Raw genomic sequence first — 53,425 nt, 5'->3', positions numbered from 1 at the left:
GTATGCCTATGAGCCGAGGGCCTGGCTGGCCGACTGGACGCTGTTCTACTGGTCGTGGTGGATCGCGTGGTCGCCGTTTGTCGGCATGTTTATCGCCCGCATTTCACGCGGCCGCTCGGTGCGCGAATTTGTCATCAGCGTGCTGACCGTGCCGACCGCCTTTACGTTCTTGTGGATGACGGTGTTTGGCAACTCGGCCATGTCGCTGGATATGGGGATTGCGCAAGGCGCGATTTCGGACGCGGTACGGGCCGACCTTTCGACCGCCCTGTTCGAGTTTCTGGACTATTTCCCGCTGCCGACACTAACCTCCATCCTCGCCATTGCGCTGGTAATGGTGTTCTTCGTGACCTCGGCAGATTCCGGTGCGCTGATCCTGGCCAACCTGTCCTCGGCCCATAATGACGAGGATGCGCCCGGCTGGATGCGGATCTACTGGGCGGTTCTGCTGGCTCTGGTCTCGTCGTCCCTGTTGCTGGCGGGCGGGCTTTCGGCCTTGCAGACCGCGACACTGGTGGCCGCCCTGCCCTTTGGCATCATCCTGTTGCTGATGGGGGCCGGTCTGGTGCGCCAGATGAATGCCGACCTGCGCGGCGAAGTGATCGAACAAGCCGCACCGCATCTGGGGGCCCGTCTGCGCTTTATCTTTGCGCCCGCCAGTCGCGAGCAGATTATCCGCCAGATCAACCAGACCGCCTGTCCGGCGCTGGAAGAGGTCTATGTCGCGCTCAGTGCCAATGCGGAGTTCGCACAACTGGACCGGCAGGAGGACGAGATCACCCTGATCATCGATAATGAAAAGGGCACCTCCTTCTATTATCGCGTCTCTCCCCGTTCGAGGCCGCGCCCTGCCCTGACCGCGTCCGAAGCACGCCAGAACCGTCGCCTGAACGAATGGCGCATGGTCGTCAACAGCAGTGACGGCAAGCGCGCCCGCGACATTACCGGCTTTACCCGAGAACAGATTGTCTCGGATGTGCTGGAGCATCTGCAAAGGTGGCGGGCGGCGCTGTAACGACGGCCCAACCGTCGTTGCGATGCTGGCGCGGCGTCGGGAAGCAAGATAGCGTGGCCGTCGAGATTATACCGGAGCTGCCATGTCCCTTCGTCTTTCCCGCCGCGCTGCACTGCTGAGCGGTAGTGCCGCCGCGCTGGCGGCTCGTCCTGCCTTTGCCTTTCAGGCGGCCAATGACGATGCCTCGCTGGTCGAGGCATTCGATGCCTATGTGAAACGCTGTCTGGCGGCATGGCCGGAGCAGCCGGCTGTGTCGGTGGCACTGGTCAAGGACGGCCAGACCCTTCTGGCCAAGGGCTATGGCACGCGCATCAAGGGCCAGAATGCGCCCGCCGGTGACCAGACCCTGTTTGCTATCGCTTCCAACTCCAAGAACGTCACCGCGGCCTGTCTGGGTATGTTGGTGGACGAGGGCAAGGTGAAGTGGGACGAGCCGGTTAAAACCTATCTGCCGGAGTTCACCCTGTCCGATCCGGTGATCGCCGAGCGTATTACCGTGCGTGATACCCTGTCACACCGTGCCGGTTTTGGCCTCGGGGCGGGTGATCTGTTGTTCTGGCCCAATAGCGACCGCTCGCGTGCCGATGTGCTGCGTCAGGCCGCCTTTGTGCCGATCGAGGACGGGTTCCGCGCCAACTATCATTACTGCAACCTGATGTTTGTGGTGGCCGGTGCCGTGATCGAGCGCGTGTCGGGTATGACCTGGGAAGACTTTGTCCAGACCCGCGTGTTCGACAAGCTGGGCATGGCCGACAGTGTGCCGCTGGCGCGTCTGGCGGACCCTGCCAAGTCCGCCCTGCCCCATGGCCGCGTGGGTCCGCCGCTGCGCTATCAGGGTGAGATGACCCAGATTGCCCAATCCATCGCCGAGGTGTGGAACTGGGACAATGCTGCTGCGGCCGGTGGCATCTGTGCCAGTGCGCGTGACTGGGCCAAGTGGATGGCGCTGCGTTTGAACAACGGGGCACTACCCGATGGGGCCCGTCTGTTCTCCGAGGCGGTGGCCCGCGAGATGTATCGCCCCAACATCATCGTCTCCTCGTCCGAGGGGCCGACCGCGGCCATGCCGAACCGTTCGATTGCCAATACCTATGCCATGGGCTTGCAGGTTCAGGACTATCGCGGCGAACGGATGGCCACCCATGGCGGCGGATCGCCGGGCGGTATCTCCTCGACCATCCTGCTGACGGCGCGCAAGATCGGCATTTCGGTGTTTACCAATGCCGAGGAAAGCTTCCTGCTGCGGGCGCTGCGTTCGGGTCTGACCGATCTGGCCATGGGCAAGGTGGATGTGGACTGGATCGCCGATTCCAAGCGCATCGAGGCCGAAGGCATCGAGAAGTCACTGAAAGCCGCAGCCGAGATCGACGCTAAACAGGCCGCCGGTGCGCCGACGCCTCTGGCGCTGTCGGCCTATGCCGGAACCTGGCAGGACCCGTGGTATGGCGACATCGTCATCTCGGAGCGCACCGAAGGTCGGGGCAGTCGCCGCAAGTCGGGACTGTGGGTCAGCTTTACCCATACGCCGGCGCTGAAGGGTTGGCTGGAACCGTATGACGGCAATACCTTGCGCACCCGTTTTAGCGACAAGCGCGAGGAAGACGCCTTCTTTGCTTTCGAGGTCGAGAATGGCCAACCGGTGCGGGCGACTCTGAAGGGTGTCTCGCCCGATATCGACTTCTCGTACGACTATCAGAACCTGCGCCTGACGAAGGCGGGTTAAGGTCGTAGTGGCATTAAAGAAAAAGGGCCGGATCAGATGATCCGGCCCTTTTATTATTCGGGACGCTTGCCTGCTTCGAGGATGGGCATGCCCGCCTCGGTGGGGATGTAGATGGTCTGGCGACCTTCCTTGCCCGCCGTTTCCTGCAGCATGTTGATATAGGACCAGCGCAGATAGTTTTCCGCACCGCCGAGGGCCTCGGCCATGATGCGGTTGGCCTCGTTGGCCCCCTTGGCGCGTTCGATCTCGGCCAGTGCGGTCAGCTTGGCGGAATCAAGGGCGGCCTGTGCTTCCAGCACGCGGATGCGGCGATTTTGCACGGCTTCTTCGTAGGCGGCGCGGCCCTGCATCTGTTTGGAATAGACGTTGTAGGTGGGCAGGCCCACCAGCACGATCGCTAGAACGGCTACAGCCGCTACAATCGTCCAGATCGTAGCCTTTACCCCGTATTGTGCCTTGGTCATCGTGCCCTCCCTCTAAAAACAGTGTCGTCAAATTCCGGCAAAGAGGGCCGACTGACAAGCCCTATTCGGGGACCAGTTCCATCACATCCAGATTGGATTCATTCTGCGGCCATGGCGTGACAAGGCGCCAGCGTTGCGGGCCGATGCGTTCCAGCACGGCCAGGGTGTCGCGGTCGGGGCGCGCGCCATAGGCCGGTGCGCGGTTCTCGTTCGACAGGGCCATAGCGCCCAGCATGACCATCTGTTTGGCGTTTTCGGGATAGAGCAGGCCCTGCACCCGTTGCGAGCCGGTCAGCTTGGTCAGCAGCAGGCCCTGATCGGTGGCCTCGATGCGGCAGCGGAACCAGCCATAGACGACATAGCCCAGACCGTCATACTCGGCCTGACTGCCCAGTTTTACCGTACGGCAGCGATAGTGGCCGCTGGGCATGGCCGGATCCGGCAGGCTGGCCGTCGGATCAACCAGAGCGCCCAGAGCTTCGAGATTGCCGCTTCCGCCCAGACGGCGGGCCTGTTCCAGTGCCACCTTCCACGCCGCGTCGCGACGATCCAAACGGTCACGGTCAAACGGTGAGATCACACCGCGCCAGTCGACCAGAACCGCGCCACCCGGCGGCGGCGGCGGGGGCGGCACGAGGACGTCGACGGTACCCGAACCGCTATTTACCGACGCGCACCCTGCCAGTACCGACAGGACCATGCCCGTCATTACTGTGGTACCCATCCATTTACGCAGTTCCGGACGCCAACAAGCCACGCGGCTCTCCATGTTTCAGGCACATACCCCACCTTGCGCTATTCGACGGCCTTAGAGCCGGTGCGTCAAGGGCGACGAGGGTGGTATCGGTCCTGTTTGGGAGACAACGGGGGCTGATGCGGTTCATTTACCGCTTTGGCATGGCCGGTCCGGTGTGCGGGGCCACGGCAAAGGTCGGGGGAGAACAACAGTTCGACGACCACGCCCTCGCCCTCGAACACCGACATCAGTTGCTGGCCGCCCAGCCGGATCACGTCCTGTTCCAGATGGCCAAGCAGGCGAAAACGGTTGCAGCCCTGCCACCAGCGCACATCCTGTCCGGTTACGCCGCTGCTGTCCGAAATGCTGAAACGCAGTCCTCGTTCATCATGGTGCAGGTCGCAGATGACCGCGCCGTGGCGGCCCGAGGCAATGATGGCCGCCCGCGCCAGGTCGGTCAGCACAGCGGTCAGTACCACCTCGTCCACACACAAGAGCGGCACATCCCAGCGATAACGCCGCATAATATCGACGCGATGGAAGAAGGCCTCGTCGCCCAGACCGGAGACAACCCGTCGCAAGGTTTTTTGCGGACAGAAGGCGGGCGCAGCGACAGCCCCTCCATGCGGGCGGGGCTGTCGCGCGGTAGCCGGTAAACGCATCAGGGCCGTCAGTCGCGAGACATGGCCAAGAAGATCGTTCAGGTGACGGGTAAAGCCGGGGGAAGCCATGACATCATCTCTGTAATCATGGGCAGTCTTGGCTTTGAAACGAAAGTTTCAGTTACCAGACAGGCAAGCAAAAACCCGCAGTATGCAAATACTGCGGGCTTTCGAAGTCTGTAGATTTCGGAAAAACTAGTCTTCCGAAGTGGTTTCCTCGACCTTGCGGCGCGGGGCGCGACGGCGCGGAGCCGGAGCGGCTTCGGCCACGTCGTCCAGTGCGACCGGACGGGTCACAAAGCCCGGCAGGCTGGCAGCATCGCGCGAGGTTTCTTCGCCGGCTTCGGCAACCGGCTGCGGAGCCGCTTCCGTGCGCGGGCGGCGGCCACGCGGAGCACGCGGTGCCGGTTCGGCCTGTTCAACCTCGACAGCAGCGACCTGCGGTTGGCTGGTTTCAGCGGTGGCGGTGTCGTCGGCAGGCTTGTCATTCTGGGCTTCGTCGCCCGTCGCTTCGCTACCGTTTTCAAAGCGGCGGCTGCGGTCATCGCGACGACGCTCCCAACGCTCGCGGCGGCTTTCGCGACGGCCACCTTCGCGGTCATCGCGATCGGTGTCCTGTTCGCTACGTTCGCTACGTTCGCTACGCTCACCGCGATCGTTACGGTCATTACGGTCGTTACGTTCGCCGCGTTCAGCGCGCTCGGCGCGATCACGTTCACGCTGGGCCTCGCGTTCGGCGCGGTCAGCCTGACGGCGGGCCTCGTCTTCGGCGCGGCGCTCTTCGGCCTGCTGGGCGGCGATAATGGCGGCAGCCTGTGCGCCGGATTCGTCTTCGAAATCGATATCGAAGCCTTGGCCAGCCAGTTCGCGCTGGGCAATCTCGCTGACCGAGCGCAGCGGCTGGAGGGCGCGCAGGACACGGAAATAGTGTTCGGCGTGCTGGGTATAGTTTTCGGCCAGAACGCGGTCACCGGCAGCGCCTGCATCGCGCGCCAGTTGCATATAGCGTTCATAAACCGTCTGGGCATTGCCGCGAACCTTGATGTTCTCGGGACCTTGCGAGTCCCACGAACGGTTCGGGTTGGTTGCATTGACGTTGTTGCCACCGCTCGGCTTGCGATTGCGGCCGCGCTGACGCTTCATGCCCTTGAAATCTCTCATCGAGGTTACCGTGCTGGTGTGGGTCTGGCTGTCGTTTGACAGTCTGGGCCCAAGTCCTGGTTCCGCGCTTTCGGGGCCAATCCCCGTTGCGATTTGTTCGGAAAAACAATTGTCGCCCTGTGGTCCGCCGCGCCCTTTCAGGCCCGACCGTCACATGCCCCGGACACGCTGATGAAGGCTATAGGCAGCCGCATCCGCTGTGTTTGGGTGGAGACAAGGTGGACTTAGCGCGTGATTAAGCCCTTTGCCAAGACCTATTATGTAAAAAGCGGCGACAGGATTTTACACCTGCCGCCGCTTTTTGTTGTTCGGGGACGACCTGAACCTTAAGTCTTGGGACGGGGTGCGACCAGCGGGTCCGGACCATTGGTGACCACGCGGTCGCGCTGTCCCAGATCCTTGACCACCTTCACATCGGCAAAGCCTTCGGCCTCGAACAGGGCCTTGACCTGCGGGCCCTGATCCCAGCCGATCTCGACGGCAAAAATGCCGTCCGGGCGCAGCAGGCGTTTAATCTCGGGGGCCAGAATGCGGTACGGTTCCAGACCGTCGCTGCCGCCGTCCAGTGCCAGATGCGGATCGTGCTCGCGCACCTCCGGATCAAGACCGGCAATATCGCCCGTCGGAATATAGGGCGGGTTGGACACCACCAGATCATAGCTGTGATCGGCAAGGCCATGGGCCCAGTCGCCGTGCGCGAAGGTGCAGCGGTTCGACAGATCCAGCGTGGCGGCATTCTCGCGCGCCACCTCTAGGGCGGCATTGGAGATATCGACACCGACGCCGCGCGCCGCCGCACGTTCGGCCAAGGTGGCCAGCAGGATCGCGCCCGAGCCCGTGCCCAGATCGGCCATTTCGAAAGCCTGATCCTCGGCAAAGGCCAGGGTGATAATATCGACAAGCACCTCGGTATCGGCACGCGGGCTGAGCACGTCGGGGGTGACGTTCAGCATGATTTTCCAGAAGCCCTTCTTGCCGAGAATTTTGGAAACCGGCTCACGCGAAAGGCGGCGCGCCACCATGGCCTCGAAAGCGGCCAGTGGTTCAGAGGTGACGACGCGATAGGGATCGGTCAGGATATCGACGCGGCTCGCCCCTGTTGCCGCTTCCAGCAGGATGCGGGCATCAATAGAGGGGCTGTCGAGACCGGCGGCCTTGAAACGGGCCTGGGCATCCTTCCACAAGGCGAGAAGGGTTGTACCGGATGCGGGAGTGTTGGAGGTCGCGTTCATGCGGATTGATTGGGGACTCATGTCAAAAAATTCAAGACGGAACAGGTCACAGGCAGGATCGTTCTGAACCGCCATGGGCAGAAATAAATCCACCGCAAAACGGTCGGCCGCTTCGCGTACGCTTTTAAACCGCGTTTCGGCACTACTGACACCCCCTCGGTCCAAAGGGCAAAGCAAGGGTCGCACGCCGGTCTGGCTGCGCTATCTGGGGGCGGCCGGAGGCGGTCTGGCAGCGGGCGCTACGGCGGCGCACCTGCTTTATACGCAAGGACACAGGGTCGGGCTGGACCTGCGCCAGTATCGCCCCGAGGCGGTGGCCGACGACGAAAGTCCCGAAAGCTATGATCGCGCCGAGCCCGGTCGCGGGCGGCTGGCGACCTCTCCGCTGCAAATCCCGTTCAAGGGCTGGGTCGATATCCTGTGGCGCACGGGCGTCGGCTTTTTTGGCGACCGCGTATCCTTTGTAGCGGGCGGGATTACCTTCTTCATGCTGCTGGCCCTGTTTCCGGCCATCGGTGCCTTTGTCACCATCTATGGGTTGTTCGCCAATCCGGCCGATGCGTGGGGGCGGCTGGATTTCATCTATGAACTGCTGCCCGCCAATGTGGCCGAGTTTCTGGGAAACGAGATGGCGCGGCTGGCCAGCGGCTCGACCGGCCAGCTGACCTTCACCCTGATCTGGACGCTGTTGCTGTCGCTATGGGCGGCCAATGGCGGGGTGAAGACCCTGTTTTACGGGTTGAACCTTGCCTATCACGAGGTCGAAAAGCGCCACATCGTCAAATACAACCTGCTGTGCATGGCCTGCACCGTCTCGGCCCTGTTGGCCGTCATGCTGACATCGTTGCTGGTGGTGGGTGTGCCGGTGGTGATCGCCCTGTTCGGGCTTCAGGAGGAATGGGCCTTCCTGTCACCGCTGCGGTGGCCGGTACTGCTTGTGCTGTATGTGGGTTTCCTCAATCTGGTTTACCGGATTGGCCCCAGCCGGACCTCGCCGCGCTGGCGCTGGCTGACGCCGGGGGCGACGGTGGCGGCCATACTGGGCCTGCTGGTATCGTTGCTGTTCAGCTGGTTCCTGACCAATTTTGTCCGCACGGACTCCTATGGTCCGCTGTCGGCGGCCATGGGTTTCCTGCTGTGGACGTGGATTTCACTACAGGTCGTGCTGATGGGGGCCCGTCTGAATGCCGAGATCGAGCATCAGACCGCCATGGACACCACGGTCGGCCCCGACAAGCCTATCGGCGAGCGCGGGGCCGTGATGGCCGACAGCGTGGGCGCACGTCGGGGCAATCCCGCCGCGCTGGCCTTTACGTTGAAATATGCCGAGAGCATCGGATCAAAGGTGATCCGTCGCAAGAAGCGGCGCGTTTAGCCGAACTCGGCCTCGAGGTCTGCGAGGCGGGCGGCCTGATCTTCGGCGATCAGGGCGTTCAGCATCGGATCAAGGTCGCCTTCGAGGATTTGCGGCAAGCTATGCAGGGTCAGGCCGATACGGTGATCGGTCACGCGCCCTTGCGGGAAGTTGTAGGTGCGGATGCGTTCCGAGCGGTCACCCGAGCCGACCTGTGACTTGCGCGCGTCGGAGCGGGCATTGTCCTTGGCCTGACGCTGCTGGTCATACAGGCGGATACGCAGGTTCTTCATCGCCTTGTCGCGGTTGACGTGCTGGGACTTCTCCGAGGACGTCACCACAATGCCGGTCGGCAAGTGGGTGATGCGGACAGCCGAGTCCGTCTTGTTGACGTGCTGGCCGCCTGCGCCCGACGAGCGATAGGTGTCGATGCGGATATCCTTGTCGTGGATTTCGATTTCCACGTCCTCGACTTCCGGCAGGACTGCGACGGTGGCGGCCGAGGTGTGGATACGGCCACCCGCCTCGGTCGTTGGCACGCGCTGGACGCGGTGGACGCCGGATTCAAATTTGAGGCGGCCAAACACGCCGTCGCCGGTGATGGTGGCGATGATTTCCTTATAGCCGCCCGCCTCGCCTTCGGTGGCGCTGTCGATCTCGACGCGCCAGCCGATGCTGGAGGCATAGCGCGAATACATGCGGAACAGGTCGCCCGCGAACAGGGCCGCCTCGTCGCCGCCGGTACCGGCGCGCACTTCCAGAACCGCCGAGGCTTTTTCGTCGGCATCGCGCGGGGCGAGTAGCAGCGCGACCTCGCGCTCCAGATCCGGCAGGCGTTCTTTCAGGCTATCGATTTCCTCGGCGACCATTTCGGCCATGTCCGGATCGGAGGCCATGGCTTCCAGATCGGTCATTTCCTGACGGGCGCGGGCCAGAGCCTGTACCGCGTCGGCGACGGGTTTCAGTTCGGCATGTTCTTTGGACAGGCGCACGATCTCGGCCCCGTCGGTAGCTGCGCCCATGCGCGCTTCCACCTGATGGAAACGGTCAAGAACCTGATCGAGGCGAGCCTGGGGAAGACGCAAGGGATACTCCTGGATTGAAGCGGCCTGAATACGCTGACGGCCTGCCCCAAGTCTATGCCGGATCATGTATCGGTGCGTGTGATCGCGGCCTTTGAAGTCTCATCACGCGCTCATGGACAGATTGTGATGCGCCGTCACAAGCGCGTCAAAGGCGTTTTCACGGGGGCTTGTACTCCCTAGTTTTAGCGGTGCCGGACGTGGTTCGCCTCTCCTCCCGAGGGCTTGAGTATGGCCAGTGGCCGGCATTGCGTAACAGGGGACCGGGCAAAATGACCAACACCAAAGACCGTCCGGACCTTCGGGTCGATCCGGACGTAGAGCGGCTTTGTGCGCTCTATGACAGCCATATGGACCATGACGAGCCACTGAGCGCCGCCGCCGATGCCGAGTTGAGGGCACTGGCGCGGATATTCGATCTGGCCTCGGACGGGCCGTCGCGAAATCTATGGCCGATGATCCGCAGCCTGTTGCTGAAACAGGTGCCAAGTCGGCCTGCCCTGTTCGCTAACCCTGCCCTGCCCAACCCTGTCCTGAACAAAACTGTCGAGGAGGCTGATATGCCACGCGAGGCCCTGAATGTGCTGCTGGTCGAGGACGATGCAGAAACGGCGGCGACGCTGACCGAAATGCTGGACGAGGCCGGTCACCGCGTTATCGGCCCCTTCCACAGCGCCGAGGCGGCAGAGGCCGCAACCGCTCTGCACACGATCCATCTGGCGCTGCTGGACATAAATCTTTCGGGTCAGGCCACAGGAATTGATCTGGCGCGTAGCCTCAAGAGCAGCTGGGGTGTTCCTGTGATCTTTCTGTCAGGGGATGTTTCGCAAGCGGCACGCCATGCCGACATGGCCGCCGCCATGATTATCAAACCCTATTCAACCGCCGATGTTCTGAACGCCATCAACCGTCTCGAGATTGCGAACTGAACCCCGACGCCGTTACTAACGTTGTTAGCTGCCGGACCTGAGCCGCGCTGTCCGCCTGTTGCAGGCGCATGATCTAGGGAATGCCGATTGGATACCTTTCTGTTGTTTCTGTTGGTCGGCGTTCTGGCACAGGCCGTCGATGGCGCTCTGGGCATGGCCTATGGCGTGATTTCGACCTCGGTGCTGCTGGCGCTGGGTGTGCCGCCCGCGACGGCCTCGGCCAGTACCCATGCGGCCGAGGTGTTCACCACGGCCGCCTCGGCCACCAGCCACGTCGTGCACAAAAATATCGAGTGGCGGCTTTTTGTGCCGCTGGTGATCGCAGGCGTGATTGGCGGTACACTGGGGGCCTATGTGCTGACCGGTATCGACAGCAACATCATCAAGCCCTTTATCGTCGCCTATCTGGCCCTGATCGGTGCCTGGATATTGTGGCGGGCCGGGCATGACATCCATCCGCGCAAGCTGCCGCGCTGGGTGGCGGCGCCGTTTGGTCTGATCGGCGGGTTTCTGGATGCCATTGGCGGCGGCGGTTGGGGGCCGACTGTGACCTCGTCCATGATCGGCTCGGGACAGGAGCCGCGCAAGGCCATCGGCACGGTCAATACGGCCGAGTTTTTTTTAACTGTCGCGGTGTCGGCCACCTTTGTCTGGGCGCTGGTCAGCGGTCACTGGGCCGAGGCCGAGGGGCTGAAAAACCATGCCGCCGCCGTGTCCGGACTGGTGGTCGGGGGGCTGATTGCCGCGCCGTTTGCCGGACTGATCGTCAAGAAGGTGCCGCGCAAGGTGCTGACCTATGCGGTGGGTATTTTGCTGATCGGTCTGGCCATCTTCCAGGGCGTGAACCTGATCCTGAAATAATACCGGATGCTGAATTAAAAAAGGGAGCGTGTGCCGCTCCCTTTTTCTGTTCTTATTGCGGGAAGGTCGCTTTGAAGCTTTCGCGCGTTTCCATCGCCGACTGGAAGGCCACCAGCTTGGGGCGGCCTGTCTTCCAGTCATAGTCGGGGTGGCGGAAACCGATCCAGGTCAGCGCGATCGCCGCCGTGATCGAGCCAAGGTCGATACGGTCAGCCGACAGGTCTTCGGCTTCGAGAGCATCGAGGGCGCGGCCCATATTGGTCGTCCAGCGCTCGATCCACATGGCCGAACGCTCGTTCTCGGGACGGCGCTTTTCCAGCACCAGTTTGACGCCCATTTCCAGCGCCTGATTGCCGAGCGTTTCAAGCCGTTTGACGCGCAGCCAATCAGCCGAGCCGGATGGCGGAAGCAGGTCGTCACCGCCGCCAAGGCGATCTAGATATTCGCAGATGACCGGACTGTCGTTCAGCGGCAGGCCGTCCTTGGCGATCAGGGTCGGTACCTGCACCACCGGATTGGTTTGCAGCAGTTGCGGCGCATTGCCATAGGGATCGACCACCACCTGCTCGATCTGTTCGGACAGACCCTTCTCCAAAGCAACGATGCGGACCTTGCGGGCGAAGGGCGAAGGGGTGGTGATGTAGAGTTTCATGTTCTGAACCTATGTCGGCGCAACGCAGCGGTTATCTCGGAATAGCGCCCATTCCTCGCATTGGCGACCGTCATTGAAGACGCATACGCCATATTCACCGCCGCCCGTACGGGTACGGATATCGAGGCGGCCGCCAGCCTTCTCACAATGAACAGAGGCCGGATTAGGCATACCAATCCGTGGAGGCACAGGCTGCGACGGGACGTCTTGCTTTGCCCCAGGCGCACAGGCCCCGAGCAATATAAAAGGCGCAACGGTTACAAGCAGAACAACAGATATGCGCATCGGTTATCTCTCTAAAGCTTAGGCTTCGGCAGCCTCTGCGGCCAAGCGGGCAGCGTCCAGTTCGGCGGCCTTTTCCTCGACCAGTTCGACGATGTGGTCGATCATGCCGTCATTGGCCTGTTTGTGGGCGATCTTGCCGTTCAGATAGATCATGCCCGAGCCCTTGCCGCCGCCGGTAAAGCCGATATCGGTATAGAGGGCCTCGCCCGGACCATTCACCACACAGCCGATGACCGACAGGCTCATGGGCGTGGAGATATGGGCCAGTTTCTCTTCGAGGATGGCCACTGTCTCGATGACATTGAAGCCCTGACGGGCACATGACGGACAGGCGATGATGTTGACGCCGCGGTGGCGCAGGCCCAGCGATTTGAGGATATCAAAGCCGACCTTGATCTCTTCGACCGGATCGGCGGCCAGAGACACGCGGATCGTGTCGCCGATACCGGCCCACAGCATATTGCCCATGCCGATGGCCGATTTGATCGTGCCCGCACGCAAAGGGCCAGCCTCGGTCACACCAAGGTGCAGCGGGCAGTCGATGGCGTCGGCCAGTTGCTGGTAGGCGGCAACCGTCAGGAACGGATCGGATGCCTTGACCGAGATTTTGAACTCGTGGAAGTCGTTGTCCTGAAGGATGCGGGCATGGTTGAGCGCGCTTTCCACCATCGCTTCGGGGCAGGGCTCGCCGTATTTTTCCAGCAGCTCTTTTTCCAGCGATCCGGCATTGACGCCGATCCGCATGGAACAGCCATTATCGCGCGCCGCCTTGATGACTTCGCGCACACGGTCCGCCGAACCGATATTGCCAGGGTTGATGCGCAGACACGCCGCGCCCGCCTCGGCCGCTTCGATACCGCGTTTGTAATGGAAGTGGATATCGGCCACGAGCGGCACCTTGGCCGCCTTGGCGATGGTCCTGAAGGCCGCCGTGGACTCTTCGTCGGGGCAGGAGACGCGGACAATATCGGCCCCCGCCTCTTCCAGCTGCCGGATCTGGCCGATCGTGGCATTGGCATCCGTGGTCGGGGTATTGGTCATCGACTGGACGCTGATCGGGGCATCGCCACCGACAAGGACATTGCCGACGCGGATCTGGCGGCTCTTGCGGCGCTCGATATGGCGCCACGGACGGACGTGGGTATGGTCTGACATGACAGCCGTTACATAGGACGGGGCGCACCCGATGGCCACGCTCCCGAAGACAAAGTTTATGTGTCGGACCCTATTGGGGCACAACAGGGGCAGGCGCGGCGGGAACAGGTGCGGCAGACGGGGTTGCGCGCGCCAGATCGGCCGCGGCCTGTTCGGCAAGGGCGTTACGCGCCCTCACCTCGGCCTCGGCAGCAGCGGCCGCGCGGCTTTCGGCCTGACGGGCCAGCGCACCGGCCTGAGTATTCAGGCGCGACAGCGGGGTCTGGTTCGCGACCAGCGGCGCGGTCAGCTCACCGTTCATATAGACCGCCACCACCGCCGGATCGGACATATCGACAACGGCCTGAACATTGAGCGGTGCGCGCCAGCTGTCCCCCGCCGCCAATTGGCGGGCGAACAGGACACGGCCATCGCCCTGACGCACAACCAGTGTGACGGGCTTGATGGCCTGCAAGGTGATGATGGAGTTATTGGCTGGCGCACCATACAGCGCGCCGCGCGGGTTAAAGGCGGCCTGAACGGGCGGGGCCGGTGCTGTTGCCGTGGCGACGGCACCCGGATCATCGCCCAGAATCTGGGCCTCGATCCCCGGTGTCAGATAAAGCGGAGGCGTGGTCTGGTCCGGTGGCGCAGCTTGCGGCCCACCCAGCACCAGAGCCGTTTGCGGCACCTTGTCGGCGTCCTTGGCCCAGACTGCCGGAATGGCTGTCAGGTCGGATGGATGCGGCGGCTCGATGCGGTTCAGGCGCTGGAAAATGTTCCAGCACAGGAAGGCCAGACCCACCGTCGCCATAATGGCCAAGATAGCGGATGAACGGCGGCGGACTTCCTGGAAGGCGGCACCGGTCGGGGCCTGTAGCGTCGCTCCTGCCTCGGGGAATTCGGCCTTGTACTGTTCGACCGCTTCCAGTTCGTCCAGACCCAGAACCTGGGCGTAGATACGCACATAGCCCATGGTGAAAATCCGCGACGGCAAGAGCGACTGGTCGCCCTGTTCAATGGCCTTGAGGAAGCGGGTATTGACGCGGGTCTTGGTGGACAGTTCGACAAAGGACAGGCCCGAGGCCACGCGGGCCGCGCGCAGACGTCCGCCCAGCGTTGTCGGCTCCGGCGACAGGGCGTCGGGAGTCATGTTTTCAGCGTCATCTGCAGTCTGGCCGTCGCTATCGGGCGACACGGGCCGATCCTGATCCATCCGTCGGGGTATCCATTGCCATAGCGGCAGGTCTTGATGTTCCCCGCTTAAACGAGGCGGCGATCCGGTTCAACGCCGGTTCAACTTACGGGGCCGGTCAGATCGCAAGGTTGAGTTTGCGCGCCAGCGATTCCAGCTCACCGCGCACGCTGCTGGCCGAAGATGCCAGAAGCGGCTCCATGCCGCGACGGGCCGCCTTGAGATCGGCCGACAGGATCATCCGTTTTACGGGTCCGACCCCGCTGGCAGGCGCGGACAGACGATCAAACCCCAGCGCGATCAGGGCGAAGGCTTCGAGCGGTTTGCCCGCCAGTTCGCCGCAGATGGACACCGGCGTATTGGTGTCGGTGCATTTCTCGCGGATTTCCAGCAGCGCCCGCAGCGCCGGTGGCGATAGCGGATCATAGCGGTCGGCCACGCGCGGATTGGTGCGGTCGGCGGCAAACATATACTGCATCAGGTCATTGGTGCCGATGGAGACAAAGTCTGTCAGCGGCAACAGGGCGTCGAGGTGCCACAGCAGGCTGGGGCATTCGATCATGGCCCCGACCCGCGTCAGGCGCGGCAGGGTGCGGCCACGGCGGCGTGCCCACTCCATTTCACGGTCGACCATTTCACGCGCGCGGCGGAATTCCTCGACCGTGGCGATCATCGGGAACATGACCCGCAGCTCGCGACCGGCGGCGGCGGCCAAAAGCGCCCGCAGCTGCATCCGCAACAGGGCAGGACGGTCCAGGCCCAGACGAATAGCGCGGCGGCCCATGGCGGGGTTTTCTTCGCGTTCCGGTTCCAGATAGGGCAGGATTTTATCGCCGCCGATATCCAGTGTACGGAAGGTCACAGGGCGGTTGCCCGCCGCATCCAGCACCAGCTTATAAAGCGCGGTCTGGGCCGTCAGTTTCGGTAGCTCGTCGGCGACCATGAACTGGAACTCGGTGCGGAACAGGCCGATGCCCTCGGCCCCCGTCATGTCCAGATTTTCCAGATCGACCGCCAGACCCGCATTGGTCAGCACCATGATGCGGGTACCGTCCAGTGTGATGGCAGGCGTATCGCGCAACTGGTCGAACTCGGCGCGGCGTTGTTCGCGCACCTCCATCCGGCTTTGAACGGCCACCAGCATGTCCTGACGCGGACGCAGGAAGGCTTCGCCCGTCTCGCCATCGACAATCACAGGATCGCCTTCGGACAGGCGGTCGCGCAGACCGGTCAGACGCCCCACGCAGGGGATTTGCAGCGCGCGGGCCACAATCGCGGCGTGACCGGCAGGCGAGCCTTCTTCGAGCAGCAGGCCTTTCAGCTTGGAGCGCGGATATTCCAGCAGGTCGGCAGGGCCGAGATTACGCGCCACCAGAATGGCATCGTCAGGCAGGTGACGGTCGCCCGGCTTGTCGCCCATCAGCAGGCGCAGCAGGCGGTTGGCCAGATCTTCGAAATCGTGCAGCCGCTCGCGGATATAGGGGTCGCGGGCGCTGGCAAAACGGGCGCGGTGTTCGTTGCGGACACGGTCCACCGCCGCCTCGGCCGTCAGGCCCGAGCGTACCGCCTCTTCGAGAGAGCGGTTCCAGCCACGGTCGTCGGCGAACATGCGATAGGTTTCCAGCACCTCGTAAGGGGTGCCGCCCAGCTTGGCCTGACCGCCTTCGAGCAGCAGGTCGATACTGGACTTCAGGTCCGACAGACCATCCTGAAGACGGCGTTCCTCGCTGACCGGATCATCGGCCAGCAGCTTTTCGGGTGGAACGGGGGCTTCGTGCAGGACGGCACGGCCTACGGCCAGACCTTCGGAGAATTTCTGGCCGGACAGGCGTTCGGGGCGGTGTGGCGACAGTTCGACATCGCGCAGTTCGGCATCGGCCAGAAGGCCGCCCGAGGCCACCGTTTCCGACAGCACCATGGCGATGTTCTGGATGTCTTCCAGTTCGTCCTCGTCATAGACGCGGGCGGCGCGGTTCTGGACGACCAGAACGCCGATGGCGCGACCACCGCGCAGCAGCGGTGCGCCAAGGAAGGCATTGAACGGGTCCTCGCCCGTTTCCGGACGATAGGAGAAGTTCGGGTGTTCCTGCGCATTGGACAGACTGATCGGCTGGGCCAGACGGGCGACCTCGCCCACCAGACCCTCGCCGGGGCGCAGGCGTGTATTGTGGACAGCCGCGGGATTCAGGCCCTCGGTGGCGAACAGTTCAAGCTCGCCCGAGCCGCGTCGCAGATAGATCGAGCAAACCTCGGCCACCATGGAGCGGGCAATAATGCCCACCACCATGTCCAGCCTCTGCTGGGCACCGGCCACTGCAACACCACTGGAACCGCCCGTGCCATAGCCACCGGCCAAGGCCTCGCGGATTTGGCGCAGCAGGTTCCGTGGTCCCCGTGTCGTCAATCCCGCATTCTTGACCATGACAGCTCCCGTTCTGCTGACTGGTGTCCAGTGTGCCAGCAAGCGGCACGGCTGTCTCTATCTGTGATGACCCTGATCGCCTTTAAAGCGTGTCCAGGCCGTAGGCTGCGTGCAGGGCACGGACAGCCAGCTCGGCATAGGCAGATTCAATCAGGACGCTGATCTTGATTTCCGAGGTCGAGATGGCCTGGAATTTGATGCCTTTGTCCGCAAGGGCGCGGAACATCATCTGGGCCACACCGGCGTGCGAGCGCATGCCCACACCGATGACCGAAACCTTGGCCACGTCGTCATCAACGCGGATTTCCTCAAAGCCGATTTCCGACTTGAGCGAGCTCATCAGCTCGGACGCACGTGCCGCGTCGCGGCGGCCTGTGGTGAAGGTCAGGTTGACCGTGCCGGGGGTACGGGCGGGTGACTGGACAATCATGTCCACGTTCACACTGGCCTCGGCCAGACGTGTGAACACGTCGGCCGGAGCGTCGGTACGGTCCGACAGACCCAGCAAGCTGACCCGGGCTTCGTCCCGGCTCATGGTCACGCCCGAAACGATGCGCTTTTCCACGATTTCATCCTCGTCGCAAATCAGGGTGCCGGCATCTTCCGGCAGTTTTCCGTTTTCATCGGGTTCGATGAAGCTCGACAACACGCGCACAGGCACGCGCTTGTGCATGGCCAGTTCGACCGAGCGGGTCTGAAGCACCTTGGCGCCCAAGGACGCCATTTCGAGCATTTCTTCATAAGAGACGCGGGCCAGACGGCGCGCGCGGCTCTCGATACGCGGATCGGTCGTATAGACCCCGTCCACGTCGGTATAGATGTCGCAAGGGGCATTCAGGGCCGCCGCCACGGCGACCGCCGAAGTGTCGGAACCGCCACGCCCCAGCGTGGTGATGCGACCTGCACGCGATACGCCCTGGAAGCCCGGGATGATGGCGATCTCGCCGGCATCCATCGACGCGCCCAGCACATCGCCCGGTACATCCTCGATACGCGCACGACCGTGGGCGTCATCGGTGATGATGGGAATTTGCCAGCCCATCCAGCTACGGGCTTTCAGGCCCATATTGCGAAGGGTCAGGGCCAGAAGGCCCGATGTAACCTGTTCGCCCGAGGCCACGACGACATCGTATTCGTCATCGGACATCGTGCCTTGCGGATACAGACCGGCAGCGGGTGCGCCCGCGCCATCGGTCCATGCCACCAGCTCATTGGTTTTGCCCGCCATGGCCGATACGACCACAGCGACCTTTTTACCTTTAGCCGCCTCGGCGGCGACAATGCGCGCCGCACGGCGAATTCGCTCCAGATCAGCCATCGAAGTTCCACCGAACTTCATGACCAGACGGCTGCGATCCGTCTCTTGGCTTGCGCCTGTCATCCTTATCCCCGGTTACCGGTGCCCTAAATCAGGGGCGTCTTGTCACTTGCTTCGGAATGAAAGGCAGTCCATCCCTTGGCTCATGTCCGCTTCTAACGACAGCAGCCTTGAGCGCAATCCCCAATCCGCGCAGGATTTTTCCGACATTCCGCATGACGGATCAATGGAACGTGCCGAAGGCCCCAGTATCGACCCTGCCGATGTGGCACGATTTTCCGCGCAAGCTGCCGAATGGTGGGACCCAAAGGGTCCGTTTGCGCCGCTTCACCGCTTTAATCCGGCGCGTCTGAGATTTGTTCGCGACCGTGTGGCGGACCATTACGGCCTGAATGCGAATACGCGTGCGCCGTTTAAGGGTCTGAGCCTGATCGACATCGGCTGCGGCGGTGGCCTGCTGGCCGAGCCTATGTGCCGGATGGGTTTCGAGGTGACGGCACTGGATGCCTCGTCGGAAAATATCGGCACGGCGCGCGCCCATGCGCAGCAGGTCGGTCTGGATATCCGCTATAAGGCGTCCACCGTCGAGCAACTGGTCGAGGCAGGTGAAGGCCCGTTCGATGTGGTGCTGACCATGGAGGTCATCGAGCACGTTGCGGACCCTGAAGCCTTTGTGCGCACCTGCTCCAAGCTGGTAAAGCCCGGCGGGATCATGATTGTTGCCACGCTGAACCGCACGCTGAAAGGCCTGTTGCTGGGCAAGTTTGCGGCTGAATATGTGCTGCGCTGGGTGCCTGCGGGCACGCACAACTGGAAACAGTTCCTCAAGCCCGAGGAAATCCGCGAAATGCTCAAGGACGAACCGTTGAGCGTCAGCGGCCCGTTCGGCCTCAGCTATAACCCTCTCAACGACAAGTGGAGCGAGGGCGATGCCGACATCAACTATATGATGGTGGCCATCCGCAAATGATCCGGCCTGTCCGGCGCATCGTGCTCACAGGCGGCCCCGGATCGGGCAAGACCTGTTTGCTGGATGCCTTGGAAAAGACCGGACACACCACCTCGCCTGAGGCTGGACGCCAAATTATCCGTCATCAGCAGGTGATCGGGGGACAGGCCCTGCCGTGGGAAAACCGCGCCCTGTTTGCCGAACTGATGCTGGAATACGAACTGGCCGCCTATACCCGAGCCGAGGCTCTGGCTACAGACAAAGACAATATGGTCCTGTTCGATCGCGGCATACCGGATGTGGCGGGTTATCTGAACCTGTGCGCCCTGCCCGTACCGCCCTATGTCAAACGGGCGGCGCAGATGTTCAGATACGACCTCGTCTTTATCGCGCCCTTCTGGCCCGAGATTTTCACTCAGGACGATGAACGCAAGCAGGATTTGGACGAAGCCCGACGAACCTGTCACGCCATGGCCAGCATCTATCACCAGCTAGGCTACACACCGGTCGAGTTGCCCAAGGTATCCGTCAAAGACCGTGTCGCCTTTGTGCAGAACGAACTGCGAAGACACTTCAGCCGTTAGTGCTTGGTCACGCGCAGCATGGACAGGTCGTAGCCGAGCTCTTCGGTGCGGCTCCACAGGCGTTCGCGTAACGCCGCTGATGGCTCGGCTTCGCGGCTGAGGAGCCACAGATAGCGACCGGAGCCTTCGCCAACGATGGCCCAGCTATAGTCGTCGGCATGGTCAAGCACCCAGTAGTTGCCGACATAGAAGGGGCCGAAGAAGGACACTTTCAGCTTGGCATTGCCGCTGTCCGCTACGACCTTGGCGCGGGCCTCGGCGCGTTTGACCGGTCCGTTCACATCGCCTTCGTGGCAGGTATTGACCACACGGATCAGGCCGTCGTCGCGCAGGCTGTAATCGGCAGTCACGGCTTCGCAGTCTTTCTGAAAGCCTTGCTCATAGCGGGCCAGTTCGTACCAGCGGCCCAGATAGCGGTCGAGCTCTACGGTTTTAGCCGGTTCGGGGACGCGCGCATTACCGGACGGACCTTGCTGCAAGGTCGCACAGGCCCCCAGCGCCAAGAGCGCGGCACCGGTCAACAGCAAGACGGGCAGACGGTTTTTAAGATTTGCCATGTTGGTAAAACCGTCTGCGCGCGTCAGTCGTTCCCGCCTTAGACCAGCGGGCGTTCCATATATCGGGCGTCGTCGCCATAGCTGGCCAGCTTGGCTTCGATGCCTTCGGGAGTTTGCACCGTAAAGCCGTTACGGTTCCAAAAGCCGGTGGCGTTGTTGACGGCCACCAGAGAAATGCGCGGCCAGCCAGCGGCCTTGACCTGCTCGGCCAGTTTTTCGATCACGGTACGGGTATGGCCACCGCCGCGCACTTCGGGATCCATGGCCAGATCATGCAGGTAATAGCTGTCGGCTTCGTCGGGGATGGCGTCGATCAGCACATTCAGGGCCGGTGCCATGTTCCGCATCCACGGATAGGACACCAGATAGCCTTTTACGGTGTTGCGGTCGTCGGCCAGCACGAAACAGCCGTTCGGGTTCAGGTCCAGACGGTTGGCAAAACAGGCGCGTTCTTCGGGGTGGTCGGGGAAGGATTTCTGGGCCACCACGACCACGCCGTCCAGATCGGCCTCGGTCATCGGGCGCCAGTTCAGCGCGGGCATCGGCTGTTCAGCTCGGCTTTGTTGAAGGTCCATTCCATACTCCGGTTCTCGTCGTCATCTGCGCCCTCGATGCGGGCCACAAGTTGATCTCCACGACGCTGATAAATGATCCGGTGAGGAAAATCGTTCTCCGGATTAGAAAATACAATGGCTTGGGCATCATGTCGCAGAAGCCGGAACACGGTGGGCGGGGCACCGGACGGCTGGGCCACATAGGCCACGACGCCATCGGTCTGCGGGCGGATATGGGCGAACTCGAAGCGGCTGCGTCCGTTGCGGGTGGTGACGGTGTGACCGGCCATCAGGCCTTGGCGCGGGTCGCTCCATGTTTCGGAGGCTTCGCGGCCGCCCGTGCAATCCAGCCAGTATCCGGCCATCCATGACAGGTCGGGGGCCTCGGCGGACGGTGTGGCCGCCAGCAGGGAAAGTGTTGCCATCAAGGGAAGCATTACCGTTTACGCCTCTCGTCGTTCAGTTGGCCTTTTTGGGGTCGGGCGGCAGGTCGGGCAGCGGCACGCAGGGCACGCCGTCATCCTTTAGTTTTTTGATGTCGGCGGGTGTGGCCTCGCCGTAAATTTCGCGCTTCTCGCTGCGGCCTTCATGGATGTCGCGGGCCTCGCGGGCGAAGGTATCGCCGACATAGTCGAAATTTTCCTCGACGTGGGAGCGCACCTCGCGGGCAGCCTCCATCATCATCGACTGCATGGTTTGCAAGGCGTCGGGCTTGGTCGCCGACGTTTTTTTGGTGCCGGAGACGGCGGGGGCCATGATCTGTTTTCGCACCGTGCGCGAGGCGCAGAAGGGGCACTCGACCAGCCCGCGTTCGGCCTGATCGTCATAATCGGCGGACGAGGCAAACCATGCCTCGAAGCCGTGGTCGTGATCGCAGAGAAGCGCGTAACGGATCATTGGTCAGATACGAATTGGCGGTCGTGGGTCAGGGCCGGAATGGCACGGCGGGCCGCCTCGACCAGAGACAGGTCCAGCGTGGCGTGCAGGATGGCAGGCTGGTCATGGTCCAGCTTGGCGATGACCTCGCCCCACGGGGTGATGACCATGGAACGGCCCCATGTCTTGCGGCCATCCTCGTGGGTGCCGCCTTGCGCGGGAGCCAGAACAAAGCTGCCGGTTTCGATCGCGCGGGCGCGCAGCAGGACTTCCCAATGAGCCTCGCCGGTCGGGCGGGTAAAGGCGGCGGGCACCGTTAAAATAGAGGCTCCGCCCTGCGCCAGCGCGCGGTGCAGATAGGCAAAGCGCACATCATAGCAGATGGTCAGACCTAAGCCGCCCCACGGGGTGTCGGCCACCACAGCTTGCGATCCCGGGCGGATGACGGCGCTTTCGCGCCAGCGTTCGCCGGTGTCCAGATCGACATCAAAGACGTGCATCTTGTCATAGCGGGCGACGATGCGGCCTTGCGGGTCGATCAGCAGGCTGCGGTTGGCGGCGCGGTCATCGCCCTCGATGCCGGAGCGCACGATCACCGAGCCGACCAGCAGCCAGATGTTCAACTCGGCGGCCAAGGCTTGCAGGCCGGTCACGGCGACATCGGATGCTTCGTCAGACAGGGCGTCCTCGCGCAGACCTTTGCGCTGTTCGAGGAAGTTGCTGCCTTCGGGGGTAAGGATGAACTCGGCACCGTCGGCCGCGGCCTGACGGATCAGGGGCGCGATATGGGCAAGGCCCGCACGGCTTGTGGCCGGTGTGCAGGTCTGGATCAGGGCCGTTTTGACCATGATGCTCATATCACGCTCCTGAAAAGCTCTTAAGCGGCCAGCAGCGGGTCGAGGCCGCCCTTCGCGTCCAGCGCGTGCAGTTGGTCGCAACCGCCGATGTGTTGGTCGTTGATGAAGATTTGCGGGAAGGTGGCCGCACCATTCGAGCGGGCAACCATCTCGGCCTTCTTTTCCGGATCATTCGAAGCGACGATCTCGGTATAGGCGGCACCCTTGCGGTCCAGCAGCGACTTGGCGCGGATGCAATAGGGGCAGCCCGGCTTGGTATAGATTACGACTTCGGCCATGGGGTCTCCTTAACGGGGGATATCAACACTTACCCCCTATCTAGGGGTTTCGCGCGCGCCGCGCACCCCCGCAATCACAGCCAGATCGACGCGCACGGCACCGGCCGCCAGCAAGGCCTTGGCGCAGGCATTGGCGGTGGCCCCTGTGGTCAGCACATCATCGACCAGCAAAATTCGTCGACCCTGTATCTGTCTGGCCCCTGCGGTCGTCACGCGAAAGGCACCGCGCACATTGGTTTTGCGACCGCCAAGGGATTTTCCGCCCTGGCTCTGGGTTGGGCGAATGCGTTTGAGGCTATCGGGCAGATATGTCAGGCCGCGAAGGGCGGCTAGCGGGCGGGCGATCTCGGCGCTCTGGTTGAAGCGGCGCTGCAGGAGGCGCGAGGGATGCAGCGGCACCGGCACCACCGCATCGCATTCTAGGATGAGCGGATCAGCGGCGCGGCTGAGCCAGCGGGCGAACAGCTTGGCATGGGCCTGTTGGTCGCCGTGTTTGAGGCCAAGGATCAGGCCGCGCGAGTGCTCGTCATAGATGCAGGCGGCGCGGGCGCGAGAAAACACAAAGGGTGTGCTCTGACAGGAGATGCAGCGCCCGCCCCCTGCGGACAGTTCGTATTCGAACGCCAGACCGCAGCCGTCACAGACGGGGTCTTCCAGAAAGGTGATGCGGCTGAAGGCCAAGGCGCTGAGCCCGCCAAGACTGCCCTCCAACCCGTCCAGACTGGCGGGCGGCAGGACAATATCGACCAAGGCCCGACCATAATCGCGCAGGCGAATGGCCCACGGGGCTTTTATTCCCGATCGCGAACCGCCATTTAATCCCGCCATGAGTGCCTCATCGAACGGTCCCCCGAACATTTTCGACGCCAGCCGTCGTGTGCATCGCCTTGCCCGCGCGCAGCGCCTGTTCCCGCAGGCGGATTTTCTGCATCGTCGGGCTGCCGAAGATGCCGCCCATACCCTGTCGGCCATCCTGCGCGAGTTTCCGCGCGGCGTCGATCTGTCTCCGCATGGCGGGTTGGTGGCGCAGGCGCTGCAAGGCATGCCCGCGGCCCAGCGTGTCGGTGGAATAGAGTCTGTAGGGTCTGTTCAGGAACGGGCGGCCCCCGGGGCGGCCCCCCTGCCCGTCGCCGAGCAGTCGGCGGACCTGATAATCAACCTGTTTGGCCTGCACTGGGCCAATGATCTGCCGGGGGCACTGGCGCAGATCAGGCGCGCCTTGCGACCCGATGGCCTGTTTATCGGCAGCCTGTTCGGGGCGGCGACGCTGAAAGAACTGCGCGGGGTTCTGACCGAGGCGGAGCTGGAGGTTCGCGGCGGGGCGCAGGCGCGGATATCGCCCTTTGCCGACGGTTTTGATGGCGCAGGCCTGTTGCAGCGGGCCGGATTTGCCCTGCCGGTTTCGGATGTGGATCGGGTGACGGTGCGCTATCGCGATCCGTTTTCGCTGATGCGCGACCTTCGGGCCATGGGCGAGACCAATGTGCTGGCCGGTCAGATCAAGCCGCTAAGCCGCGATATTCTGGCGCGGGCGGCGGCGCTGTATGTCGAGCGCCATGCCGAGGCCGATGGCCGGATTCCGGCAACCTTCGAAATGGTGCATCTGGCAGGCTGGGCCCCGCACGAGAGCCAGCAAAAACCCGCCAAACGCGGCTCGGCCAAGATGCGGTTGGCCGAGGCTCTGGGTGTTAACGAACAGACGGGTGAAGAAGGCTGATCAGCCGCCTTCACCACCCTCGCCGCCTTCGCCGCCATTACCGCTGAGGGCGGCGGAGACGCGCTTCATCACCAGATCCCATTTGGCCATGACGCCGTCACCTGTGGCCGACAAAGCCACCAGAATGACCATGGCGATCAGAGAGGCGATCAGGCCATATTCGATGGCCGTGGCGCCGCGAGTGTCGCTTGCAAAAGCTTTGACTGTCGTGCGCATAGGCCACCCTTTCCGGACGTGCCGGTTCAAATCAAATCCCTGAGCCAGGCCACCAGAGGCTCGTCCGCAGGCGGCATGGGATAGTCCCGAAGCTTGTCCGGTTTGACCCACGCCAGAGCCGTATGTTCCTTGGCCACAACCGTGCCGGACCACCTACGGCAAAGGTATAGTGGCATCAGTAAGTGAAATTTTTCGTAAGCATGACTGGTAAACACGAAGGGGGAGAGGCACGCCTCCTTGACGTCGATACCCAGTTCTTCTTGCAGTTCGCGGATCAGGGCCTGTTCGGGACGCTCTCCGGCCTCGACCTTGCCGCCGGGGAATTCCCACAGCCCTGCCAGTTGTTTGCCCTCGGGACGCTGGGCGATCAGGATGCGGCCATCCGGATCGATCAGCGCAACAGCGACGACGAGGACGGTCGGAACCGCGGCATCGGTCATGAACGATAGTCCCCGTTGATCTCGATATAGCGTTTGGTCAGATCACAGGTCCAGACCGTGGCCGAGGCGCGTCCTGAAGCGACGTGGACCGTGATGTCGATCTCGTCATTCTTCATATAGGCGCTCATCACCTCTTCATTATAGTCGGTGGCCGGTGCGCCCTCGATGGCCGCCGTGTGCGGGCCAAAGAAGATGGCCAGACGGTCGCGGTCCACGGCCTCGTCGGTCTTGCCGACGGCCATGACGATGCGGCCCCAGTTGGCGTCTTCACCGGCAATGGCGGTTTTCACCAGCGGGCTGTCGGCAATCGACTTGGCCAGCTTGCGGGCCGAGGCCGGAGAGGCCGCCCCTTCGACGGTGATCTTGACGAACTTGGTCGCGCCTTCGCCGTCTTTCACCAACTGGTGGGCCAGATCGAGCATGACCTGTTCCAGAGCGCGCGAGAAATCTTTCAGGCGGCGGTCACCGACGCGGCCGATGCGCGGCGCGCCCGAGGTGCCGGTGGCAAAGATCAACGCCGTGTCATTGGTCGAGGTGTCGCCATCGACCGTCACCGAGTTGAAGGTGGTGCGTACATGCAGGTTCAGCAGCGCCTTGAGCACCGGCGGGGCAATATCGGCATCGGTGACGATGAAGGCCAGCATGGTCGCCATGTCCGGCGCAATCATGCCCGAGCCCTTGGCAATGCCCGAAATGCGGACCTTCACACCCTCGATCTCGCACTCGGCGGTCGAGCCCTTGGGGAAGGTGTCGGTGGTCATGATGCCCGAACCGGCCTTGGCCCAGTTGTCAGGCGACAGACCCGCTTCGATATCGGGCAGGCGCGCGGTGATCTTGGCGTCGTCCAGCACCACACCGATCACGCCGGTCGAGGCCAGCATGACGTCGCGCTGGCGGCAGCCAAAACGCTTGGCCGCTTCGGCCGCGGTGCGGCGGGCGGCATCGGCCCCCAGCTTGCCGGTAAAGGCATTGGCGCAACCGGCATTGATGACCATCAGGCGCACGCCCTCGCCGCCCTTTTCGACGTCCAGTTGCTTCTTGCACCAGTCCACCGGTGCCGAGCCGACCTTGTGGCGGGTGAACACGCCCGCACACGAAGCGCCGTCGGGGAAGTGGAACACCACCAGATCGTCCCGCTCGTGCTTATAGAAGCCCGCGCGGGCCGTGGCGATTTCGACGCCGCCGATCACCGGCAACTCCGGGAAGGGCACGGCCAGCGGCGAGATCATCAGGCCCGGCTTGCCCGCAGCAGGGGCCGGTTTGGCCGCAGGCTGGGTCGCCCGTTTGATCACCGAGGTCAAAGGATCGAGCGCCTTTTCGATGACGGATTCAATCTTGTTTCCGGTCGAGGAAGGTTTGGCAGGGGGATGGCTCATCAGGCGGATCCAGTCGGAGACTTGGTAGAAGTAACGGGGGTAGAAGTAACGGAGGTAGAAGCTGCGGGAGCAGATGCCGGAGCCGCAGCCGTCGAAACAGCAGGTGGCGTTTGCGGCGCAGAACGCGGCGGGTCAATCTCGAATTCGACTTTGGCCTTGCCGCGAAGTTGTTCCAGCAATTGGCGCACGCCCTCATAGGTCAGATAGCGAACGATGACCGGACGGGCCTGTTCCAGTGTCGGCGGGATTTCGGCGCGGCGGTCCTCGACGCGCAGGATGGCCCAGCGGCCACCGGCCTCTACTGGCCCGACGACACTGCCCGCTGTCTGGTCCGTAATGGCGGTCGCATAGACCGGCGGCAGCAGGTCCGGCGTGGCATAGCCCAGATCACCGCCAAGGGCGCGAGACGCCTCGTCGACGGAGCGCTGGGCGGCAACCGCCTCGAAACTGGCCCCTTGCCCCAACAGCGCCAGCACCGCGTCGGCCTCGGCGCGGCTGTCGCTGAGGATCAGGCGCAGACGCACTTCTTCGGAGCGTTTGGCGCGGCGTTGTTGCTCGGCATAAAGACGCTGGACCGCCTCGTCGGACACGGCCTTGTCGACCGCAGATTCCACCAGCATGTCGCCGAGGATACGCTGGCGCACAGCCTCCAGCCGGCGCTGGGCTGCGGCGCTGTTATCAAGGCCGCGACGTTCGGCTTCGTTGGCCAAAAGCGTCTGGTCGATCACCTCGTCCAGCACCCGGCGGAACAGTTCGGATGTTACATCCAGCGGTTCGGCGTCGCCGATCAGGCCCTGTGCCACCGCTTCGCGGCGGACATCCGAGGCCCAGATTTCATGTTTCTCGACGCGGGCCACCACACGGTCACCGGCATCGGGATGCCCCTTGTCGGGATTGTCGCCGCAAGCCGCCACAGAGACGGCCAGCAGCACAGCCACAAGGCCGCCCAGACGCGCAGGCCGGTTTTTAGTCTTCCGGAAATTGTGATCGGTATGGATCTGCGGGCGCGACAATCGCATCAAACACTCCCGTTCGGGGCGGACAACAGCTGCGTGAATCTGTGGTTTTAAGACACAGATAGCCCTACCAAAACACTGCTCGCGTTGACAGGCCACAGGTCGGTGCTTAAGTCCCGCTTGCGCCCAAGTCGAGGGATTTTCGATTGAATGCGCAAGGATGGAGCCGTCTGTAGGACAGGCACCGGAAATCCTTGCGTTTTCAGTGTCTCGATGCGGGCGAGAGCTGTCTTTTCTCTGAGCCTTCAGCCGCTCGACCGTTTCGGATCACCCATGCTCGGCATCGCCAAGAAATTCTTTGGTTCCTCGAACGACCGTAAAGTTAAATCCTTTATGGCCGAGGTTCAGAAGATAAACGCCCTCGAACCCAAGTTCGAAGCGCTTTCGGACGACGAACTGCGCATGATGACGCAGACCTTCCGCGACCGGATCGAGGGCGGTGAAAGCCTCAAGAAAATCCTGCCCGAAGCCTTTGCGGTATCGCGCGAGGCCTCCAAGCGTGTGCTGGGCCAGCGCCAGTATGACGTACAGCTGACCGGCGGTATGATCCTGCATGAAGGCGGCATCGCCGAAATGCGCACCGGTGAAGGCAAGACCCTGGTGGCTGTGGCTCCGGTGTATCTGAACGCACTGGCCGGCAAGGGCGTGCACGTCATTACCGTGAACGACTATCTGGCCCGCCGCGACGCCGAGCAGATGGGTCGTGTTTACAGCTTCCTGGGTCTGCAGGTCGGCGTGATCGTCAATGGTCTGTCGCAAGGCCAGCGCCAGATGGCCTATCAGGCCGACATTACCTACGGCACCAATAACGAATTCGGCTTCGACTATCTGCGCGACAATCTGGTCTATGACCGTCGCGAGATGGTTCAGCGCAGCCACCACTTTGCCATCGTCGATGAAGTTGACTCGATCCTGATCGACGAAGCGCGCACCCCGCTGATCATTTCCGGCCCGACCGAGGACCGCTCGGACCTCTACAAGATCGTCGATGTTCTGGTGAAGGAACTGGTCAAGGACAAGGAAACCTATGACCTCGACGAGAAGCAGCGTCAGGCGCTGCTGAGCGAGCTGGGTTCCGAGCGCGTCGAAGAGATGCTCAAGGAAGGTGGCCATCTGGCTGATGGCACCGAGGATCTGTATGATCCGCTGAACGTCTCGCTGGTCCACCATGTGAACCAGGCCCTGCGCGCCAACACCCTGTATCATCGCGACAAGGACTACATCATCAAGGGCGACGAGATCGTTCTGATCGATGAATATACCGGTCGTATGATGACGGGTCGCCGCCTGTCCGAAGGTCTTCACCAGGCGCTGGAAGCCAAGGAAAACGTCAAGGTCCAGCCCGAGAACCAGACCCTGGCCTCGGTAACGATCCAGAACTATTTCCGTCTCTATGAAAAGCTGTCCGGCATGACCGGCACGGCCGCCACCGAGGCGCAGGAATTCCTCGACATCTACAAGATGGATGTCCTCGAAGTGCCGACCAACCGTCCGATCCAGCGCAAGGATTATGACGACGAGGTCTATCGCACCTTCAAGGAAAAGAACGACGCCATCGCCGCCCAGATCGCCGACTGCCATGTCCGTGGCCAGCCGATCCTGGTGGGTACGGTGTCGATCGAGAAGTCCGAAGAGCTGGCTGAAATCCTCAAGACCTATGAGTACAAGGTCGAGACGGGTCGCACGCTCAAGGCCGAATATGCCGGTCGTGAAAAAGAGGCCCAGAAGGTCGGCGACGATGCCTATGACATCACCTATGCCACCGGCAAGAGCATCCCGCACAACGTCCTGAACGCGCGCCAGCACGAACAGGAAGCCTATATTGTTGCCGATGCCGGTCTGCCCGGTGCGGTGACCATCGCCACCAACATGGCCGGTCGCGGTACCGACATTCAGGTCGGCGGCAACCTTGAAATGCGCGTCGAGCGCTGGCGTCAGGAACAGCGCAACCTCGCCATCGAGGTGACGCCCGAGCAACTGACCGCCAAGGAAGCCGAGTTCAAGGCCGAGATTGCCGTTGCCAAGGAAAAGGGTCTCGCCGCAGGCGGCCTGTTCGTTCTGGGCACCGAGCGTCACGAAAGCCGTCGTATCGATAACCAGCTGCGTGGCCGTACCGGCCGTCAGGGTGACCCCGGTACGTCGAAATTCTATCTGTCGTGCGAAGACGATCTGCTGCGCATTTTTGCCGGCGACCGTCTGGATGCCATCATGCAGCGCTTTGGCGTGGCCGAGGGCGAAGCGATCAGCCACCCGTGGCTGAACCGCGCCGTCGAGACCGCCCAGAAGCGCGTCGAGGCCCGCAACTACGACATGCGTAAAAACGTGCTGAAGTATGACGACGTCGTCAACGACCAGCGCAAGGCCGTATTCGAGCAGCGTCAGGAGTTCATGGACTCCGAAGACCTGTCCGAACTGGTCACCGACTTCCGTCAGGACACCATCTCCGATCTGGTCGAACGCTTCATGCCGCCCAAGGCCTATGCCGAGCAGTGGGACATCGATGGTCTGGACGAGAAGGTGAGGAACATTCTCGGTCTGGAACTGCCGCTGCACGAGTGGGCTGCCGAAGAAGGCGTGTCGAACGAAGAGTTCGAAGAGCGCCTGAACGAGGCCGCCGATGCGCGCGCTGCCGAGCGTCTGGAAATGGTCGGGGTCGAGCAGACCCGCAATCTCGAAAAGCAGTTCATGCTGCAAATGATCGACATGCAGTGGCGCGAGCACCTTGTGCACCTCGACCACCTGCGTGGCGTCATCGGTCTGCGTGGCTATGGCCAGCGCGATCCGCTGAACGAGTACAAGACCGAGGCTTTCAACCTGTTTGAAAACCTGCTGCACGATCTGCGCCAGAACGTGACCCGCTGGCTGATGACGGTCGAGTTCCGCTTCCAGCCGCCGCCCGAACTGCAAATGCCGGAGTTCCAGGAAATCCACCTGAATCCGGGCACGGGCGAGAACGAAATGGCCAATCCGATGGCCCAGAACCCCGAAGGTATGCTGACCGGCGATGATCGCTCCAAGCTGCCGGTCGAGGCTCTGCCGGTCGGATGGGAACGCACCAACCGCAATGGCGACTGCCCTTGCCACTCGGGCCGCAAGTTCAAGCATTGCCACGGTAGTTTGATCTAACAGGCCGCGTCGGGTCGAAAAGGCGCAGCCTTTTGACCGCGGCCCCAGCATAAAGTGAGGGCGGGCTTTGCCCGCCGCCGCTAACGCGACCGACGCGGTCGGTCGCTGCTTGAGCGGTAGAAATCACTGTGAATTTAAGGGCGGGGACTTCGGTTTCCGCCCTTTTCAGTTGGTCGCATCGTGTATCACGCTAAGGTGCGTGTATGCTGAAACACCGTTTTACCCGCGCCCTGTCCCTGTCGCCCGAGCGTCTGCATTTTGCGGCTCACAGTCACCATCTGTGGCCGGATGCCTCCTATGAGGCGCAAGGGCTGGCCTGGGATGACGCCAACCGCCATGCCGACCGCAAATGGGACCTGATTTTTGGCGAGGTCATTCCTGCCGCTCAGGGACATGTGGCACGACTGCTGGGTCTGCCGGACACCAACAGCATCGTCTTTGCGCCCAATACCCATGACCTGTTGCTGCGCATCGTGTCGGCGGTCGAAAAGCCGACCGTCCGTATACTGACGACCGATGCCGAGTTTCATTCGTTCCGCCGCCAGAGCCAGCGCTGGGAAGAAACCGGTGCCGTCGAACTGACCACCGTGCCGATCGAGCCGTTCGACAGTTTCGAGGCCCGTTTTCTGGCCGAGGCCCAAAAGGGCGGCCATGATCTGATCTTTGTCAGTCAGGTCTTTTTCCGCACCGGCACTCTGGCGGGCAATCTGGAGCCGTTGGCGGCCCTGTCGCGCCCCGAGGGGCCGTGGGTGGTGATCGACGGCTATCACGGCTTTATGGCCACACCGACCGATCTGTCGGGCATCCATGACCGCGTCTTCTATCTGGCGGGGGGCTATAAATACGCCATGGCGGGCGAAGGGGCCTGTTTCCTTCATGCGCCGGACGGCTATGGCCCGCGCCCCGTGGTGACCGGATGGTTTGCCGAGTTCGGCGATCTGGAAGGACCGGCTGGCGGTGTTGGATACCGCACAGATGGCGGGCGGTTCTGGGGGGCGACCTTTGATGTCAGCGCCCTTTACCGCTTCAATGCCGTGCAGAACATGCTGGCCGCCGAGGGTATCGCGATTGGCGATCTGGCCGAACATTCGCGCCAGTTGCAGCAGCAGTACCAGAGCGCGGTTCAGGCCTCGGACACGGGACTTCTGGCCAAGGCTCGCTGGCTCAATCCGGTTGTCGGCGATCAGGCCCGTGCGCGTTTTCTGGCGCTCAAACACCCCGAGGCGGCAACCATTCGCGACCGCTTGCTGGAGGCGCATATCGTCACCGATGTACGCGACGATGTGATCCGGTTCGGCTTTGGTCCCTATCAGGACGCGGGGGACGTAGAGCGCCTGATCGCGGCCTGCCTGTCGGGCGAATAGGCAGAGCCGCCTAGTAGAACAGGCTCTCGCTGTCTTTTTCGGCCTTGGGGGCTGCTGTGTTCACATCTGTGCGCGGCGGCCTTGCGGGGCGCGAGGGGCGGCTTGTAGGGCGCGACGTTGTCTTGGCGGGCGATGAGGGTGCCACAGGCGCGACATCCCCCGGCAGGGCGGGCGCAGGGGCCAGAGGGCTGCGAGTTTCCGACACCTCGCCATAGGGGTCGGTGCCGGACGGTTCTGTGACAGGCATATCGCCAAGGCGCGGATAGGCCCCGACGTTTTCGGTTTCTGCCACAGCGGGTTCCGCGCGCACCGGCGCAGGGGTGGTCGGCACGACGGCCACAACCGGCGGGCTTTTACCCTTTAGGCCCAGAGCCAGACGGGCCTCGGCCACGGCCTGTGGCGTGTGGCAATGGCAGACGGCCAGTTGTCCCGCCGCATCGCGCCAGATGACCAGAGGCCAGCGGTTGTCATCGACCGGACGGCCCAGACGCTGCAATACCGAGCGGCGGAAACCTGCGGCCTCGGCCAGAACGGCCATGCGGGTTTCGGAGGCCGAGACAGGCTCTATGCCCACAGCGGTCCAGTGTTCGGCGCGCATCGACAGCCATTGGCGCAGAAGGCCGATATCACGACCCTGCCACAACTGGACCACCGTGGCCTCTTCGCTGGTGCCGCCATGACCGGACGGCACGATGATGGCGCGCACCTCGCGGCCTTGTGTGGCCAGTTCGGCAGCGTCCGCGCCCAGCCACTGTTCCAGCGCCGTGGCCGCACGCGGCGAAATAATCGTAACGGGGCGCTCGCCGACATTCAGGCGAATCGCAGGGGCCGAGGCCAGCAGGGTTTCCAGCGCCGGATCATCGCCAACCACGCGCAAGGTGCGGTCCTTCTGGGTCAGGGTCCACCAGATGACAATCATCAGGCCCGCGACCAGAAGACCCAGCCCTATGCCTGCGGCAAGGGCCGCCCCTGTTCGGCGAGATAGAACGGGGCGACTAGGCGGCAAGATCCGACAAGACCTCGCGCACCACCTGCGGATGGGTCATCGGGAACAGGTGGCCGCTGCCTGCGACCGTGCTGATCGAGAGCTGCGGGCCCGAAGACAGGCGGGTGACCGCGCACAGCGTACCGGTTTCGGCCCGCAGAAGCTGGACCGGCCCGTCATACTGGCGCAGGGCTTTCCACGGATTATGGGCCTGCGCCGAATAGTTGGACGCCTCCCATGCGGGGGCGCAGGCCAGTTTCAGGCCCTCGCCGTCTTCCAGCAGGCCATCGGTCAGATAGTCGGCCAGCACGGCGTCGGGCCAGCCCTTGAAGGCGCCGCGTCCGCGCCACGAATTAAAGGCCTGCTCGCGGCTGTTGAAAGACGCGCGGCGGCGCAGTGTCGATTGCACAATCGGTGCGCGCGCCGCCAGCATGTTGAGCACTGGCGTATTGAACACTGCCGTGGTCGCAAACGACCAGATCACCGGATCCAGCAGGATCAGGTGCGAAACCTTGTGTGGCACCTTGGCGGCAGCCAGCAGGCTGGACGTGCCGCCGATGGAATGACCACACAGGGCCACAGGCGGGCCATCAATCGTATTGAGCAGCGAGATCAGGTCGTCGCGATGGTCGTTCCAGTTGCGCCGTCCTTGTGTGCGCGCCGGCAGGGTGGTGCGACCGTGACCGCGCAAATCGACGGCCCATATCCGCAAGCGGCTCGCCAGACCCGAGAGAAGTTGGCGATAGGTATAGGCATTGAAACCGTTGGCATGGGCAAAGACCAGATCGACCGGACGGTCGGCAGGGCCGAAATCCAGCACCGCCATCTGGCCTTCGCCATAACGGTTGCTGACCGGAACCGACAGACGGCGCGGCTGGATGGCTATCGAGCCATCAGGAGCGCCATCCATCAGGCGGCATCCTTGCACTGGGCGCATTTGCCGTGGCCCTCGATCGTGGTGCGCTGGATCTCGTAACCGACACGCGAGGCCGCACCGGCCAGTCCCAGATCGCTGAGTGGCACGGCGACCTCGGCGGTCGAGCCGCAGCAGTCGCAGATAAGGAAGGCCGCCGCATGGGCCTGTACGTCATCGCTATGGTCCGAACAGGCGACATAGGCGCTGATGGAAGCGATGCGGTGGACCACGCCCCAGCGCTCCAGAAACTCCAGGGCGCGATAGACGGTCGGGGGCTTGGCCGCCTCGCCGTTCGCGCCATAGCGGGCAATCAGGTCATAGGCCTTGACCGGCCCGCCTGCCGTCAGCAGCAATTCCAGCACACGGCGGCGCGGAGCCGTCATGCGTTCGCCCTGCGCCACGCAGGAAGCCTCGAAGTTGGCGAGAATGCGCGCTACCTCGTTCGCACCGCGTGCGTGGCCGTCATGATCGTGTTCGCAAGCCTTGGTCATGGCCTAGAGCTAGGGTTTCCCGTCGCTTGTCGCAACCACAATGGGCATCGGGACTGGTCGCAGACCGTAAAACGTGGTTCACAAAGGTTCGTAGCGCGTTTGCCCGTGGCCTTTCTATGGGCTAGAACGCGCCTCCTTTCTGTCCAGAACACCAGAAGATTTATGACCGACACGACTGCACAAAACGCCGGCGGCCTCTCCGGTAACGTACTTTTCTACTCGCAACCGGAACCGTTGTCGGTCGAGGCGCACGGCAAGCTGGGCGTTAAGGCTGTCGACAAGCCGTATGCCTTTATCGGCCAGACCAATATTGTGCCGCTGACCGTGACCGAGTTTGCTCCGGCAGCCCTGTCCTATCCGGTGATCTTCGTCGGCGAGAGCAAGCAACCGGTCGTCGCCATGGGTCTGAACCCGACCGACAACCTGTTCGTGACCGACGGCGAGTTCCGTGCCGACGCCTATATTCCGGCCTATGCCCGTCGCTATCCGTTCGTCTATGCCAATGACGATGCGCAACAGCGCATGATCCTGTGCATCGACCGCGCTGCCCCCTACTTCATCGAAGGCGGCGACACCCCGCTGTTCGAAGGCACCGAGCCGAGCGCCTACGTCAAGAACGCCATGGAATTCTGCAACAATTTCGAACAGGAGCGCCTGCGCACCGAGTCGTTCGTCAAGGTTCTGACCGATCTGGACCTGTTCGAAGTCAAGGAAGCCAACTTCACCCCGCGCAATGCCGACGGCACGCCGGGCCAAACCCAGAAGCTGGCCGAGTATTTCGCCGTTTCGGAAGACAAGCTGAAGGCTCTGCCGGCCGACAAGCTGGTGGAACTGCGCGACAACGGCGCTCTGGGCCAGATCTATGCGCACCTCGTGTCGCTGGCAGGCTGGGATCGTCTGATCGCGCTGGCCCTGACCCGTCAGGCCACTGCCAACGCCTGATCGGCGCTGTAAGCGAAAAGAAACGCCCCGCAGGAGACTGCGGGGCGTTTTTCTTTGCGCAGAGCGTGAAAGATCAGGACTGGCGGGCGACCAGAGAACGGGTCAGGCACGAAAAGACCAAGCGCCCCGCCTCGTCCAGAAGGTCCTGCTGGACGATGACCACGCCCTTATTATCGCCGACAGGGTCCTTGCCCATAATGGTGACGCGGCCGCGCAGCAGTTCTCCGGCCGGTGGATTGCGCAGATAGCGTACACCGTCGACGGCCAGCATTTTGAAACCGGCCCAGCGGCTACAGGCATCAAAGGACAGGCGGCTCCAAAGCGCATAAAGCATGCCGTCCGGCGCGCCATAGCTGTCATCCCACCCGGGCAGGAAGCGTTCGACATAGATGGCCAGCGATGCGCCATCAACGGCGACAACGCCCAGTGAAATGACCTGCCCCACCTCGATCTGTTCGAAATGGATGTTCAGAAGCTCGCCCATATTTTCGATCCCCGCCGCAACCGTGCCCCGCACCATGACACCCGATGCCCGTATGGCACAGCACGAAAATGCTGCGAAAAAAAAGGCGACCCCGAAGGGCCGCCGCAAAAGTCGCATCATCGAGAAATGAGGTAGATCCGTAGCCCTGCCCGCCAAGGCAGGAACTACGAATCCGAAACGTGACCACGCCTGTCAGGTTCCGACATTCTCGAAAACCGGCTTCGGATCAGACCTTGATCAGCCGCGTTGCGACGGATGGAAGAACAGGGCCTGACTGATGGCCGCCTTCACCGTTTCCGGCTGGAAAGGCTTGGTAATCAGGAAGGTCGGCTCGGGGCGTTCGCCCGTCAGCAGGCGCTCGGGGAAGGCGGTGATGAAGATCACCGGCACGTCCAGACTTTGCAGGATTTCCTTCACCGCATCGATGCCCGACGAACCGTCAGCCAACTGGATATCGGCCAGAACCAGACCCGGGCGTTTCTGGCGTACAGCCTCGACAGCTTCGGTGTGGGTGGCTGCCGTGCCGGTGACGCGGTGGCCCAGCTCGCGTACCAGACTTTCGATGTCGGCAGCGATGATGGCCTCGTCCTCGATAATCAGCACATCGGTGGCCAGTTCGGCATCGATATCGGTCTGGGCCTGTCCGACCAGACGCTCGACGGCCGAAATATCGATATCCAGAATCTGCGCTGTTTCAGACGGCGTGAAGCCTTCGAGCGAGGTCAGCAAAAAGGCCTGACGCGAAGCTGGCGAAATCTTAAGCAGGCGACGCGAGGCATTATCCTCGGCGGCATTGCCCGATACGCCCTCATGGTCTTCGAGCTGTGCGCCGCTGGAGGACCAGATGGCGTGGAAAATATGATACAGAGCCACCCGCGGTGTCATATCCGCCGGTAGCTGGCGCTCCCCTGCCGCCAGAGCTTCAAGGGCCACGCGCACATAGTGGTCGCCGGTTGCCTGATCACCCGTCAGGGCCCGCGCAAAACGCCGCACATACGGAAGGTGAGGCGCTAATCTAGCCAGAAGGCTCATACCTATAATCCCCGATGTCTGAAGCAGACCGAAGAACCGGCGCTACCCCCCAGACCATAAGACAGATTAGTTAAACGAAGAACCTTGACCGCAGTTCCGTGTTTTACAACCCGTTTTACATTTTTCGGCTAAGCTGCCGGAACGGTAGAGCCTGTCAGGGCGTTAGGTAATCAGCGTGTCCGGGAAGAGGTCTGCCGGACAGGGGGACGGTCCGAGAGTTAATGACTGAAAAATCTCAACGAGTTCAAAATACTAGCGACATTGATGACGTAGATCTCGATGAAGCAAGACTGCGCCAGCAGGCCATTGGTGTGAAGCTGCGGCATTTGTTCGACGAGATCGTGAACGAGCCTGTGCCGGACGAGTTTCTGTCCATCCTGAGGCGCGCCGATCAACGAGAAAACAAAGGTGGGGCATGAGTTCAACCGGAGCGGCACCCAAGCCGCCGTCAGCGGATGATAATGCCTTCAAGAAAGAACTTGTCGGTCTTATCCCGCACATTCGCGCCTTTGCCCGCACACTGACGGGCGATCCGACCGCCGCCGACGATCTGGCCCAAGAAGCCATGATGAAGGCGTGGGACGCGCGCGCCTCGTACCAGATGGGTACCAATATGAAGGCCTGGACCTTCATGATCCTGCGCAACCAGTTCTATTCGGAAAAGCGCCGCTCGTGGCGCTCGACCCAGCTGGATCAGGAAGCGGCCGAGCGTACCTTGATCGCGGTGGATGATCCCGAAGCGCCCGTGGCGCTGGACGAACTGCGTCAGGCCCTGAAAACCCTGCCCGAAGAACAGCGCGAAGCCCTGATCCTCGTGGGGGCTGGCGGTTTTGCCTATGAAGAGGCCGCTGAAATCTGCCAGTGCGCCGTCGGCACCGTCAAAAGCCGTGTGTCGCGAGCCCGCAAGGCCTTGCAGGCTGCGCTTGAACGCGGTGGCTATGATCGCGACGGCAAGGCAGCCGGTGACGCCATGCGCTCTATCCTCGCCGATGCCGATCGGTTGAGCAGCCCCTTGCGGAACTAACTATGCCCCCGCAGTTGCGGAAATGGCTGGGGCGGCGCCAGAGGCGTGTCGAGGGTATTCGTGCGCGTCTGGGCTTTTCAATGGCCCTGTCGCTGCTGCCCTTTATCCTGCTGGGCCTGATCCAGGTTCGCGGCGAATACCTGCAGCAAACCACCGAGCTGAAGGCCGACCTGCAGAGGGCCGCTGAGCGCAGTGTCCGCGAAGCCGAAAGCGCCTTTAACCGCGCGGGGATATTGCTGAGCATTATTGCGCCCGAAGGTCAGGCTTTTGACTGTAATGCGCGCCTGAACGGGCTGGTGAACCGTATCGACGAGGTCGAGGCCCTTTATCGCTTCGATACCGATGGCGCGGTCCTGTGTGCCTCGCATGAAAAACAGGTCGAGCGTTTCGGCCATGTGCGCGAAAGCGACTGGTTCAAAACTCTGGCCCGTGGCAGCGCCACCTCGCAGATTTTTCTACAGACCGATACCGCAGGCAGCCAGCTGGCCCTCGCCTATCGGGCCACACGGCCACTGGGTGGCTTTGACGGCGTGTTGGTGGCCGTGATCCCGACCAGCATATTTACCCTGTCCACGCAGGACATACCGCTGCCGCCCCGCACGCAGACCGGCCTGTTTGACGATCAGGGCCGCGCTCTGACGCCGACGGAAGGCCTGTCGTTCGGCCAGAGCTTCCCGCCGTTGCAAAACTGGCTGAAGGAACACAGCCACGATACCGGAGCCATTTTGCGCGCCAAGGGAGCCGACGGGGTCAACCGCCTGTATGCGGCATCCCAACTGGAAGGCCAGAATGTCTATGCGGTGATTTCGGCCCCTGCCGCCTCGCCATGGTTCTGGGCGCAGAGTAATCCGATCCGCTTTTTGATGCTGCCTCTGGCGGCGTGGCTGACGGCGTTTGCAGCGGCCATGCTGGCATCCGAGCGTATCGTCATCCGCTGGCTGGACTATCTGGACCGGATTGCCGCCATCTATGCGCGCGGGCGCTATACGATCCGGCCCGTTCAGGCCGAAAATGCGCCACTGGAAATCCGCCAACTGGCGCGCACCATGGACGAACTGGCCGAGAATATTACGCGGCGCGATGCGGCCCTGACCGAGGCGTTGCATGAAAAAGACGCCCTGCTGCGCGAAATCCACCACCGCGTGAAGAACAACCTGCAGATCATCTCCTCGCTATTGTCGATGCAGCAAAGGGTGGTCGAAGACCCTGCAGCGCGGTCGGCGCTGGGCGATACACGCCAGAGAATCTCGGCCCTGGCCCTGATTTATCGCACCCTCTATCAGGGCGAGGATGTGCGCCATGCCGATGCCGAGATGTTCCTGACCGAACTGGTCGGGCATCTGGTGGCGTCGGAATCCCTGCGTGGCCCACTGGTAAAAAGCTCCATCGAGGCCGATCCGCTCAGTATCGATCCCGAAAAACTGGCCCCGATGGCCCTATGGCTGGTCGAGGCGGTTTCCAATGCCCAGAAACACGCCTTTGCCGGTCGTGGCGGCGAGTTGAAGGTCCGCTTCAAGGTGGATGGCAAGACCAGCACACTGGAGGTCGAAGATGACGGCCCCGGTATGAGCGATGTCACATCCGGTGTCGGGGTGACGCTGATGGCCGCCTTTGCCAAGCAGTTGCGCGGGACAGCCACCACCCGCAAGGCCGAGAGTGGCGGCACGATTGCCACGCTGGTGTTCGAAACCCCGTCCACAGAAGAGGCCCCGGTTCGCAAATCACCGGAACTAGACCGCTGACGGCTGCGTTTAACTCTCGAGACTTGAGACACCCATCACGTTACAAGGAGATGATTATGCGCAAACTTCTGGTTCTGGCTGTTGTCGCTGCCGCCTTGAGCACGGCCGCTTGCAATACGGTTGCCGGTGTCGGTCGCGATGCACAGGCGGCAGGTACGGCTGTCGAAGACGCCGCCCGCGACGGTAAAAACTGATCTAACGGCAATTATTGGGGGCTTTTCCGGTCGGGAAAGCCCCTTTTTGCTGCGTTAAAGACACGGTTGGAGGCCTTGATCGCCTCTGCCCTGTAAAAAGCCACGGAGTTCGGTCATAAGGCGCGCATGAAATTCCTCGATCAGGCCAAAATTTACATCCGTTCCGGTAACGGCGGCGCAGGTTCCGTGTCGTTCCGACGCGAGAAATTTATTCCCAATGGTGGTCCCGACGGCGGTGACGGCGGCAAGGGTGGCGACATCTGGGTCGAGGCCGCTGACGGCCTGAACACCCTGATCGACTATCGCTACCAGCAGCATTTCAAAGCCCAGACCGGCCATCACGGTCAGGGTCGCCAAATGCATGGCGGCAAGGGCGAGGACATTGTCCTGCGCGTTCCGGTCGGCACACAGGTGCTGGACGAGGACAAAGAGACCGTGCTGCTGGACATGGATCGCGCCGGCAAGCGCGTCAAACTGCTGGCAGGCGGCAATGGTGGCTGGGGCAATACCCGCTTTAAAGGGCCGGTCAATCAGGCCCCGACCCATGCCAATCCCGGTCAGGAAGGTCAGGAGCGCTGGATCTGGCTGCGCCTGAAGCTGATCGCCGATATCGGTCTGGCGGGTCTGCCCAATGCCGGTAAGTCCACCTTCCTGTCGGCCGTATCGGCCGCCAAGCCCAAGGTTGCCGACTATCCGTTCACGACGCTGGTGCCCAATCTTGGTGTGGTGGACCTGTCGCCGACCGAGCGTTTCGTCATTGCCGACATTCCCGGCCTGATCGAAGGGGCCAGCGAAGGCGCGGGCCTTGGCACGCGCTTCTTGGGCCACGTCGAGCGTTCGGCCAGCCTGATCCACCTGATCGACGGCACGCAGGAAGATGTGGTGGAAGCCTACCGCATCATCCGTGGCGAGCTGGAAGCCTATGGCGATGGTCTGGCGGAAAAGGCCGAAATTCTGGCCCTCAACAAGATCGACTCGCTGACCGAAGAAGAGCGCATCGAAAAGGCCGACGCCCTTGCGGCGGTGGCCGGTCGTCGTCCGATGCTGGTTTCGGGTGTGTCGGGTGAAGGCGTCACCGAGTTGCTGCGCGCGGCCTATGCCGAGGTGCGCAAGCTGCGCGGGGATCGTCACGTGGTTGTCGATGAAGAAGACAATACGGTCTTTGAAACCCCCGGTGGTTGGTCGCCGATGTAATCGGCACAAGCCCTGCCCTGTTTTCAAACCCCGTTCCGCCAAAAGCGGGACGGGGTTTGTTTTTGAGCGGATGACGCCGCCTCAAAGCGCGCCTATGTTCGCGCCATGACCGAAGCGAACACCGACACCCCCGCCGCAACTGACACCCCCGCCACGGACAAGCCCGTGCGGCTGTGGATGATCGATGCCTCGGCCTATATTTTCCGCGCCTATCACGCCCTGCCGCCGCTGACACGCAAGTCGGATGGCCTGCCGGTGGGAGCCGTTCAGGGCTATTGCAACATGCTGTGGAAGCTGTTGCAGGACACCAAGAGTGAAGACGGCCCGACCCATCTGGTCGCTGTGTTCGACCATTCGGAAAAGACCTTCCGCAACACCCTGTACGATCAGTACAAGGCCAACCGACCGCCCGCGCCCGAAGACCTGATCCCACAGTTTCCGCTGGTGCGCGAGGCGACCAAGGCCTTTGGCGTGGCGGGTATCGAGCTGGCCGGTTTCGAGGCGGACGACCTGATCGCCACCTATGCCTGCAAGGTGCGCGACATGGGCGGCGAGGCTGTGATCGTGTCCTCCGACAAGGACCTGATGCAGCTGATCGGCGACGGCGTGGTCATGTATGATCCGATGAAGGATCGCGTGCTGGCCGAAGAGGCCGTGATGGAGAAGTTCGGCGTTGCGCCCGACCGTGTGGTCGATGTGCAGGCCCTGATCGGCGACAGCGTCGATAATGTGCCCGGTGCCCCCGGTATCGGTCCCAAGACCGCAGCCCAGTTGATCGGCGAGTATGGCGATCTGGATACGCTGCTGGAACGCGCGGGCGAGATCAAACAGCCCAAGCGCCGCGAGACCCTGATTAATTTTGCCGACCAGATCCGCATGTCGCGCGAACTGGTGAAGCTGACCTGCGATGCACCGGCACCCGAGCCGATTTCGGACTTTGCCCTGCGTGACCCCGACCCTGCGGTGCTGGGCGAGTTTCTGGAGACGATGGAGTTTCGCACCCTTGCGCGCCGCGTCGGTGACGGTAAAGCCACCGCCAACGGCACCTCGGCCTTTGCGCCCAAGCGTGCCGCCCCCATGAGCGCGCCGGTTGCCACGCCGCGCTTTGGCGGCACCGACACCCCTGCCCCCGTTGCCGGTCCCCAGACTTTTGACCGAAGCGCCTATGAGTGCGTGACCACGCTGGAGGCTCTGGACCAGTGGATCGCCCATGCGAAAGCCGCCGGTGTGGTCGGGTTCGATACCGAGACCGACGCCCTGTCGGCCACCCATAGCGGTCTGGTCGGCCTGTCGCTGGCGGTCGGTCCCAATCAAGCCTGCTATGTGCCGCTGGCGCACGAAAACATGCCCGAAGCCGGATCGGGCGGTCTGGACTTTTCCGGCGGGCTCGATTTTGGCGGGAGCCAAACCCCAGCGCCGCAACAGATCGAGACGGGCGCGGCTCTGGCCCGCCTGAAAGAACTGCTGGAAGACCCGAGCGTTCTGAAAGTGATGCAGAACGGAAAGTACGACATGGCCGTCATGCGCCGTCAGGGCATCGAGATTGCACCGCACGACGACACCATGTTGATCTCCTATGTACTGGGCGGCGGTCTGCACGCGCACGGCATGGACGAGCAGTCGCGTCGTCACTTCGACCACGAACCGATCCCGTTCAAACAGGTGACCGGCACCGGCAAGAGCGCCAAGTCGTTCAAACATGTCGAACTGGCCCCCGCGACCGAATATGCCGCCGAGGACGCCGATGTGACCTTGCGGCTGTGGCAACTGCTCAAGCCACAGCTGGCCGAGCAGGGTCTGCTCAATGTCTATGAGACGCTGGAGCGTCCGATGCCTGCGGTTCTGGCCGATATGGAACTGGCCGGTATCCGTATCGACCCGACGCTGCTGCGCCGTCTGTCCTCAAGCTTTGGTCTGCGGATGGATGAGCTGGAAAAGAAGGCCCACGAGGTCGCGGGGCGTCCGTTCAATATCGCCAGCCCCAAACAGATCGGCGAGATCCTGTTTGGCGAGATGAACCTGCCCGGCGGCAAGAAGACAGCGTCCGGCCAGTGGGGCACCGATGCCTCGGTGCTGGAAGACCTGGCCCTGACGCATGAACTGCCGCGTGTGATCCTGGACTGGCGCCAGCTGGCCAAGCTGAAGAGCACCTATACGGATGCCCTGCTGGAAGCGATGGATGCGAAAACCGAGCGCGTTCACACCAGCTATCAGTTGGCGGCCGCCTCGACGGGGCGTCTGGCCTCCAGTGATCCGAACCTTCAGAACATCCCGATCCGTACCGAGACGGGCCGCGAAATCCGTCAGGCCTTTATCGCCCGTGACGGCCATGTGCTGATTTCGGCCGACTACAGCCAGATCGAGCTGCGCCTGCTGGCCCATATCGGCGACATTCCCGAGCTGAAGCGTGCCTTCAAGGCGGGGCTGGATATTCACGCCGCCACGGCATCCGAGATGTTTGGCGTGCCCGTTGAAGGCATGCCGTCCGAGACGCGCCGCCGCGCCAAGGCGATCAATTTCGGCATCGTCTATGGCATTTCGGGCTTTGGTCTGGCCAACCAGCTGGGCATCGAACAGGGCGAGGCTGCGGCCTATATCAAGACCTATTTCGAGCGCTTCCCCGGTATTCGCGACTATATGGATCGCATCAAGGAGACGGTGAAACGCGACGGCTATGTCTCGACCATCTTTGGACGCCGCATCCATATTCCGGCCATCCATTCCAAGTCGGGGGCCGAGCGCCAGTTCGGCGAGCGGGCCGCGATCAACGCGCCCATTCAGGGGGCCGCCGCCGACATCATCCGTCGCGCCATGATCCGTATGCCCGATGCCTTGAAGACGGCGGGGCTGCAAACCCGTATGCTGCTACAGGTCCACGATGAACTGGTGTTCGAAGCACCGGAAGCCGAGGCCGAACGCGCGCTGAAGATCATCAAGAGCGTGATGGAAAAGGCTGCTGAACCGGTCGTCGCCCTCAGCGTTCCCATCGAGGTCGAAGCCAAGGCCGCCGCCAACTGGGATCAGGCCCACTGATCCACTCTCCTAAAAGGAATACCCATGTCGCTTGATCCGGAAATCAAAGACCTCGAAGCCGAGCGTCGGTACGAACTGCATGTCGACGGCCATGTGGCCTATGTCGAGTACAACAATGTCGAGGGGGGCCGTCTGGTCTCCAAGACACTGGTGCCAGAGGAACTGGGCGGTCGCGGTATTGCCTCGCGTCTGGCCAAGCATGTGCTGCAGGACATTCGCGACAAGGGTTTGAAAATCCTGCCGACCTGCACCTTCTTTGCCGGTTATATCCAGAAGCACCCCGAAGAATATGGCGATCTGGTTCAGGACGGCTACAAGATCGTTCTGGGCCTGAAATAGGCCCGATCCACCTAAAGGGCGGGGTTCGTTTTTACGTCCCGCCCTGCTAGGGGCTGCTGATGAAACTCCAGACCCTTGATGTCCTGATTGTCGGGGCCGGTGCCGCCGGCATGATGTGCGCGATCGAAGCGGGCAAGCGCGGACGCCGCGTGCGCGTGATCGACCACGCCAAAGCCCCCGGCGAGAAAATCCGCATCTCGGGCGGCGGACGCTGTAACTTCACCAATACGGGTATCCATCCGGCGGCATACCTTGGCGAGAACCCGCGCTTTGCCCTGTCGGCGCTGAAGCGGTTTACGCAGCACGACTTCATCAAGATGGTCGAGCGCCACCGCATCGCCTATCACGAAAAGACCCTTGGCCAGCTGTTCTGCGACGACAGCGCCAAGGACATCATCAAGATGCTGACCGACGAGATGGCACGCGCAGGGGTGACCCTGTCGCTGAACCTCGGGGTCAAGGCCATTAGCCATGACGGCAGTCTCTATACGGTCGATCTGGATGACGGATCGCGCGTTACGGCCGCCTCTGTGGTGATTGCCACGGGTGCCAAGTCCATTCCGAAAATGGGGGCGACCGGCTGGGCCTATGATGTGGCGCGCCAGTTTGGTCTGCGCGTCACTGATACCCGCCCCGGTCTGGTGCCGCTGACGTTCGAGCCGACCTTGCTGGAGAGCCTCAAGCCGCTGGCGGGCGTGTCGCTGGATGCTGTGGTGCGCCACAAGATCCCTAAGGATGCCGACCCCAAGCGCCCCGCCAAGCCGACCGAGTTCCGCGAAGGCATGCTGTTTACCCACCGTGGTCTTTCCGGCCCGTCGATCTTGCAGATCAGCTCCTACTGGCGCGAGGGCGAGGCCATTACGGTGGACATGGCCCCCGACAAGGATGTGGCGGCCCTGTTGCTGGAAGCCAAGAACGAGAACGGCAAGCAGATGGTGCATACGGCGCTGGGTCATATCGTGCCGCGCCGTCTGGCCGAGGTTCTGTGCGAGCGGGCGGGCCTGAAGGGCAAGCTGGCCGAACAGGGCGACAAGAAGCTGCGCCTGCTGGCAGAAAGCGCCAATGCGTGGAGTGTGAAGCCGGTCGGTTCCGAAGGCTATCGCACCGCCGAAGTGACCGTCGGCGGGGTGGATACGATGCAGCTGGACCAGCAAACCATGGAGGCCAAGTCGGTCGCCGGTCTGTTCTTTATCGGCGAGGCGGTGGACATTACCGGCTGGCTGGGCGGCTATAATTTCCAGTGGGCATGGTCGTCGGGCTGGGCCTGTGGGCAGCACTGCTAAACGCCCCTGCGACATGCGGGCACGTTGCGTTGTGGCGGCAGACTTCCTAGCTCGAAAATGCGGGACGGGCCCCTCTGGTCTGGCCACTGCCTGACGATGTCGGACCGCATGAAGACAAAAGGATCACTATGCCTCTTCTGATGTGTCCCAACGACAATGCCCCCATGCAGACGCTGGATCGCAATGGCGTGCAATTCGACATGTGCCCGAACTGTCGCGGCGTGTGGCTGGATCGCGGCGAACTGGAAAAACTGATGGAAGGCGCGACCAATGACGGTCGGGCCTCGGTGGCCGCCCCTGCCCCGCAAGCGCCGCCGCCCCAACAGCACCAGCAGCCGTCGCCATGGGGCCAGCAACCCCAGCAGGCCCCCTATCGCAGCCGCGAGGACGACTATCGTCGTCACAAGGAAGACGAGCGCTATTACAAGAAGAAAAAGCGCCTCGACATCTTCGATATTTTCGACTAATTTGACGGTCGCCGGACGCGCCTAGGCGGCCAGTCCGGCCGCCTTCATCATCGGCAAAAGAGCGCTTACCATTTCAGGCGAAGCCTGCATTTGCTGGCGTGTTTCGGGCAGGCGCAACAGGCGCATAGCCTCGGCGCGGGCCATATCATTGACCTTGCCCACGGGAGCCGCATCGGCCGCCGCCAGCCGCAACAGGGCCGACAGCTTTTGCTGGAGCGGCACAGAAGCCTTGGCGATCTGCGAGATCAAACGCGTTTCTTCGGCGATCTTGGTGCCGATCCGGCCAAGGGTTTCGGTGGTGTTTTCGGCGCTCTTGCCCGCAAGGCCGGCGCCCTCAATGGCACGCTGCAAACGGCGCAGGGCCATCAGCCGGTGCAGGGGCGGCAAGGTCGCCGCGCACAGCTCCGCCTCGAAGCGCAAGGACGAGACGCAGGCCTCCAGCCAGCGGGCCGCAGAGCGTTTATTGGTCCCGCCCGTCACATTGTCACTGAGCCGCGCCAGACGTTCGGCCTCTTCCAGAACCGTGTGGCAGCCGCGCACATAGGCGGCGACAAAATCGGCGGTGACCAGAAGCCGCGAGCGCTCGATAAACGCGTTTTGCACTTCTTCCAGTGTCAACAACCGCCCCGCCGTGGCCGTCAGCGAGGTCGCCAGCGCCCGCAGGATATTGATCTCGCCCTCGGCATCGCCGGGACGCAGACGGCGCGGACTGGTCAGCTCACGCAGCACCATCTTGGCCAGAGCCGCCGCCACCAGTGGAAACTCGCCCACGGCCAGACGCTCGCCAAGGCGCGCCGCGGGCCCCTCGACCGGCGGCACCATCATCGCCAGACGCGGATCATGCGCCACAATGGCCGATACCTCGCGCGGGGCCACCATGCGCACCACCGCCGCCAGTGTCGAACCCTGGTCCAGAGACGGGCCGAACAGGTCCGGCAGGTTCCAGCTGCCCGCCAGCATCTCGCATAAAATCTGTTCGACCGGCACCATGACCATGGCGCGCAGGGCACCGCCCGCAGGGGCCTGATCGCACAGGTCCAGCAGCGCCGACAGGCGCGCCCGCGAGCCGCGCAGTCCGTTCAGCGCATGGGCAATCGTGCCGCCCATTTTAAAAGCACGGTCGGCATCGCCCTGAAGGTTTTCGGCGATCTGGGCCAGTGGCACGACCGCCGGATCAATAAAATCACCGCGCCGTCCCGCCTTGATAATCTGCTCGACCGTCTGGTCGGACAGTTTTTGATAGAGGCGTAACAGGCTGTGCAGGTCCTGACCCGTGGCCTGAGCCTCGGGGACGGCGACCTTTTGTATGGCGTGCTGGACCTCGACACCCGCAGCGTCCAGCCGCTCCGCCAGTACCGGCGAGTGCAAAAGCTCGAAGGCCGTCACGCCCTGACGGCGCAGCCAGTCCTCGAGGATCGCGCCCAGACTTTCGCGCGCATGGACGGTGTAAAGCTCGGCAGGGGCGCGGCAGGCCGGACCGGCGGGGGCTTCGGTCCTAGCCTTTTTACGCACCGGATCGGGGGCCCCCAGACGCAGCACACTGATGCTGGAGAACTCCATCGTGACCGGATTGAGCGTTTCCTTGGTCACCTTGACCGCCGCCGCGATCTTGTCTCGGATGATTTCTTCGGCCGTGTCGATGCTGTGACGACGGTCCTCATGGGCCATCAGCAAGGACCATTCCGCGTTCGCGTGCTTGCGAACGTAGATTTCATAGTGAATGGGGCCCGCCATAGATTTCCCGCCAAACCTGTCAGTCGCCTGTTATCGCTCAAGGAGTTTAAGGCGGAGTTTCAACTTATCGTCACAGGCAGCACTTGCAGCGAAAGTTACAACTTCCCATTTCCTAAGGCCCTAATCTGCCTTAATCATACCGAACTGTACCGCTCGCCGTGCGTTGTATCGGCAACACGTCCGCGTTCGTTCGCAAGGAGAAGCCCTTGGCTAACATCACCCTGGTTGATGACGACGAGAATATCGTTGCGTCCGTTTCCCTGGCGCTGGAAAGCCATGGCCACACGGTTACCGCCTATCATGACGGTGCCTCGGGTCTGGAAGCTCTTGAAAACAGCCCGCCGGATCTGGCCATCCTCGATGTGAAGATGCCGCGTATGGACGGCATGGAAGTGCTGCGCCGTCTGCGCCAGACCTCGAACATGCCGGTCATTATGCTGACCTCCAAGGACGAGGAAATCGACGAAATCCTCGGTTTCAACCTTGGTGCCGACGACTATATGCACAAGCCGTTCAGCCAGCGTCTGCTGCTGGAGCGCGTGAAGGCGCTGCTGCGTCGTGCCGGTGTCGAAGGCATTGATCTGACCGAAAGCGCGGCCAATGCCGATGCCAACAAGGCCATCAAGCGTGGACCGTTGTCGATGGATCCGGCCCGTCACGAATGCACGTGGGAAGGCAAGCCGGTCAAACTGACCGTCACCGAGTTCCTGCTGCTTCAGGCCCTGGCCCAGCGCCCCGGTTTCGTGAAGAGCCGCGATAACCTGATGGATGCGGCCTATGACGACCAGGTATATGTCGATGACCGCACCATCGACAGCCACGTGAAGCGCATGCGCAAGAAGTTCCGCATGGTTGACCCCGAATTCGACGCGATCGAGACCCTGTATGGCGTCGGCTACCGTTACCGCGAAGCCTAAGAATCATAAGCCGTCCAGACGTTTCCGCTTCGGCGGGTCCCGTCTGGGCGGCTTTATGCTGGCTCTCAACCTTCTTAGCCTGCTGATCATGATCGGCGGGGCGCTGGCTCTGAACGAATGGAGCCGCGGCCTGATCAATGCCCGTCAGGAATCCCTGTCGGTGCAAGCCGAACTGCTGTCCAACGTGCTGGGGGAACTGGGTATTACCCAGGGTGATCCCTACCCGATGCTGGACGACCGCGCCGCCGCCTACTGGCTGCGTGACAATTTCATTCCGACCGGACAGCGTGCGCGTCTGTTCGATGTGGACGGGATCCAGGTTTCCGATTCCTATAACGTCTCGGACAATATTCCCGGCGAGCCTCTGCCGCCCGCCCTGCCCTCTGGCACCACCGCGCCTCTGCCCACTTCGGAAGCCGAAATCGAAAAGGCGCGCTCGGAAGCCGATGCGGCTCTGGCTGCCGAGGTCGAACTGGCCCTGCAGGGCCAGCCGCAGATGAATATCCGCCGCAACGAGGAAGGCGAGCGCGTCGTCTCGGTGTCGCTGCCGGTCCGCCATGTCCAGCAGGTGCTGGGGGTGCTGACGCTGGAAGCGGGCGATGTGAACGCCATTCTGGCCGCCCAGCGCCGCGCCCTGATGCCGTTTGCCTTTGTGGCGCTGGGGGTGAACCTGCTGGCCTCTCTGGTGCTGCACCTGTTTGTGGCGCGGCCCGTGCTTCGTCTGTCGGCGGCTGCCGATCAGGTGCGTCTGCAACGCGCCCGTGCCATCTCCCTGCCCGACCTGACCGCCCGCAAGGACGAGGTGGGCGGTCTGGCGCGTGCGCTGGAAAGCATGACCGACACCATGTCCATGCGTATGGACGCCATCGAACGCTTTGCCGCCGATGTCTCGCACGAAATCAAGAACCCGCTGACCTCGATCCGCTCGGCATTGGAAACCCTGCCTCTGGTCAAGACCGAGGCACAGCGCGAACGCCTGACCAATCTGCTGCAAAACGATGTGCGCCGTCTGGATCGTCTGATTACGGACATTTCCAATGCCTCGCGTCTGGATGCCGAACTGTCGCGGGACCGCCCCCGTCCGATCGATCTTGGGGAGCTGCTGTCGGACATTATCAGCGTCTATGAAAACAGCCTGCGTGAAGGCGAGATTCCGGTGCGGCTGATCAACAGCCTGTCCATGCCGGCACAGGTGGTGGGGCGCGATACGCCGCTGGGGCAGGTGTTCCGCAACCTGATCGACAATGCCCGCTCGTTCAGCCCGCAAGGGTCCGAGGTGCGTGTCTATCTGGAGAAGGACGACAATCCGGACTTCTGGCGCGTGCGCGTCGAGGATGACGGCCCCGGTATTCCGCCCGACAATCTGGAAACCGTCTTCGAGCGTTTCTATACCTCGCGGCCCAAGGGTACGGCCTTTGGTACCAATTCGGGCTTGGGTCTGGCGATTGTCCGCCAGATCGTCAAAGCCCACGAAGGCACGGTTGTCGCCATCAACCGCAGCGAAGGCGATCAGGTACAAGGCGCCAGCTTTATTGTGCGCCTGCCGCTGGCGGGACGCCGCGCGGCATGAGCCCCACCGTCCATGCCACCGCGGTCGCTCTGCGGCTGGGCGGCGCATGGCGGGGGGTGCTGATCCGCGGAGCCCCCGGATCCGGCAAGAGCGATCTGGCCCTGCGACTTATGGACATAGGCGGGCGTCTGATCGGGGATGACTATGTCCACCTGTGGACAAGTTCGGAGCGGTTATTTGTCACGGCTCCGGCCACAATATCCGGTCTGGTCGAGGTGCGCGGTCTGGGCATCCGTACCGTCACACCGTTGAAAACAGCCCCGATTTCACTGGTTATCGACCTGATCGACCACGCCCCCGAACGTATGCCGGAACCGAAAATCACCCGCCTGTGCGGGGTGGATTTACCGCTGTTGCAGCTTGATCCGCGACCGGCCAGTGCAACGACTTTGGTCATCCGTGCACTGGAAGCCCTTTGAACCTTTGTGGCTTTGGCTTAAGACATCGGGTCAAGGGGCGTCTAACAGGGTTCAACCTGACCGCTTCTTATTGATGTTCGGCAGATATGGGCCATTCGGTTTAGATTTATGATCGGTCTGGTGATCGTCACCCACGGAGGGCTTGCCTCCGAATTCATCTCGGCGATGGAGCATGTGGTCGGCCCGCAGCGCGGTGTCGCGGCCATTTGTATTGGTCCCGAAGACGACATGGAGCGCCGCCGGCGCGACATCCTCGACGCATCGGCGGCTGTCGATGACGGCGATGGCGTGATTCTGCTGACCGACATGTTCGGTGGCACCCCGTCCAATCTGGCCATTTCGGTCATGGAACAGACCAAGGCCGAGGTGATTGCCGGTCTGAACCTGCCCATGCTGATCAAGCTGGCCAGTGTGCGCGGTCGCGAGAGCCTCGAGGCCTGTGTGGCCCATGCTCAGGATGCCGGGCGCAAATATATCTCGGTCGCGTCATGGGTTTTGGCAGGCGATAAATGAGCGAAGCCGTCCGCGCCCAAATGGCGATTTGCAACCAGCGCGGACTTCATGCCCGTGCCTCTGCCAAGTTCGTGAAGACCGCCTCGGAATTCGACGCCGAAATCCATGTCTCCAAAGACGGCACCACGGTGGATGCTCGCTCGATCATGGGCTTGCTGATGCTGGGGGCCGGTATCGGCTCCTCGATCGAGGTCAAGGCCGAGGGCAGCGATGCCGAAGCGGCGGTCACGGCCCTGTCGGACCTTGTCGCCCGCCGCTTCGACGAAGACGTCTAGGCCATCAGCCACGCCGCGATGGCAGCCTCGTCGGCATCGACCATCCAGTGACCGGCGCTGATACTCTGGTGATCCACCCGATAGCCGTGACCTTCCAGAGCGTTTCTTAAGGTCTCGCCGCCTTGAGGCGGGACCAGATTGTCATCGGCACCCGAGAGCAGCAGCAGCCTCCCCTCGCCCTTGTCCGCTGATATGTCTCCAGACAGAGCGGGCATGGGGCGCAGCAGCACCGCCTGTTTGACGCTATCCGGATAAAGGCAGGCCAGCGCCCCGATCATATCGGCCCCGTTGGAGTAGCCCAGCAGCATCAGCTTGTCGGCCTCTAGGGCATAGCCACGGATGGCCCCCGCCAGAAACGCGTTGAAGGCGGCAGCCTCGGCACGGATGTCCTTTTGATCGAACGTGCCTTCGCCCTCACGGCGGAACCAGCGCAGATTGCCTTCCTCGGTGGCGCGTGCCCGCACACCCAGAAGCGCCGCACGCGGATTGATCCGGTGCGCCAACGGCATCAAGTCGGCCTCGTCACCGCTAGGGCCGTGCAGAAGTACAATGGTCGAGCCGTCGGGGTCTTCGGGCCAGTAGAAGCGATGCACAAATGGCAGGTCGCGCTTGGGGCCACGCATTTCGCCCGGACGTGAAAACTGTGGCAGCTTGATCCGCAGATCGTCGGCAATAAAGAACATCACCTCGGGCGGGAACTGTAGGGTCTGGCCCAGTTTCTCCACCGGCTCGTTGACGGTCAGACCCGGTAGGTCTGTGGCGCATTCGATCGACAGGCCGCTGCTGTCACGCACATAGAAGGAGCTGAAATAGTGCAGTTCCCGCACCATGGTCGGGACGTGGTCCTTGAGGGTTTCGCGCAGGGCGTTCAGGGCCTGCGTATCGGGCGCGCGGAAAGCCACATGGTCGGGCACGCCTGCGCCCTTTACCGACGGCACAAAGCCGGTGACGCTATGCACGTCCACCACATCGGTGTCCGACTTCAGGCGTGTGACGCTGTCTTCGGTGCGCGAGACGCTATAGCCGAAATGGCCAAGGAAGCGGTTGGTCTCCTCGGCGCGGTCGCTGAGGATGGTCACGCCGCGAATATAGCAAGGGGCCGTTACCGAACCCGATCCCAGCGCCGCCTCGCTGGCCACCAGTTTGATGATCAGGCCGTCAGGGTCTTTTAGGCGCAGGACCGGCTCGCCGAACTCCCGGATCGGGCCTTCGGCCGGAATATTGGCCGAGATCGCCCGCATCATCCATTCGCCCAGACTGTCGGTCGGCACGGCAAAGGCGATTTCCGACACCTGACCCAGACCGGTGCGGCCACGGCCTGTGGCCTCCCACACCATGAAGCTGACGAGGGTGCCGGGGCGTCCATCGGGTGCGCCGTAGAACAGATGAAGTTGCTCGGCATCCTCGAATCCACCCGTCTGTTTGACGAGGTTCAGGCCCAGAAAGCCCATGTAGAAATCCACATTGGCCTGCACATCGGCGGTGATGCTGGTGACGTGATGGATGCCGGTCGTCATCGGATATCTTTCAATCAGGAACCCCGTCCGGCCTGTGACCGGACGGGGTTGTAGAGGCTAGTGCTTGTAAGGCGGCCTATTTGCCGGCTTCGCGGTCCAGAACCTTTTGAACCGCCGGATCGGCAGCCAGACGGTCGTGCAGGGCCAGCACGTTCGGATATTGCGACAGGTGGCCTTCCAGCAGCTTTTTGCCCCAGCGGATCATCGGGAAGGCATAGG

Annotated in this window: 54 protein-coding genes; 25 read left to right on the top strand and 29 right to left on the bottom strand. The window is 62.5% G+C overall.

All coding sequences use genetic code 11. The features are described 5' to 3' along the window. On the top strand, nucleotides 1-1,015 hold a 1,015-nt coding region (locus tag RSB01_RS00800), incomplete at its 5' end, for a BCCT family transporter (protein ID WP_332624970.1). Between the two features lie 82 nt (nucleotides 1,016-1,097). Further along, nucleotides 1,098-2,738 (top strand): serine hydrolase, encoded by a 1,641-nt coding sequence (locus RSB01_RS00795; protein ID WP_332591884.1) that lies wholly within the window; start codon nucleotides 1,098-1,100, stop codon nucleotides 2,736-2,738. A 53-nt stretch (nucleotides 2,739-2,791) separates the two neighbouring features. On the opposite strand, the gene RSB01_RS00790 is transcribed toward RSB01_RS00795, so the two are convergent. From RSB01_RS00790 to prmC, 5 genes are all read right to left on the bottom strand, one after another. Further along, on the bottom strand, nucleotides 2,792-3,202 hold the full coding sequence (locus RSB01_RS00790) for a hypothetical protein (RefSeq protein ID WP_332619451.1): 411 nt from the start codon (nucleotides 3,200-3,202) through the stop codon (nucleotides 2,792-2,794). Nucleotides 3,203-3,263: 61 nt separating this feature from the next. Then, nucleotides 3,264-3,959 (bottom strand): DUF4893 domain-containing protein, encoded by a 696-nt coding sequence (locus RSB01_RS00785; protein WP_332590278.1) that lies wholly within the window; start codon nucleotides 3,957-3,959, stop codon nucleotides 3,264-3,266. 65 nt (nucleotides 3,960-4,024) lie between these two features. Further along, on the bottom strand, nucleotides 4,025-4,669 hold the full coding sequence (locus tag RSB01_RS00780) for a hypothetical protein (RefSeq protein WP_332590279.1): 645 nt from the start codon (nucleotides 4,667-4,669) through the stop codon (nucleotides 4,025-4,027). A gap of 126 nt (nucleotides 4,670-4,795) precedes the next feature. Continuing rightward, nucleotides 4,796-5,743 (bottom strand): DUF4167 domain-containing protein, encoded by a 948-nt coding sequence (locus tag RSB01_RS00775; RefSeq protein ID WP_332590280.1) that lies wholly within the window; start codon nucleotides 5,741-5,743, stop codon nucleotides 4,796-4,798. Between the two features lie 344 nt (nucleotides 5,744-6,087). Then, nucleotides 6,088-7,014, bottom strand: a complete 927-nt coding sequence (prmC, locus tag RSB01_RS00770; RefSeq protein WP_332590281.1) for a peptide chain release factor N(5)-glutamine methyltransferase — start codon at nucleotides 7,012-7,014, stop codon at nucleotides 6,088-6,090. 52 nt (nucleotides 7,015-7,066) lie between these two features. Between prmC and RSB01_RS00765 the strand changes: the two genes are divergently transcribed. After that, nucleotides 7,067-8,368 carry a YihY/virulence factor BrkB family protein gene (locus RSB01_RS00765; protein ID WP_332590282.1) on the top strand — a complete coding sequence of 434 codons (1,302 nt, stop codon included), beginning with the start codon at nucleotides 7,067-7,069 and terminating at the stop codon, nucleotides 8,366-8,368. Here RSB01_RS00765 and prfA read toward each other — a convergent pair. Next, nucleotides 8,365-9,432: a peptide chain release factor 1 gene (gene prfA / locus RSB01_RS00760; RefSeq protein WP_332590283.1), complete on the bottom strand. Its 1,068-nt coding sequence runs from the start codon at nucleotides 9,430-9,432 to the stop codon at nucleotides 8,365-8,367. The genes RSB01_RS00765 and prfA overlap by 4 nt on opposite strands. A 269-nt stretch (nucleotides 9,433-9,701) precedes the next feature. Here prfA and RSB01_RS00755 point away from each other — a divergent pair, with 269 nt between their 5' ends. Both RSB01_RS00755 and RSB01_RS00750 read left to right on the top strand, forming a co-directional pair. Next, nucleotides 9,702-10,358, top strand: a complete 657-nt coding sequence (locus tag RSB01_RS00755; RefSeq protein WP_332590284.1) for a response regulator — start codon at nucleotides 9,702-9,704, stop codon at nucleotides 10,356-10,358. Between the two features lie 87 nt (nucleotides 10,359-10,445). Then, a complete protein-coding gene (locus RSB01_RS00750; RefSeq protein WP_332590285.1) occupies nucleotides 10,446-11,219 on the top strand; it encodes a sulfite exporter TauE/SafE family protein in 774 nt (257 codons plus the stop codon). A gap of 52 nt (nucleotides 11,220-11,271) precedes the next feature. On the opposite strand, the gene RSB01_RS00745 is transcribed toward RSB01_RS00750, so the two are convergent. The 5 genes from RSB01_RS00745 to RSB01_RS00725 all read right to left on the bottom strand — a co-directional run bounded on the left by RSB01_RS00745 (nucleotide 11,272) and on the right by RSB01_RS00725 (nucleotide 18,288). Further along, entirely contained in the window at nucleotides 11,272-11,871 is a 600-nt protein-coding gene (locus tag RSB01_RS00745; protein ID WP_332590286.1) for a glutathione S-transferase N-terminal domain-containing protein, read from the bottom strand. A 303-nt stretch (nucleotides 11,872-12,174) separates the two neighbouring features. After that, the gene (ispG, locus tag RSB01_RS00740; protein WP_332590287.1) at nucleotides 12,175-13,311 is read right to left on the bottom strand and encodes a flavodoxin-dependent (E)-4-hydroxy-3-methylbut-2-enyl-diphosphate synthase; all 1,137 of its coding nucleotides are present in this window, start codon (nucleotides 13,309-13,311) and stop codon (nucleotides 12,175-12,177) included. 70 nt (nucleotides 13,312-13,381) lie between these two features. Further along, nucleotides 13,382-14,488, bottom strand: coding sequence for a helix-turn-helix domain-containing protein (locus RSB01_RS00735; RefSeq protein ID WP_332590288.1), 1,107 nt, complete (start codon nucleotides 14,486-14,488; stop codon nucleotides 13,382-13,384). Between the two features lie 115 nt (nucleotides 14,489-14,603). Next, nucleotides 14,604-16,907 (bottom strand): phosphoenolpyruvate--protein phosphotransferase, encoded by a 2,304-nt coding sequence (ptsP, locus tag RSB01_RS00730; protein ID WP_332590289.1) that lies wholly within the window; start codon nucleotides 16,905-16,907, stop codon nucleotides 14,604-14,606. An 82-nt stretch (nucleotides 16,908-16,989) separates the two neighbouring features. Then, nucleotides 16,990-18,288: an aspartate kinase gene (locus tag RSB01_RS00725; RefSeq protein ID WP_332590290.1), complete on the bottom strand. Its 1,299-nt coding sequence runs from the start codon at nucleotides 18,286-18,288 to the stop codon at nucleotides 16,990-16,992. An 82-nt stretch (nucleotides 18,289-18,370) separates the two neighbouring features. On the opposite strand from RSB01_RS00725, the gene ubiG reads away from it, so the two are divergent. Beyond that, complete coding sequence (ubiG, locus tag RSB01_RS00720; RefSeq protein ID WP_332590291.1) at nucleotides 18,371-19,195, top strand: bifunctional 2-polyprenyl-6-hydroxyphenol methylase/3-demethylubiquinol 3-O-methyltransferase UbiG; 825 nt, start codon at nucleotides 18,371-18,373, stop codon at nucleotides 19,193-19,195. Then, nucleotides 19,192-19,758 carry an AAA family ATPase gene (locus RSB01_RS00715; protein ID WP_332590292.1) on the top strand — a complete coding sequence of 189 codons (567 nt, stop codon included), beginning with the start codon at nucleotides 19,192-19,194 and terminating at the stop codon, nucleotides 19,756-19,758. The genes ubiG and RSB01_RS00715 overlap by 4 nt, the downstream gene beginning before the upstream one ends. Here RSB01_RS00715 and RSB01_RS00710 read toward each other — a convergent pair. Genes RSB01_RS00710 through RSB01_RS00680 form a run of 7 tightly spaced genes read right to left on the bottom strand, consistent with a single transcriptional unit; the run spans nucleotide 19,755 to nucleotide 23,708 of the window. After that, nucleotides 19,755-20,315 (bottom strand): lipocalin family protein, encoded by a 561-nt coding sequence (locus RSB01_RS00710; RefSeq protein WP_332590293.1) that lies wholly within the window; start codon nucleotides 20,313-20,315, stop codon nucleotides 19,755-19,757. The two genes, RSB01_RS00715 and RSB01_RS00710, sit on opposite strands and share 4 nt — an antisense overlap. Nucleotides 20,316-20,353: 38 nt before the next feature. Beyond that, nucleotides 20,354-20,890, bottom strand: a complete 537-nt coding sequence (locus RSB01_RS00705) for an N-acetyltransferase (RefSeq protein ID WP_332590294.1) — start codon at nucleotides 20,888-20,890, stop codon at nucleotides 20,354-20,356. Beyond that, on the bottom strand, nucleotides 20,845-21,294 hold the full coding sequence (locus tag RSB01_RS00700) for a DUF6265 family protein (protein WP_332619422.1): 450 nt from the start codon (nucleotides 21,292-21,294) through the stop codon (nucleotides 20,845-20,847). Before RSB01_RS00700 ends, RSB01_RS00705 begins: the two co-directional genes overlap by 46 nt. 34 nt (nucleotides 21,295-21,328) lie before the next feature. Further along, the gene (locus RSB01_RS00695) at nucleotides 21,329-21,766 is read right to left on the bottom strand and encodes a DUF1178 family protein (protein ID WP_332590834.1); all 438 of its coding nucleotides are present in this window, start codon (nucleotides 21,764-21,766) and stop codon (nucleotides 21,329-21,331) included. After that, the gene (locus RSB01_RS00690; RefSeq protein ID WP_332590835.1) at nucleotides 21,763-22,602 is read right to left on the bottom strand and encodes a carbon-nitrogen hydrolase family protein; all 840 of its coding nucleotides are present in this window, start codon (nucleotides 22,600-22,602) and stop codon (nucleotides 21,763-21,765) included. The genes RSB01_RS00695 and RSB01_RS00690 overlap by 4 nt, the downstream gene beginning before the upstream one ends. A 20-nt stretch (nucleotides 22,603-22,622) precedes the next feature. Continuing rightward, the gene (gene grxC / locus RSB01_RS00685) at nucleotides 22,623-22,880 is read right to left on the bottom strand and encodes a glutaredoxin 3 (protein ID WP_332590836.1); all 258 of its coding nucleotides are present in this window, start codon (nucleotides 22,878-22,880) and stop codon (nucleotides 22,623-22,625) included. A gap of 36 nt (nucleotides 22,881-22,916) precedes the next feature. Beyond that, complete coding sequence (locus RSB01_RS00680; RefSeq protein WP_332590837.1) at nucleotides 22,917-23,708, bottom strand: ComF family protein; 792 nt, start codon at nucleotides 23,706-23,708, stop codon at nucleotides 22,917-22,919. Between RSB01_RS00680 and RSB01_RS00675 the strand changes: the two genes are divergently transcribed. Beyond that, the gene (locus RSB01_RS00675; RefSeq protein ID WP_332590838.1) at nucleotides 23,707-24,597 is read left to right on the top strand and encodes a methyltransferase domain-containing protein; all 891 of its coding nucleotides are present in this window, start codon (nucleotides 23,707-23,709) and stop codon (nucleotides 24,595-24,597) included. The genes RSB01_RS00680 and RSB01_RS00675 overlap by 2 nt on opposite strands. On the opposite strand, the gene RSB01_RS00670 is transcribed toward RSB01_RS00675, so the two are convergent. From RSB01_RS00670 to RSB01_RS00655, 4 genes are read right to left on the bottom strand one after another with little or no spacing between them, the layout of a single operon-like run. Continuing rightward, on the bottom strand, nucleotides 24,598-24,813 hold the full coding sequence (locus RSB01_RS00670; RefSeq protein ID WP_332590839.1) for a Flp family type IVb pilin: 216 nt from the start codon (nucleotides 24,811-24,813) through the stop codon (nucleotides 24,598-24,600). A 26-nt stretch (nucleotides 24,814-24,839) separates the two neighbouring features. Continuing rightward, entirely contained in the window at nucleotides 24,840-25,253 is a 414-nt protein-coding gene (mutT, locus tag RSB01_RS00665) for an 8-oxo-dGTP diphosphatase MutT (protein WP_332590840.1), read from the bottom strand. Then, nucleotides 25,250-26,629 carry a bifunctional glutamate N-acetyltransferase/amino-acid acetyltransferase ArgJ gene (gene argJ, locus RSB01_RS00660; RefSeq protein ID WP_332590841.1) on the bottom strand — a complete coding sequence of 460 codons (1,380 nt, stop codon included), beginning with the start codon at nucleotides 26,627-26,629 and terminating at the stop codon, nucleotides 25,250-25,252. Before argJ ends, mutT begins: the two co-directional genes overlap by 4 nt. Then, nucleotides 26,629-27,648 (bottom strand): peptidylprolyl isomerase, encoded by a 1,020-nt coding sequence (locus RSB01_RS00655; protein WP_332590842.1) that lies wholly within the window; start codon nucleotides 27,646-27,648, stop codon nucleotides 26,629-26,631. The genes argJ and RSB01_RS00655 overlap by 1 nt, the downstream gene beginning before the upstream one ends. Nucleotides 27,649-27,918: 270 nt before the next feature. On the opposite strand from RSB01_RS00655, the gene secA reads away from it, so the two are divergent. Next, the gene (gene secA, locus RSB01_RS00650; protein ID WP_332590843.1) at nucleotides 27,919-30,771 is read left to right on the top strand and encodes a preprotein translocase subunit SecA; all 2,853 of its coding nucleotides are present in this window, start codon (nucleotides 27,919-27,921) and stop codon (nucleotides 30,769-30,771) included. Nucleotides 30,772-30,974: 203 nt separating this feature from the next. After that, nucleotides 30,975-32,135, top strand: a complete 1,161-nt coding sequence (locus RSB01_RS00645; RefSeq protein WP_332590844.1) for an aminotransferase class V-fold PLP-dependent enzyme — start codon at nucleotides 30,975-30,977, stop codon at nucleotides 32,133-32,135. A gap of 10 nt (nucleotides 32,136-32,145) precedes the next feature. On the opposite strand, the gene RSB01_RS00640 is transcribed toward RSB01_RS00645, so the two are convergent. The 3 genes from RSB01_RS00640 to RSB01_RS00630 all read right to left on the bottom strand — a co-directional run bounded on the left by RSB01_RS00640 (nucleotide 32,146) and on the right by RSB01_RS00630 (nucleotide 34,527). After that, nucleotides 32,146-33,054 carry a hypothetical protein gene (locus RSB01_RS00640; protein WP_332619884.1) on the bottom strand — a complete coding sequence of 303 codons (909 nt, stop codon included), beginning with the start codon at nucleotides 33,052-33,054 and terminating at the stop codon, nucleotides 32,146-32,148. Between the two features lie 76 nt (nucleotides 33,055-33,130). Beyond that, nucleotides 33,131-34,030 carry an alpha/beta hydrolase gene (locus RSB01_RS00635; RefSeq protein ID WP_332591991.1) on the bottom strand — a complete coding sequence of 300 codons (900 nt, stop codon included), beginning with the start codon at nucleotides 34,028-34,030 and terminating at the stop codon, nucleotides 33,131-33,133. Further along, on the bottom strand, nucleotides 34,030-34,527 hold the full coding sequence (locus RSB01_RS00630) for a Fur family transcriptional regulator (protein WP_332619882.1): 498 nt from the start codon (nucleotides 34,525-34,527) through the stop codon (nucleotides 34,030-34,032). Before RSB01_RS00630 ends, RSB01_RS00635 begins: the two co-directional genes overlap by 1 nt. 162 nt (nucleotides 34,528-34,689) lie before the next feature. Here RSB01_RS00630 and RSB01_RS00625 point away from each other — a divergent pair, with 162 nt between their 5' ends. Further along, nucleotides 34,690-35,469 (top strand): SapC family protein, encoded by a 780-nt coding sequence (locus RSB01_RS00625; protein ID WP_332591993.1) that lies wholly within the window; start codon nucleotides 34,690-34,692, stop codon nucleotides 35,467-35,469. A 73-nt stretch (nucleotides 35,470-35,542) separates the two neighbouring features. Here the strand turns inward: RSB01_RS00625 and RSB01_RS00620 are convergent, their stop codons facing one another. Both RSB01_RS00620 and RSB01_RS00615 read right to left on the bottom strand, forming a co-directional pair. After that, entirely contained in the window at nucleotides 35,543-35,953 is a 411-nt protein-coding gene (locus RSB01_RS00620) for an acyl dehydratase (protein WP_332591994.1), read from the bottom strand. Between the two features lie 237 nt (nucleotides 35,954-36,190). Next, the gene (locus RSB01_RS00615; protein WP_332592031.1) at nucleotides 36,191-36,985 is read right to left on the bottom strand and encodes a response regulator; all 795 of its coding nucleotides are present in this window, start codon (nucleotides 36,983-36,985) and stop codon (nucleotides 36,191-36,193) included. Between the two features lie 221 nt (nucleotides 36,986-37,206). Between RSB01_RS00615 and RSB01_RS00610 the strand changes: the two genes are divergently transcribed. The 9 genes from RSB01_RS00610 to RSB01_RS00570 all read left to right on the top strand — a co-directional run bounded on the left by RSB01_RS00610 (nucleotide 37,207) and on the right by RSB01_RS00570 (nucleotide 46,261). Continuing rightward, entirely contained in the window at nucleotides 37,207-37,404 is a 198-nt protein-coding gene (locus RSB01_RS00610) for a NepR family anti-sigma factor (RefSeq protein ID WP_332592030.1), read from the top strand. Beyond that, nucleotides 37,401-38,009, top strand: a complete 609-nt coding sequence (locus RSB01_RS00605; RefSeq protein WP_332592029.1) for a sigma-70 family RNA polymerase sigma factor — start codon at nucleotides 37,401-37,403, stop codon at nucleotides 38,007-38,009. Before RSB01_RS00610 ends, RSB01_RS00605 begins: the two co-directional genes overlap by 4 nt. A 2-nt stretch (nucleotides 38,010-38,011) precedes the next feature. Further along, nucleotides 38,012-39,751 (top strand): sensor histidine kinase, encoded by a 1,740-nt coding sequence (locus RSB01_RS00600; RefSeq protein ID WP_332619448.1) that lies wholly within the window; start codon nucleotides 38,012-38,014, stop codon nucleotides 39,749-39,751. Nucleotides 39,752-39,807: 56 nt separating this feature from the next. Then, the gene (locus tag RSB01_RS00595; protein WP_332591046.1) at nucleotides 39,808-39,945 is read left to right on the top strand and encodes an entericidin A/B family lipoprotein; all 138 of its coding nucleotides are present in this window, start codon (nucleotides 39,808-39,810) and stop codon (nucleotides 39,943-39,945) included. A gap of 126 nt (nucleotides 39,946-40,071) precedes the next feature. Next, complete coding sequence (gene obgE, locus RSB01_RS00590) at nucleotides 40,072-41,139, top strand: GTPase ObgE (RefSeq protein ID WP_332591045.1); 1,068 nt, start codon at nucleotides 40,072-40,074, stop codon at nucleotides 41,137-41,139. Between the two features lie 105 nt (nucleotides 41,140-41,244). Then, entirely contained in the window at nucleotides 41,245-44,172 is a 2,928-nt protein-coding gene (gene polA, locus RSB01_RS00585; protein WP_332591044.1) for a DNA polymerase I, read from the top strand. 24 nt (nucleotides 44,173-44,196) lie between these two features. Beyond that, complete coding sequence (locus RSB01_RS00580; protein WP_167175198.1) at nucleotides 44,197-44,511, top strand: GNAT family N-acetyltransferase; 315 nt, start codon at nucleotides 44,197-44,199, stop codon at nucleotides 44,509-44,511. A gap of 59 nt (nucleotides 44,512-44,570) precedes the next feature. Next, entirely contained in the window at nucleotides 44,571-45,794 is a 1,224-nt protein-coding gene (locus RSB01_RS00575; protein WP_332591043.1) for an NAD(P)/FAD-dependent oxidoreductase, read from the top strand. 128 nt (nucleotides 45,795-45,922) lie between these two features. Next, nucleotides 45,923-46,261 carry a zf-TFIIB domain-containing protein gene (locus RSB01_RS00570; RefSeq protein WP_332591042.1) on the top strand — a complete coding sequence of 113 codons (339 nt, stop codon included), beginning with the start codon at nucleotides 45,923-45,925 and terminating at the stop codon, nucleotides 46,259-46,261. 21 nt (nucleotides 46,262-46,282) lie between these two features. Here RSB01_RS00570 and RSB01_RS00565 read toward each other — a convergent pair whose 3' ends face one another. Continuing rightward, entirely contained in the window at nucleotides 46,283-47,995 is a 1,713-nt protein-coding gene (locus tag RSB01_RS00565; RefSeq protein ID WP_332591041.1) for a hypothetical protein, read from the bottom strand. Nucleotides 47,996-48,201: 206 nt separating this feature from the next. On the opposite strand from RSB01_RS00565, the gene RSB01_RS00560 reads away from it, so the two are divergent. The 5 genes from RSB01_RS00560 (at nucleotide 48,202) to RSB01_RS00540 (ending at nucleotide 51,689) form a co-directional block, all read left to right on the top strand. Then, nucleotides 48,202-48,912: a response regulator transcription factor gene (locus RSB01_RS00560; RefSeq protein ID WP_332591040.1), complete on the top strand. Its 711-nt coding sequence runs from the start codon at nucleotides 48,202-48,204 to the stop codon at nucleotides 48,910-48,912. Next, nucleotides 48,881-50,482, top strand: coding sequence for a HAMP domain-containing sensor histidine kinase (locus tag RSB01_RS00555; RefSeq protein ID WP_332619446.1), 1,602 nt, complete (start codon nucleotides 48,881-48,883; stop codon nucleotides 50,480-50,482). The genes RSB01_RS00560 and RSB01_RS00555 overlap by 32 nt, the downstream gene beginning before the upstream one ends. Then, complete coding sequence (locus tag RSB01_RS00550; protein ID WP_332592059.1) at nucleotides 50,479-50,901, top strand: HPr kinase/phosphatase C-terminal domain-containing protein; 423 nt, start codon at nucleotides 50,479-50,481, stop codon at nucleotides 50,899-50,901. The genes RSB01_RS00555 and RSB01_RS00550 overlap by 4 nt, the downstream gene beginning before the upstream one ends. A 108-nt stretch (nucleotides 50,902-51,009) precedes the next feature. After that, entirely contained in the window at nucleotides 51,010-51,414 is a 405-nt protein-coding gene (locus RSB01_RS00545; RefSeq protein ID WP_167175217.1) for a PTS sugar transporter subunit IIA, read from the top strand. Continuing rightward, nucleotides 51,411-51,689, top strand: coding sequence for an HPr family phosphocarrier protein (locus RSB01_RS00540; protein ID WP_332592058.1), 279 nt, complete (start codon nucleotides 51,411-51,413; stop codon nucleotides 51,687-51,689). Before RSB01_RS00545 ends, RSB01_RS00540 begins: the two co-directional genes overlap by 4 nt. Here the strand turns inward: RSB01_RS00540 and RSB01_RS00535 are convergent. Beyond that, the gene (locus RSB01_RS00535; protein WP_332619445.1) at nucleotides 51,686-53,206 is read right to left on the bottom strand and encodes a VOC family protein; all 1,521 of its coding nucleotides are present in this window, start codon (nucleotides 53,204-53,206) and stop codon (nucleotides 51,686-51,688) included. The two genes, RSB01_RS00540 and RSB01_RS00535, sit on opposite strands and share 4 nt — an antisense overlap. Nucleotides 53,207-53,425 lie beyond the last annotated feature (219 nt).

It is taken from the genome of Brevundimonas sp., from assembly GCF_036659295.1.
GTDB lineage: Bacteria > Pseudomonadota > Alphaproteobacteria > Caulobacterales > Caulobacteraceae > Brevundimonas.
Note: the sequence above shows the minus strand (reverse complement) of the source record. Positions and strands in the feature narration are given on the sequence as shown.

Bases quoted from the DNA above. Each gene is read 5' to 3' on its own strand.
- RSB01_RS00795 (WP_332591884.1), top strand. From the start codon at position 1,098: ATGTCCCTTCGTCTTTCCCGCCGCGCTGCACTGCTGAGCGGTAGTGCC.
- RSB01_RS00790 (WP_332619451.1), bottom strand. From the start codon at position 3,202: ATGACCAAGGCACAATACGGGGTAAAGGCTACGATCTGGACGATTGTA.
- RSB01_RS00780 (WP_332590279.1), bottom strand. From the start codon at position 4,669: ATGGCTTCCCCCGGCTTTACCCGTCACCTGAACGATCTTCTTGGCCAT.
- RSB01_RS00775 (WP_332590280.1), bottom strand. From the start codon at position 5,743: ATGAAGCGTCAGCGCGGCCGCAATCGCAAGCCGAGCGGTGGCAACAAC.
- prmC (WP_332590281.1), bottom strand. From the start codon at position 7,014: ATGAGTCCCCAATCAATCCGCATGAACGCGACCTCCAACACTCCCGCA.
- RSB01_RS00765 (WP_332590282.1), top strand. From the start codon at position 7,067: ATGGGCAGAAATAAATCCACCGCAAAACGGTCGGCCGCTTCGCGTACG.
- RSB01_RS00755 (WP_332590284.1), top strand. From the start codon at position 9,702: ATGACCAACACCAAAGACCGTCCGGACCTTCGGGTCGATCCGGACGTA.
- RSB01_RS00745 (WP_332590286.1), bottom strand. From the start codon at position 11,871: ATGAAACTCTACATCACCACCCCTTCGCCCTTCGCCCGCAAGGTCCGC.
- ispG (WP_332590287.1), bottom strand. From the start codon at position 13,311: ATGTCAGACCATACCCACGTCCGTCCGTGGCGCCATATCGAGCGCCGC.
- ptsP (WP_332590289.1), bottom strand. From the start codon at position 16,907: ATGGTCAAGAATGCGGGATTGACGACACGGGGACCACGGAACCTGCTG.
- RSB01_RS00725 (WP_332590290.1), bottom strand. From the start codon at position 18,288: ATGACAGGCGCAAGCCAAGAGACGGATCGCAGCCGTCTGGTCATGAAG.
- ubiG (WP_332590291.1), top strand. From the start codon at position 18,371: ATGTCCGCTTCTAACGACAGCAGCCTTGAGCGCAATCCCCAATCCGCG.
- RSB01_RS00715 (WP_332590292.1), top strand. From the start codon at position 19,192: ATGATCCGGCCTGTCCGGCGCATCGTGCTCACAGGCGGCCCCGGATCG.
- RSB01_RS00710 (WP_332590293.1), bottom strand. From the start codon at position 20,315: ATGGCAAATCTTAAAAACCGTCTGCCCGTCTTGCTGTTGACCGGTGCC.
- RSB01_RS00705 (WP_332590294.1), bottom strand. From the start codon at position 20,890: ATGGACCTTCAACAAAGCCGAGCTGAACAGCCGATGCCCGCGCTGAAC.
- RSB01_RS00700 (WP_332619422.1), bottom strand. From the start codon at position 21,294: ATGGCAACACTTTCCCTGCTGGCGGCCACACCGTCCGCCGAGGCCCCC.
- RSB01_RS00695 (WP_332590834.1), bottom strand. From the start codon at position 21,766: ATGATCCGTTACGCGCTTCTCTGCGATCACGACCACGGCTTCGAGGCA.
- RSB01_RS00690 (WP_332590835.1), bottom strand. From the start codon at position 22,602: ATGAGCATCATGGTCAAAACGGCCCTGATCCAGACCTGCACACCGGCC.
- grxC (WP_332590836.1), bottom strand. From the start codon at position 22,880: ATGGCCGAAGTCGTAATCTATACCAAGCCGGGCTGCCCCTATTGCATC.
- RSB01_RS00675 (WP_332590838.1), top strand. From the start codon at position 23,707: ATGAGTGCCTCATCGAACGGTCCCCCGAACATTTTCGACGCCAGCCGT.
- RSB01_RS00680 (WP_332590837.1), bottom strand. From the start codon at position 23,708: ATGGCGGGATTAAATGGCGGTTCGCGATCGGGAATAAAAGCCCCGTGG.
- RSB01_RS00670 (WP_332590839.1), bottom strand. From the start codon at position 24,813: ATGCGCACGACAGTCAAAGCTTTTGCAAGCGACACTCGCGGCGCCACG.
- mutT (WP_332590840.1), bottom strand. From the start codon at position 25,253: ATGACCGATGCCGCGGTTCCGACCGTCCTCGTCGTCGCTGTTGCGCTG.
- argJ (WP_332590841.1), bottom strand. From the start codon at position 26,629: ATGAGCCATCCCCCTGCCAAACCTTCCTCGACCGGAAACAAGATTGAA.
- RSB01_RS00655 (WP_332590842.1), bottom strand. From the start codon at position 27,648: ATGCGATTGTCGCGCCCGCAGATCCATACCGATCACAATTTCCGGAAG.
- secA (WP_332590843.1), top strand. From the start codon at position 27,919: ATGCTCGGCATCGCCAAGAAATTCTTTGGTTCCTCGAACGACCGTAAA.
- RSB01_RS00645 (WP_332590844.1), top strand. From the start codon at position 30,975: ATGCTGAAACACCGTTTTACCCGCGCCCTGTCCCTGTCGCCCGAGCGT.
- RSB01_RS00640 (WP_332619884.1), bottom strand. From the start codon at position 33,054: ATGATTGTCATCTGGTGGACCCTGACCCAGAAGGACCGCACCTTGCGC.
- RSB01_RS00635 (WP_332591991.1), bottom strand. From the start codon at position 34,030: ATGGATGGCGCTCCTGATGGCTCGATAGCCATCCAGCCGCGCCGTCTG.
- RSB01_RS00630 (WP_332619882.1), bottom strand. From the start codon at position 34,527: ATGACCAAGGCTTGCGAACACGATCATGACGGCCACGCACGCGGTGCG.
- RSB01_RS00625 (WP_332591993.1), top strand. From the start codon at position 34,690: ATGACCGACACGACTGCACAAAACGCCGGCGGCCTCTCCGGTAACGTA.
- RSB01_RS00620 (WP_332591994.1), bottom strand. From the start codon at position 35,953: ATGGGCGAGCTTCTGAACATCCATTTCGAACAGATCGAGGTGGGGCAG.
- RSB01_RS00615 (WP_332592031.1), bottom strand. From the start codon at position 36,985: ATGAGCCTTCTGGCTAGATTAGCGCCTCACCTTCCGTATGTGCGGCGT.
- RSB01_RS00610 (WP_332592030.1), top strand. From the start codon at position 37,207: ATGACTGAAAAATCTCAACGAGTTCAAAATACTAGCGACATTGATGAC.
- RSB01_RS00605 (WP_332592029.1), top strand. From the start codon at position 37,401: ATGAGTTCAACCGGAGCGGCACCCAAGCCGCCGTCAGCGGATGATAAT.
- RSB01_RS00600 (WP_332619448.1), top strand. From the start codon at position 38,012: ATGCCCCCGCAGTTGCGGAAATGGCTGGGGCGGCGCCAGAGGCGTGTC.
- RSB01_RS00595 (WP_332591046.1), top strand. From the start codon at position 39,808: ATGCGCAAACTTCTGGTTCTGGCTGTTGTCGCTGCCGCCTTGAGCACG.
- obgE (WP_332591045.1), top strand. From the start codon at position 40,072: ATGAAATTCCTCGATCAGGCCAAAATTTACATCCGTTCCGGTAACGGC.
- polA (WP_332591044.1), top strand. From the start codon at position 41,245: ATGACCGAAGCGAACACCGACACCCCCGCCGCAACTGACACCCCCGCC.
- RSB01_RS00580 (WP_167175198.1), top strand. From the start codon at position 44,197: ATGTCGCTTGATCCGGAAATCAAAGACCTCGAAGCCGAGCGTCGGTAC.
- RSB01_RS00575 (WP_332591043.1), top strand. From the start codon at position 44,571: ATGAAACTCCAGACCCTTGATGTCCTGATTGTCGGGGCCGGTGCCGCC.
- RSB01_RS00570 (WP_332591042.1), top strand. From the start codon at position 45,923: ATGCCTCTTCTGATGTGTCCCAACGACAATGCCCCCATGCAGACGCTG.
- RSB01_RS00565 (WP_332591041.1), bottom strand. From the start codon at position 47,995: ATGGCGGGCCCCATTCACTATGAAATCTACGTTCGCAAGCACGCGAAC.
- RSB01_RS00555 (WP_332619446.1), top strand. From the start codon at position 48,881: ATGGCGTCGGCTACCGTTACCGCGAAGCCTAAGAATCATAAGCCGTCC.
- RSB01_RS00550 (WP_332592059.1), top strand. From the start codon at position 50,479: ATGAGCCCCACCGTCCATGCCACCGCGGTCGCTCTGCGGCTGGGCGGC.
- RSB01_RS00545 (WP_167175217.1), top strand. From the start codon at position 51,010: ATGATCGGTCTGGTGATCGTCACCCACGGAGGGCTTGCCTCCGAATTC.
- RSB01_RS00540 (WP_332592058.1), top strand. From the start codon at position 51,411: ATGAGCGAAGCCGTCCGCGCCCAAATGGCGATTTGCAACCAGCGCGGA.
- RSB01_RS00535 (WP_332619445.1), bottom strand. From the start codon at position 53,206: ATGACGACCGGCATCCATCACGTCACCAGCATCACCGCCGATGTGCAG.